Annotated in this window: 61 protein-coding genes and 2 tRNA genes (2 of these 63 only partly in view); 34 read left to right on the forward strand and 29 right to left on the reverse strand. The window is 53.1% G+C overall.

What is annotated here, in order from left to right; translation table 11 throughout:
* Positions 1 to 399 carry the 3' portion of a monofunctional biosynthetic peptidoglycan transglycosylase gene (gene mtgA, locus FVB43_RS03400; protein WP_133844115.1) on the forward strand. Its footprint begins 327 nt before the window's first position, so the window shows 399 of its 726 coding nt (coding positions 328-726); its start codon lies beyond the left edge, outside the window; its stop codon occupies positions 397 to 399.
* Between the two features lie 57 nt (positions 400 to 456).
* On the opposite strand, the gene npr is transcribed toward mtgA, so the two are convergent.
* From npr to FVB43_RS03455, 11 genes are all read right to left on the reverse strand, one after another.
* Entirely contained in the window at positions 457 to 729 is a 273-nt protein-coding gene (npr, locus tag FVB43_RS03405; RefSeq protein WP_133844113.1) for a PTS phosphocarrier protein NPr, read from the reverse strand.
* Positions 726 to 1,580: an RNase adapter RapZ gene (rapZ, locus tag FVB43_RS03410; protein ID WP_133844111.1), complete on the reverse strand. Its 855-nt coding sequence runs from the start codon at positions 1,578 to 1,580 to the stop codon at positions 726 to 728. Before rapZ ends, npr begins: the two co-directional genes overlap by 4 nt.
* 111 nt (positions 1,581 to 1,691) lie before the next feature.
* Positions 1,692 to 2,174 carry a PTS IIA-like nitrogen regulatory protein PtsN gene (gene ptsN / locus FVB43_RS03415; protein WP_133844109.1) on the reverse strand — a complete coding sequence of 161 codons (483 nt, stop codon included), beginning with the start codon at positions 2,172 to 2,174 and terminating at the stop codon, positions 1,692 to 1,694.
* 178 nt (positions 2,175 to 2,352) lie between these two features.
* Positions 2,353 to 2,640 (reverse strand): ribosome hibernation promoting factor, encoded by a 288-nt coding sequence (gene hpf / locus FVB43_RS03420; protein ID WP_133844107.1) that lies wholly within the window; start codon positions 2,638 to 2,640, stop codon positions 2,353 to 2,355.
* A gap of 22 nt (positions 2,641 to 2,662) precedes the next feature.
* Complete coding sequence (gene rpoN, locus FVB43_RS03425) at positions 2,663 to 4,096, reverse strand: RNA polymerase factor sigma-54 (RefSeq protein WP_133844105.1); 1,434 nt, start codon at positions 4,094 to 4,096, stop codon at positions 2,663 to 2,665.
* 48 nt (positions 4,097 to 4,144) lie between these two features.
* Positions 4,145 to 4,870 carry an LPS export ABC transporter ATP-binding protein gene (lptB, locus tag FVB43_RS03430; protein WP_133844102.1) on the reverse strand — a complete coding sequence of 242 codons (726 nt, stop codon included), beginning with the start codon at positions 4,868 to 4,870 and terminating at the stop codon, positions 4,145 to 4,147.
* Between the two features lie 5 nt (positions 4,871 to 4,875).
* Positions 4,876 to 5,424 (reverse strand): lipopolysaccharide ABC transporter substrate-binding protein LptA, encoded by a 549-nt coding sequence (lptA, locus tag FVB43_RS03435; protein ID WP_133844100.1) that lies wholly within the window; start codon positions 5,422 to 5,424, stop codon positions 4,876 to 4,878.
* On the reverse strand, positions 5,396 to 5,971 hold the full coding sequence (gene lptC / locus FVB43_RS03440; RefSeq protein WP_133844098.1) for an LPS export ABC transporter periplasmic protein LptC: 576 nt from the start codon (positions 5,969 to 5,971) through the stop codon (positions 5,396 to 5,398). The genes lptA and lptC overlap by 29 nt, the downstream gene beginning before the upstream one ends.
* Positions 5,968 to 6,534 (reverse strand): 3-deoxy-manno-octulosonate-8-phosphatase KdsC, encoded by a 567-nt coding sequence (kdsC, locus tag FVB43_RS03445; RefSeq protein WP_133844096.1) that lies wholly within the window; start codon positions 6,532 to 6,534, stop codon positions 5,968 to 5,970. The genes lptC and kdsC overlap by 4 nt, the downstream gene beginning before the upstream one ends.
* Before the next feature lie 18 nt (positions 6,535 to 6,552).
* On the reverse strand, positions 6,553 to 7,539 hold the full coding sequence (kdsD, locus tag FVB43_RS03450) for an arabinose-5-phosphate isomerase KdsD (RefSeq protein WP_133844093.1): 987 nt from the start codon (positions 7,537 to 7,539) through the stop codon (positions 6,553 to 6,555).
* Between the two features lie 15 nt (positions 7,540 to 7,554).
* Positions 7,555 to 8,535, reverse strand: a complete 981-nt coding sequence (locus FVB43_RS03455) for a calcium/sodium antiporter (protein ID WP_159337316.1) — start codon at positions 8,533 to 8,535, stop codon at positions 7,555 to 7,557.
* Between the two features lie 228 nt (positions 8,536 to 8,763).
* Between FVB43_RS03455 and mlaF the strand changes: the two genes are divergently transcribed.
* The 7 genes from mlaF (at position 8,764) to murA (ending at position 13,685) form a co-directional block, all read left to right on the forward strand.
* Positions 8,764 to 9,585: a phospholipid ABC transporter ATP-binding protein MlaF gene (mlaF, locus tag FVB43_RS03460; protein WP_133844089.1), complete on the forward strand. Its 822-nt coding sequence runs from the start codon at positions 8,764 to 8,766 to the stop codon at positions 9,583 to 9,585.
* A complete protein-coding gene (gene mlaE, locus FVB43_RS03465) occupies positions 9,585 to 10,367 on the forward strand; it encodes a lipid asymmetry maintenance ABC transporter permease subunit MlaE (RefSeq protein ID WP_133844087.1) in 783 nt (260 codons plus the stop codon). The genes mlaF and mlaE overlap by 1 nt, the downstream gene beginning before the upstream one ends.
* A gap of 4 nt (positions 10,368 to 10,371) precedes the next feature.
* Entirely contained in the window at positions 10,372 to 10,932 is a 561-nt protein-coding gene (gene mlaD, locus FVB43_RS03470) for an outer membrane lipid asymmetry maintenance protein MlaD (RefSeq protein WP_133844085.1), read from the forward strand.
* The gene (mlaC, locus tag FVB43_RS03475) at positions 10,932 to 11,567 is read left to right on the forward strand and encodes a phospholipid-binding protein MlaC (protein WP_133844083.1); all 636 of its coding nucleotides are present in this window, start codon (positions 10,932 to 10,934) and stop codon (positions 11,565 to 11,567) included. Before mlaD ends, mlaC begins: the two co-directional genes overlap by 1 nt.
* A complete protein-coding gene (gene mlaB / locus FVB43_RS03480) occupies positions 11,567 to 11,863 on the forward strand; it encodes a lipid asymmetry maintenance protein MlaB (RefSeq protein ID WP_133844081.1) in 297 nt (98 codons plus the stop codon). The genes mlaC and mlaB overlap by 1 nt, the downstream gene beginning before the upstream one ends.
* A 225-nt stretch (positions 11,864 to 12,088) precedes the next feature.
* The gene (ibaG, locus tag FVB43_RS03485) at positions 12,089 to 12,343 is read left to right on the forward strand and encodes a BolA family iron metabolism protein IbaG (protein ID WP_133844079.1); all 255 of its coding nucleotides are present in this window, start codon (positions 12,089 to 12,091) and stop codon (positions 12,341 to 12,343) included.
* A 79-nt stretch (positions 12,344 to 12,422) separates the two neighbouring features.
* Positions 12,423 to 13,685 carry a UDP-N-acetylglucosamine 1-carboxyvinyltransferase gene (gene murA / locus FVB43_RS03490; protein WP_133844077.1) on the forward strand — a complete coding sequence of 421 codons (1,263 nt, stop codon included), beginning with the start codon at positions 12,423 to 12,425 and terminating at the stop codon, positions 13,683 to 13,685.
* A gap of 47 nt (positions 13,686 to 13,732) precedes the next feature.
* Here the strand turns inward: murA and FVB43_RS03495 are convergent, their stop codons facing one another.
* Complete coding sequence (locus tag FVB43_RS03495) at positions 13,733 to 13,993, reverse strand: helix-turn-helix domain-containing protein (protein ID WP_133844075.1); 261 nt, start codon at positions 13,991 to 13,993, stop codon at positions 13,733 to 13,735.
* A gap of 306 nt (positions 13,994 to 14,299) precedes the next feature.
* The gene (gene ispB, locus FVB43_RS03500) at positions 14,300 to 15,274 is read right to left on the reverse strand and encodes an octaprenyl diphosphate synthase (RefSeq protein ID WP_133844073.1); all 975 of its coding nucleotides are present in this window, start codon (positions 15,272 to 15,274) and stop codon (positions 14,300 to 14,302) included.
* A gap of 254 nt (positions 15,275 to 15,528) precedes the next feature.
* On the opposite strand from ispB, the gene rplU reads away from it, so the two are divergent.
* The 4 genes from rplU (at position 15,529) to cgtA (ending at position 18,391) form a co-directional block, all read left to right on the forward strand.
* Complete coding sequence (rplU, locus tag FVB43_RS03505) at positions 15,529 to 15,840, forward strand: 50S ribosomal protein L21 (protein ID WP_133844071.1); 312 nt, start codon at positions 15,529 to 15,531, stop codon at positions 15,838 to 15,840.
* Between the two features lie 15 nt (positions 15,841 to 15,855).
* Positions 15,856 to 16,113 carry a 50S ribosomal protein L27 gene (rpmA, locus tag FVB43_RS03510; RefSeq protein ID WP_013204035.1) on the forward strand — a complete coding sequence of 86 codons (258 nt, stop codon included), beginning with the start codon at positions 15,856 to 15,858 and terminating at the stop codon, positions 16,111 to 16,113.
* 113 nt (positions 16,114 to 16,226) lie between these two features.
* Positions 16,227 to 17,213 (forward strand): DMT family transporter, encoded by a 987-nt coding sequence (locus tag FVB43_RS03515; protein ID WP_167863435.1) that lies wholly within the window; start codon positions 16,227 to 16,229, stop codon positions 17,211 to 17,213.
* On the forward strand, positions 17,210 to 18,391 hold the full coding sequence (cgtA, locus tag FVB43_RS03520) for an Obg family GTPase CgtA (protein ID WP_133844069.1): 1,182 nt from the start codon (positions 17,210 to 17,212) through the stop codon (positions 18,389 to 18,391). Before FVB43_RS03515 ends, cgtA begins: the two co-directional genes overlap by 4 nt.
* 88 nt (positions 18,392 to 18,479) lie before the next feature.
* On the opposite strand, the gene FVB43_RS03525 is transcribed toward cgtA, so the two are convergent.
* The 8 genes from FVB43_RS03525 to dacB form a co-directional block, all read right to left on the reverse strand.
* The gene (locus FVB43_RS03525; protein ID WP_133844067.1) at positions 18,480 to 18,890 is read right to left on the reverse strand and encodes a hotdog fold thioesterase; all 411 of its coding nucleotides are present in this window, start codon (positions 18,888 to 18,890) and stop codon (positions 18,480 to 18,482) included.
* Position 18,891: 1 nt separating this feature from the next.
* Positions 18,892 to 19,650, reverse strand: coding sequence for a 2,3-dihydro-2,3-dihydroxybenzoate dehydrogenase (dhbA, locus tag FVB43_RS03530; RefSeq protein WP_133844065.1), 759 nt, complete (start codon positions 19,648 to 19,650; stop codon positions 18,892 to 18,894).
* A complete protein-coding gene (locus tag FVB43_RS03535) occupies positions 19,650 to 20,504 on the reverse strand; it encodes an isochorismatase family protein (RefSeq protein ID WP_133844063.1) in 855 nt (284 codons plus the stop codon). The genes dhbA and FVB43_RS03535 overlap by 1 nt, the downstream gene beginning before the upstream one ends.
* A 16-nt stretch (positions 20,505 to 20,520) precedes the next feature.
* On the reverse strand, positions 20,521 to 22,134 hold the full coding sequence (locus FVB43_RS03540) for a (2,3-dihydroxybenzoyl)adenylate synthase (RefSeq protein ID WP_167863384.1): 1,614 nt from the start codon (positions 22,132 to 22,134) through the stop codon (positions 20,521 to 20,523).
* Positions 22,135 to 22,145: 11 nt separating this feature from the next.
* On the reverse strand, positions 22,146 to 23,321 hold the full coding sequence (locus tag FVB43_RS03545) for an isochorismate synthase (RefSeq protein WP_133844059.1): 1,176 nt from the start codon (positions 23,319 to 23,321) through the stop codon (positions 22,146 to 22,148).
* A 282-nt stretch (positions 23,322 to 23,603) separates the two neighbouring features.
* Positions 23,604 to 24,659 (reverse strand): two-component system sensor histidine kinase PmrB, encoded by a 1,056-nt coding sequence (gene pmrB / locus FVB43_RS03550; protein WP_133844057.1) that lies wholly within the window; start codon positions 24,657 to 24,659, stop codon positions 23,604 to 23,606.
* Entirely contained in the window at positions 24,656 to 25,318 is a 663-nt protein-coding gene (gene pmrA / locus FVB43_RS03555) for a two-component system response regulator PmrA (protein WP_133844055.1), read from the reverse strand. The genes pmrB and pmrA overlap by 4 nt, the downstream gene beginning before the upstream one ends.
* 4 nt (positions 25,319 to 25,322) lie before the next feature.
* A complete protein-coding gene (dacB, locus tag FVB43_RS03560; RefSeq protein WP_167863436.1) occupies positions 25,323 to 26,756 on the reverse strand; it encodes a serine-type D-Ala-D-Ala carboxypeptidase in 1,434 nt (477 codons plus the stop codon).
* Positions 26,757 to 27,005: 249 nt separating this feature from the next.
* Here dacB and greA point away from each other — a divergent pair, with 249 nt between their 5' ends.
* Complete coding sequence (greA, locus tag FVB43_RS03565) at positions 27,006 to 27,488, forward strand: transcription elongation factor GreA (protein WP_133844053.1); 483 nt, start codon at positions 27,006 to 27,008, stop codon at positions 27,486 to 27,488.
* A 142-nt stretch (positions 27,489 to 27,630) separates the two neighbouring features.
* Here greA and yhbY read toward each other — a convergent pair whose 3' ends face one another.
* Positions 27,631 to 27,924: a ribosome assembly RNA-binding protein YhbY gene (gene yhbY, locus FVB43_RS03570; RefSeq protein ID WP_048914482.1), complete on the reverse strand. Its 294-nt coding sequence runs from the start codon at positions 27,922 to 27,924 to the stop codon at positions 27,631 to 27,633.
* A 128-nt stretch (positions 27,925 to 28,052) separates the two neighbouring features.
* Between yhbY and rlmE the strand changes: the two genes are divergently transcribed.
* From rlmE to FVB43_RS03655, 17 genes are all read left to right on the forward strand, one after another.
* On the forward strand, positions 28,053 to 28,682 hold the full coding sequence (gene rlmE, locus FVB43_RS03575) for a 23S rRNA (uridine(2552)-2'-O)-methyltransferase RlmE (RefSeq protein WP_133844051.1): 630 nt from the start codon (positions 28,053 to 28,055) through the stop codon (positions 28,680 to 28,682).
* 114 nt (positions 28,683 to 28,796) lie between these two features.
* The gene (gene ftsH, locus FVB43_RS03580) at positions 28,797 to 30,707 is read left to right on the forward strand and encodes an ATP-dependent zinc metalloprotease FtsH (protein WP_133844050.1); all 1,911 of its coding nucleotides are present in this window, start codon (positions 28,797 to 28,799) and stop codon (positions 30,705 to 30,707) included.
* A 102-nt stretch (positions 30,708 to 30,809) separates the two neighbouring features.
* On the forward strand, positions 30,810 to 31,649 hold the full coding sequence (gene folP, locus FVB43_RS03585) for a dihydropteroate synthase (protein ID WP_167863385.1): 840 nt from the start codon (positions 30,810 to 30,812) through the stop codon (positions 31,647 to 31,649).
* Between the two features lies 1 nt (position 31,650).
* On the forward strand, positions 31,651 to 32,985 hold the full coding sequence (gene glmM, locus FVB43_RS03590) for a phosphoglucosamine mutase (RefSeq protein ID WP_133844046.1): 1,335 nt from the start codon (positions 31,651 to 31,653) through the stop codon (positions 32,983 to 32,985).
* Between the two features lie 278 nt (positions 32,986 to 33,263).
* Positions 33,264 to 33,596, forward strand: coding sequence for a preprotein translocase subunit SecG (secG, locus tag FVB43_RS03595; RefSeq protein ID WP_133844044.1), 333 nt, complete (start codon positions 33,264 to 33,266; stop codon positions 33,594 to 33,596).
* 63 nt (positions 33,597 to 33,659) lie between these two features.
* Positions 33,660 to 33,746 (forward strand) — tRNA-Leu (locus FVB43_RS03600).
* 48 nt (positions 33,747 to 33,794) lie between these two features.
* A tRNA-Met gene (locus FVB43_RS03605) sits at positions 33,795 to 33,871 on the forward strand.
* Positions 33,872 to 34,081: 210 nt separating this feature from the next.
* Complete coding sequence (gene rimP, locus FVB43_RS03610) at positions 34,082 to 34,534, forward strand: ribosome maturation factor RimP (RefSeq protein WP_048914488.1); 453 nt, start codon at positions 34,082 to 34,084, stop codon at positions 34,532 to 34,534.
* A 24-nt stretch (positions 34,535 to 34,558) separates the two neighbouring features.
* Positions 34,559 to 36,064 (forward strand): transcription termination factor NusA, encoded by a 1,506-nt coding sequence (gene nusA / locus FVB43_RS03615; protein WP_133844042.1) that lies wholly within the window; start codon positions 34,559 to 34,561, stop codon positions 36,062 to 36,064.
* Positions 36,065 to 36,088: 24 nt separating this feature from the next.
* Entirely contained in the window at positions 36,089 to 38,782 is a 2,694-nt protein-coding gene (gene infB / locus FVB43_RS03620) for a translation initiation factor IF-2 (RefSeq protein ID WP_133844040.1), read from the forward strand.
* Positions 38,783 to 38,857: 75 nt separating this feature from the next.
* On the forward strand, positions 38,858 to 39,271 hold the full coding sequence (gene rbfA, locus FVB43_RS03625; RefSeq protein ID WP_133844038.1) for a 30S ribosome-binding factor RbfA: 414 nt from the start codon (positions 38,858 to 38,860) through the stop codon (positions 39,269 to 39,271).
* Positions 39,271 to 40,215 (forward strand): tRNA pseudouridine(55) synthase TruB, encoded by a 945-nt coding sequence (gene truB, locus FVB43_RS03630; protein WP_167863386.1) that lies wholly within the window; start codon positions 39,271 to 39,273, stop codon positions 40,213 to 40,215. Before rbfA ends, truB begins: the two co-directional genes overlap by 1 nt.
* Positions 40,216 to 40,447: 232 nt before the next feature.
* Positions 40,448 to 40,717, forward strand: coding sequence for a 30S ribosomal protein S15 (gene rpsO, locus FVB43_RS03635; protein WP_133844034.1), 270 nt, complete (start codon positions 40,448 to 40,450; stop codon positions 40,715 to 40,717).
* A 309-nt stretch (positions 40,718 to 41,026) separates the two neighbouring features.
* Entirely contained in the window at positions 41,027 to 43,162 is a 2,136-nt protein-coding gene (gene pnp / locus FVB43_RS03640) for a polyribonucleotide nucleotidyltransferase (protein ID WP_133844032.1), read from the forward strand.
* A gap of 129 nt (positions 43,163 to 43,291) precedes the next feature.
* On the forward strand, positions 43,292 to 44,176 hold the full coding sequence (nlpI, locus tag FVB43_RS03645) for a lipoprotein NlpI (RefSeq protein WP_133844030.1): 885 nt from the start codon (positions 43,292 to 43,294) through the stop codon (positions 44,174 to 44,176).
* Between the two features lie 104 nt (positions 44,177 to 44,280).
* Entirely contained in the window at positions 44,281 to 44,337 is a 57-nt protein-coding gene (yrbN, locus tag FVB43_RS24830; RefSeq protein ID WP_100229640.1) for a protein YrbN, read from the forward strand.
* A gap of 16 nt (positions 44,338 to 44,353) precedes the next feature.
* Complete coding sequence (locus FVB43_RS03655) at positions 44,354 to 46,285, forward strand: DEAD/DEAH family ATP-dependent RNA helicase (RefSeq protein WP_167863387.1); 1,932 nt, start codon at positions 44,354 to 44,356, stop codon at positions 46,283 to 46,285.
* A 109-nt stretch (positions 46,286 to 46,394) separates the two neighbouring features.
* Here FVB43_RS03655 and FVB43_RS03660 read toward each other — a convergent pair whose 3' ends face one another.
* From FVB43_RS03660 to ubiU, 3 genes are all read right to left on the reverse strand, one after another.
* Positions 46,395 to 47,402: a luciferase-like monooxygenase gene (locus tag FVB43_RS03660; protein ID WP_133844026.1), complete on the reverse strand. Its 1,008-nt coding sequence runs from the start codon at positions 47,400 to 47,402 to the stop codon at positions 46,395 to 46,397.
* 202 nt (positions 47,403 to 47,604) lie between these two features.
* Positions 47,605 to 48,483, reverse strand: a complete 879-nt coding sequence (locus tag FVB43_RS03665; RefSeq protein WP_133844024.1) for a U32 family peptidase — start codon at positions 48,481 to 48,483, stop codon at positions 47,605 to 47,607.
* 8 nt (positions 48,484 to 48,491) lie between these two features.
* Positions 48,492 to 49,487 (reverse strand): ubiquinone anaerobic biosynthesis protein UbiU, encoded by a 996-nt coding sequence (gene ubiU, locus FVB43_RS03670; protein ID WP_133844022.1) that lies wholly within the window; start codon positions 49,485 to 49,487, stop codon positions 48,492 to 48,494.
* Between the two features lie 208 nt (positions 49,488 to 49,695).
* On the opposite strand from ubiU, the gene ubiT reads away from it, so the two are divergent.
* A complete protein-coding gene (ubiT, locus tag FVB43_RS03675; protein ID WP_133844242.1) occupies positions 49,696 to 50,220 on the forward strand; it encodes a ubiquinone anaerobic biosynthesis accessory factor UbiT in 525 nt (174 codons plus the stop codon).
* Entirely contained in the window at positions 50,214 to 50,717 is a 504-nt protein-coding gene (locus FVB43_RS03680) for a GNAT family N-acetyltransferase (protein WP_159337321.1), read from the forward strand. Before ubiT ends, FVB43_RS03680 begins: the two co-directional genes overlap by 7 nt.
* Here the strand turns inward: FVB43_RS03680 and FVB43_RS03685 are convergent.
* Together FVB43_RS03685 and FVB43_RS03690 are read right to left on the reverse strand one after the other, a co-directional pair.
* Positions 50,704 to 51,009, reverse strand: coding sequence for a GIY-YIG nuclease family protein (locus FVB43_RS03685; protein ID WP_133844018.1), 306 nt, complete (start codon positions 51,007 to 51,009; stop codon positions 50,704 to 50,706). The genes FVB43_RS03680 and FVB43_RS03685 overlap by 14 nt on opposite strands.
* Positions 51,010 to 51,112: 103 nt before the next feature.
* Entirely contained in the window at positions 51,113 to 51,634 is a 522-nt protein-coding gene (locus FVB43_RS03690) for a type 1 glutamine amidotransferase domain-containing protein (protein ID WP_159337322.1), read from the reverse strand.
* Positions 51,635 to 51,846: 212 nt separating this feature from the next.
* On the opposite strand from FVB43_RS03690, the gene FVB43_RS03695 reads away from it, so the two are divergent.
* The gene (locus tag FVB43_RS03695; protein ID WP_133844014.1) at positions 51,847 to 52,245 is read left to right on the forward strand and encodes a DUF350 domain-containing protein; all 399 of its coding nucleotides are present in this window, start codon (positions 51,847 to 51,849) and stop codon (positions 52,243 to 52,245) included.
* A gap of 2 nt (positions 52,246 to 52,247) precedes the next feature.
* Here the strand turns inward: FVB43_RS03695 and nrdG are convergent, their stop codons facing one another.
* Both nrdG and nrdD read right to left on the reverse strand, forming a co-directional pair.
* Positions 52,248 to 52,712, reverse strand: coding sequence for an anaerobic ribonucleoside-triphosphate reductase-activating protein (gene nrdG, locus FVB43_RS03700; RefSeq protein WP_167863388.1), 465 nt, complete (start codon positions 52,710 to 52,712; stop codon positions 52,248 to 52,250).
* Complete coding sequence (gene nrdD, locus FVB43_RS03705) at positions 52,709 to 54,847, reverse strand: anaerobic ribonucleoside-triphosphate reductase (protein WP_167863389.1); 2,139 nt, start codon at positions 54,845 to 54,847, stop codon at positions 52,709 to 52,711. The genes nrdG and nrdD overlap by 4 nt, the downstream gene beginning before the upstream one ends.
* A gap of 297 nt (positions 54,848 to 55,144) precedes the next feature.
* Here nrdD and FVB43_RS03710 point away from each other — a divergent pair, with 297 nt between their 5' ends.
* Positions 55,145 to 55,624, forward strand: partial view of a DEAD/DEAH box helicase gene (locus FVB43_RS03710; RefSeq protein ID WP_167863390.1) — the 5' end (the start) only. Its footprint extends 2,073 nt past the window's final position; the window shows 480 of its 2,553 coding nt (coding positions 1-480); its start codon is at positions 55,145 to 55,147; the stop codon falls past the right edge of the window.

Below are 55,624 nucleotides of genomic sequence, written 5' to 3' on the forward strand. Positions count from 1 at the left end.
GCGGGTATGCGCGGCGCATCGACACTCTCGCAGCAAACGGCCAAAAACGTATTTCTCTGGGATGGACGGAGCTGGGTGCGTAAAGGCCTGGAGGCCGGTCTGACGGTGGGAATTGAAACAGTATGGACCAAACGCCGGATCCTCACTGTTTATCTTAACGTGGCGGAGATGGGGAAAGGGGTCTTTGGCGTAGAGGAGGCCTCTCAACGCTATTTCCATAAACCGGCCAGTCGCCTGTCTATGTCTGAAGCGGCGCTACTGGCTGCAGTGCTACCCAACCCCATTCGCTTCAGGGCTGATGCTCCGTCTGGCTATGTGCGTCAGCGCCAACAGTGGATTATGCGCCAGATGCGCCAGCTCGGGGGGGAGAGTTTCCTGCGGGAACATAAGTTGCATTGATTCGGGCGGGAAATAGCCAACAGACCGGCTGAAACGCCGGTCTGTTCAGGGGGATGATTAGTCTTCGTCGAATCCGGCATTAAACAGATCGATCACCGCGGCCAGCGCTTCTTCTTCTTGCGCACCACTGGCTTCTACTTCGATATGACCGCCTTTAGCTGAGTCAAGCATCAGTAGCGCAATCACGCTGCTCGCTTCCGCTTCAGTACCGCTTTCATTGCGCAGCAGCACTTCAGCATCAAAACTCTGTACCAGTTCGAACAGCTTCATCGCCGGACGTGCGTGCATACCCAGCTTATTTTTAATCTCAACAGTCTGTTTTACGGTCATGATTTGCGTTTTTCCAGCGTACGGTGACGAGACTGAACGTTTTTACCGCGCGAGCGGAAATAATCTGCCAGTTGCTCGGCAATATACACGGAACGATGTTTACCGCCGGTACAGCCGATCGCCACTGTCAGATAGCTACGGTTATTGGTTTCCAGCATCGGTAACCATAACTCGAGGTAGCTGCGCGTCTGATAAATAAAATTATGCACTTCAGTATGACGATCAAGGAAGGCGGCAACGGGGCGATCAAGACCGGTCATCGGACGCAGCTTCGGATCCCAGTGTGGATTCGGCAGAAAACGGACATCAAACACATAGTCGGCATCAATGGGAATACCGTGTTTGAAACCGAAAGATTCGAATACCATGGTCAGTTCACGTTCGCGTTTCCCCAGCAGGCGGGTACGTAGCATCTCTGCCAGCTCGTGCACTGACATTTCTGAGGTGTCGATAATCAAATCGGCACGGGAACGTAGCGGTTCCAGCAGATCGCTTTCTTCATCGATGGCACTTTCCAGCGACAGATTTTTACTGGAGAGCGGATGCAGGCGACGGGTATCGCTATAGCGACGGATTAAGGTATTACGGTCAGCATCCAGGAACAGAAGCTGCGGCGAAAAACAGTCTGGCAAATTGGTGAGCGCGGTTTCAAATACCTCCGGAGATTCCGGCATGTTACGTACATCGATACTCACAGCAGCAGATATATTGCGCTCAGCCAGCGAATGAGCCAGATCAGGTAGCAAGACTACAGGCAGGTTATCCACGCAGTAAAAACCCATGTCTTCCAGCGCGCGTAATGCCACTGATTTCCCTGAGCCTGAGCGACCGCTGACGATCATCAGCACCATTTCACTTTTCCCCCAATTTAACCCGCTTTCCCTTAGACCAGAAGCTGCACCAGCGCTGCGTTTCGCTGCGTTGCTGCAACTTCATTATGTCGGGGACTGTGGCAAGAATGACTAACTCTCTTCGTGATCTTCCGTGATGATCTCGTAAAGATCTTCATCGGATTGTGCGGCGCGCAGGCGACGCAGAACGGTTTTATCTGCCAGGCGCTTGGCAACCAGAGAGAGAGTATGAAGATGTGTTTTACACTGATCTGCTGGCACCAGCAGGGCAAACAACAGGTCCACGGGCTGATTATCAATTGCATCAAACGCGATGGGCTGGTCAAGGCGAATGAAGACACCGACTGCGCGTAGCGTATCTTCTTCCAGCTTGCCGTGCGGGATGGCAATGCCATTACCGATACCGGTGCTGCCCATTCTTTCACGCGTCAGAATCGCTTCAAAAATTGTCTGATGCGGGAGGTTAAGCTGTTTCGCCGCAAGCTCGCTGATAATTTCCAGCGCCCGTTTTTTGCTCTGGCAATGTACGCCATTACGGGTACACGAGATGCTCAAGACGGAGCCCAGTTCCAGTTTCAAATCATTGTTCATCATAGTTTCACTTAACTTTTCACTTCCGCAGGCAGGACACTCTTTACCAGCGTTCAGATCAAGAGATTAACATGCCGTATTGATTAACGGCTCGTATTCCCGGAAGAATACGAGCCGATACCGCTTTCAGCATATGCCAGTAGAAGCGGGTTGCTGAAACACCATCAATGCATTGTGAGATTTAGTGTTGTTTTAGCTTATCTTTGTGTTTATTCAACTGGCGAGTCAGCTTGTCGATCAGGCCGTCAATCGCCGCGTACATATCTTTATCTTCCGAGGTGGCATGCAGCTCACCGCCATTCACATGCAATGTTGCATCGGCAATTTGCGTCACTTTCTCCACTTTTAAAACAATATAGACCTGGTTAATCCGGTCAAAGTATTGCTCCAGTTTGGCAAACTTCGCTGTCACAAACTCGCGCAGTGGCTCGGTGATTTCAACGTGCTGTCCAGTGATATTGAGCTGCATAGTGTCTTCCTTCTCTGTTCGTTCAGACCAGCTGTTTGCGCTGATTTGATGGCGGGATGGATAAAGACTCTCGGTATTTTGCCACAGTGCGCCGTGCCACCATAATTCCCTGTTCGGAAAGCATGGAGGTGAGCTTGCTGTCGCTGAGTGGTTTGACGGGATTCTCCGCCGAGATTAATTTTTTCACCAGTGCACGGATCGCCGTTGAGGACGCTTCGCCCCCCCCTTCGGTATTGACGTGACTGGAGAAAAAATACTTAAGTTCAAAAATACCACGTGGACTGTGCAGGTATTTCTGGGTGGTCACACGGGAAATGGTCGATTCATGCATTTCGACGGCACTGGCAATATCAGCCAGCACCATTGGGCGCATATACTCTTCGCCCTGTTCGAAAAAGGCCTGCTGCTGATCCACGATACAGCGTGTCACTTTCAGCAGCGTATCATTTCGGCTTTCCAGGCTTTTAATCAGCCACTTGGCTTCCTGCAAATTACTGCGGATAAACTGCGAATCACTGTCGCTGCGTGAACTTGAGCCTAGTGAAGCGTAATGCTGATTAATCTTCAGACGCGGCACACTGTCTGCATTCAACTCGACCATCCAGCGATTACTGACTTTACGCACCAGCACATCTGGAATGACATACTCGGGTTCCTGAGTATTGATCGATTGGCCTGGGCGCGGGTCAAGCGTTTGAATGACCTGCATCGCTCCCTTCAGCACGTCTTCTTTAAGGCGTGTGACGCGCATCAGGCTGCGGAAATCATGGTTGGCGAGCAGGTCGAGATGCTCACTGACAATCAGCCGTGCTTCTTTCAGCAGCGGCACATCTGCCGCAAACTGGGAGAGCTGTACCAGTAAACAGTCGCGCAGATCGCGGGCGCAGACGCCTACTGGATCAAAACGCTGTACACGTTTCAGCACTGCTTCCACTTCGTCAAGGGTCAGCTCGTCGTTACCCATACTTTCAAGCACTTCCTCGAGCGACACGGTCAGATAGCCCGTATCGTCGACAGCATCGACAATGGAGGTCGCAATCGCGCGATCGGTATCGGTAAAAGGCGTTAGCTCCACCTGCCACATCAGATAGTCCTGTAGTGTCTGGGTCGTTTCACCCTGATAAACAGGTAACTCATCGTCATGGTAATCGGTACCCGTGCCTGACGGCGTACCAGCGGTGTAGATTTCATCCCAGGTCGCATCCAGTGGAAGCTCCTCGGGCATGTCTTTCTGTTCCAGCGCTTCCCGGGTATCCAGCGCTTCTGTTTCCTGATATTCGCGGGTATCAACTTCTTCGTGAATGTCGGTCTGTTCAAGCAACGGGTTACTTTCCAGCGCCAGCTGAATTTCCTGCTGTAGTTCAAGCGTAGAGAGTTGCAGCAGGCGAATGGCCTGCTGCAGTTGTGGCGTCATGGCAAGCTGTTGACTCAGCCTGAGTTGTAAACCTTGCTTCATATTCAGAGTATTAATTCCCCAGAAAACTTACCGAATGTGAACACCTTATCAGAGTCTGAACTCTTCACCCAAATAGACACGCTTAACTTGCTCATCGGCCAGGATCGCTTCCGGGGTGCCGTGGGCGATAAGATGCCCCTGGCTGACGATATAGGCTCTCTCACACACTGCCAGCGTTTCACGTACGTTATGGTCGGTGATCAGCACGCCGAGGCCGCTGTCACGCAGGTGTTCAATAATCTTTTTAATATCAATAACGGAAATCGGGTCAACACCGGCAAACGGTTCATCCAGCAGGATGAATTTTGGATTGGCGGCCAGCGCACGGGCAATTTCTACGCGGCGGCGTTCACCGCCTGATAGCGCCTGACCGAGGCTGTCACGTAAATGTTCGATGTGAAACTCTTCCAGCAGTTCATTAGCACGATCTTCACGCTGCTCACTGGTCAGATCATCACGAATTTGCAGCACCGCCATCAGATTATCGTAAACACTCAGACGGCGGAAAATAGAGGCTTCCTGTGGCAGATAGCCAATGCCCCGACGCGCACGCGCATGCAGCGGTAAAATGCTGATGTCTTCATCGTCGATCACGATACGACCTGCATCACGCGGCACGATGCCAACCACCATGTAAAACGTGGTGGTCTTGCCTGCGCCGTTCGGGCCAAGCAGGCCCACGATTTCGCCAGACTTCACTTGCAGGCTGACATCTTCAACCACGCGGCGGCCTTTGTAAGCCTTCGCGAGGTTTTCCGCAATTAAGGTTGCCATGTTCGTTAGTTACTCTTTTTCTGACCGTTTGACGGTGTGCCTTTGTCCTGCAACTGCGATGGCACCAGTACGGTAGTGACACGTTTGCCGCTGCTGCCGAAGGCCTGCATTTTTTGCTCTTTCACCAGATAGGTGATGCGATCGCCTTTGACGTTGCTGTCGAGCTGCTCCAGATAGGCGTTGCCGGTTAACTCCACCAGGTCTTTCGCCAGTTCGTAATGCATTTTCTGGGCGTGACCCTGCACGGGTTTGCCACTGTCCTGCATCTGGTAGAAGGTCGCAGGATTGCCGTAGGCATCAACAATGGTTTTATTGCTGTCGCCACCCGGACGGGTCACCACCACTTTATCGGCCGTGATTTTAATCGTACCCTGCGTCACGATGACTTTTCCGGTAAACGTGGCAACGTTGCCTTGCATATCCAGCGCCTGATTTTCCGAGTCGACATTCACCGGTTTATCCGAATCGCCCGTTAACGCTAAAGCAGGAACGCTCACGGCGAACAGCAGGGTTGCAGTCAGTAACTTAAGGCTTTTGTTCATTTTGAATTTCATAAGATGTTTTGACCTTTTCAATCAACTCGGCAGTTTTCTTCCGTAAATTCCCACGCATCTTCATACCTGTAGAGTTAAAGCTGCTGCCATAAAGTGTTACCTGATCGTCCGAGGTCACATCCTGAGTCGTCAGGTTAATTTGCGCATTATCTGTTTTGATGCGCTCAAGCTGTGCGTCTTTCGTCAGGCTGTTAACTTCCACATGCCCGTATAGGTACAGCATGCGATCGTTAGTGAGCTTGGCTTTGTCTCCACGCACTGACCACGTTGGAACCTTGTTCTCATCGTAGGTGGTCATCACCGGGTTATCGAACCAGGTTACAGCATCCGCCGAAAAATAGGTCACCTTGTCAGAAACCAGCTTGTAGCTCAGCGCTCCGGTTGGGTTATAAACTACCGTATGTGAGTTATCACTCATATAGGTGGGTTCATTATTGTCCTGCGTTGCTGCACCGTCGTTATCATCGGTGGCAGTCAGATTCCAGCCAATCAGCACAATGGCGATCAGTGCCAGTATCAGCGTCATCCAGCGTCTTGTTTTACTCATACCGACTGCCCTTTGGCCTCATCAAACTTGCCCTGTGCAATCAGGATTAGATCGCAAATTTCCCGAACTGCACCACGACCACCCGCAATACGGGTCACGTAGTGAGCGCGGGGAAGCAAAATGGGATGAGCATCAGCAACGGTCACACTCAGGCCCACTTCAGCCATGACCGGCCAGTCAATCAGATCATCACCAATATAGGCAACCTGCTCCGCACTGAGTGACAGTGTATCCAGAAGTTCACGGAAGGCCAAAAGCTTATCCGTTTGTCCCTGGTAAAGATGCGTAATCCCCAGTGTGGCACAGCGATCTTCCAGCAGTTTGGCTTTACGGCCGGTAATAATAGCCACTTCAATCCCGGAGGTGAGCAGGCAGCGAATACCATAACCATCACGCACATTGAAGGCTTTGAGTTCTTCACCATTGTTACCCTGGTAGATCACGCCGTCTGACATGACACCATCGACATCGCAGATCAACAGTTTTATGTTCTGCGCTTGTGCCATCACCTGTTGGCTGACCGGGCCGTAACAGGTCTCAACGGTGGCTGCTGAATGACTCATTTTTGTTCACTTCCTTTGTTAAACCACACCAGCACGAAGCATGTCATGCATATGCACCACGCCCAGCAGTGTGTCGCCGTCGGCGACCATCACGGAGGTAATATTCTTATTTTGCATCAGATTCAGCGCATCCACTGCCAGGGTATTAGGCCGAACGCGGATCCCGCCCGGGGTCATCACGCTTTCGATGCCGGCATGCTGGATATCAACGCCCATATCGAAGACACGGCGCAAATCGCCATCGGTAAAGATGCCTTCGATTTTCATCAAATCGTTGCAGATTACCGTCATTCCCATATTTTTACGCGTTATTTCCAGCAGCGCATCGCGGAGTGAAGCATCACGGCTCACGTGCGGCATGTCGCTGCCCGAGTGCATGATATCATCAACACGCAGTAGCAGCTTACGCCCCAGCGCACCACCGGGATGGGAGAGCGCAAAATCTTCCGGTGTGAAGCCACGTGCTTTCAACAGGGCAACGGCCAGGGCATCTCCCATGACCAGTGTTGCCGTCGTGCTGGTCGTTGGTGCCAGGCCCAGTGGACAAGCTTCCTGTGGCACTTTAACACACAGATGCACATCCGCTGCGCGGCCCATTGCACTTTCCGGGCGGCTGGTGAGGCAGATTAATGTGACGCGTAAGCGTTTTAGCACCGGAATCAGTGCCAGAACTTCGGAAGATTCACCGGAGTTAGAGATGGCTAATACTACGTCATTGGGGCTGACCATGCCCAGATCGCCGTGACTGGCCTCAGCGGGGTGGACAAAAAACGATGGCGTACCGGTACTGGCAAAGGTAGCGGCTATTTTCTTACCGATATGCCCCGATTTCCCCATTCCCATCACCACAACTTTACCGCCACAGCGATAGATCAGGTTGCAGGCATGGGTAAAATCGTCGTTGATGTACTGATCGAGCTGCTCTAACCCTTCACGTTCAATCCGCAATACTTCTTTCCCGGCCTGTTGAAAGTCAAAGTCGGGATCGGCAGTGATATGCGCCATAGTAGTCCAGTCCTTTTACCAGAAAGTCACAGAGGGGAAGCCATAGAGCATTCCCACCCAGACGATAAATCCGCACAGCAACAATGCACCAGCCAGCCGACCAATGCGACGACTGCGTTGCAAACAGATTAATGTAAACAGCGCACTGACACCCAGCATCACCCAATAATCACGGGCGAAGATAGCGGTGTCGAGCGTGCCGGGATGAATCAGTGCCGGGATGCCCAGCACAATCGCGATATTATAGATGTTTGAACCAATCAGGTTTCCGACGGCGATATCATCTTCGCCTTTTAGTGCTCCGGCAATAACCGTAGCCAGTTCCGGCAGGCTGGTGCCTACTGAAATGATGGTCAGGCCAATCACCAGTTCACTCACGCCAAAATAATCAGCAATGACCGTCGCATTATCGATCACCATACGCGTAGACATGGGTAGCAGGATCAGCGCAACGGCCAGCCACAGGAAAGCAACGGTATTGCCCGCCTCATCGCGTGGCAGTTCGGCCAGCTGTTCCCGGGTCAGAGAGTCATTACCGTCGCGTTCAGCACGGCGTGCGATTTTAATGATGAACAACAGATAGATGGCTGCGATAGCGATCAGCGCCAGACCATCATTCCGGCTCAGTTCGTTATCGAACAACGTCACACCGCACAGCAGGGTGACCAGCAGCATCAGTGGGAGCTCACGCCGGATCAGGTTTGAATGAACGGTGAGCGGGTGTAGCAGCGCTGCGCCTCCCAATATCAGCAAAATATTGGTAATATTCGAGCCCATCGCTGTTCCTACGGCAATATCCATCTGCCCATGTGTAGCAGCAGAGAACGAGACAATCAGCTCGGGCAGTGAGGTGCCGATGCCCACCACGGTCATTCCGATAATTAACGGGGGAATACCAAAGGATCTGCACAAGATAGCGGCGCTAAACACCAGACGATCGGCTCCATAAACCAGTAAGACTAAACCGATAATCAGTAGTGCTGTAGCGACGAGCATGAAGTGTCCTTGTGGTCAGGTCTTATCGTCGAGGGCAGGTGGCGACAACGAAGTAAGGCATGGAAAATTTAATGGCAGTGATTTTGACGGTCTCAAAGCAAAAAGTAAAACTTATGCCAACTTTAGCTACGTCACAGAGGTAAGATTCTGTAAAAATGCCCGGCCCGGAGGGTAATACGTTACTATCGGGGGTAAATTAATCGCCTAAAAATAAAGATAGAGGTAACTATGAGCCAGGCGGAGACGAATCTGGTGGATGTCCGGGGTGTGAGTTTCTCCCGTGGCAACCGTCCGATTTTCGATAACATCTCGCTTACGGTGCCCAAAGGGAAAGTCACCGCCATTATGGGGCCATCCGGGATCGGTAAAACTACGTTGTTACGACTGATAGGTGGGCAGATCCCGCCTGACAGCGGTGAAATCTGGTTCAATGGTGAGAACATTCCCGCGCTGTCGCGTTCGCGTCTTTACGAAGCGCGTAAGAAGATGAGTATGCTGTTTCAGTCAGGTGCGCTGTTTACCGATCTCAGCGTCTTTGACAACGTTGCATGGCCGCTGCGTGAACATTCCCGTCTCCCAGAGCCCTTGCTGAACAGTACGGTGATGATGAAACTGGAAGCCGTGGGATTACGCGGTGCCGCCAATCTGAAACCCTCTGAACTGTCTGGCGGAATGGCGCGGCGTGCCGCTCTGGCCCGTGCGATTGCACTTGAACCCGATTTGATTATGTTCGACGAACCGTTTGTCGGGCAGGATCCGATTACCATGGGCGTGCTGGTGAAGTTAATCGATGAGCTTAATCACGCTTTGGGTGTTACCTGTATCGTGGTTTCTCACGATGTCCCGGAAGTGCTGAGCATTGCCGATTATGCGTATATTATCGCCGATCAAAAAGTGATTGCACAGGGGACAGCCCCACAGTTACGTGAAAATGATGATGCCCGCGTGCGTCAGTTTATTGATGGTATTGCTGACGGGCCCGTGCCGTTCCGTTTCCCGGCAGGGGATTATCTGCAAGATTTAGTCGGCTCAGGGAGGGTGACAGACTGATGTTTCTAAGAGCACTGGCGTCACTCGGGCGAACGGGCATTAATACCTGCGCCTCTTTTGGCCGTGCAGGGTTGATGTTATTCCATGCATTGTTTGGCATTCCTCGCTTTCGTAAACATGCGCCACTGTTGATAAAACAGTTGTATAGCGTTGGCGTGATGTCGTTATTAATTATCGTGGTTTCCGGGCTGTTTATCGGCATGGTATTGGGCCTGCAGGGTTATCTGGTGCTGAAGACATACAGTGCCGAAACGGGCCTGGGCATGATGGTCGCACTGTCGCTGCTACGCGAACTGGGCCCGGTTGTCACCGCGTTACTGTTCGCCGGGCGTGCCGGTTCAGCTCTGACGGCAGAAATTGGCCTGATGAAAGCCACTGAGCAGCTTTCCAGTATGGAAATGATGGCGGTTGATCCCCTACGACGCATTATCTCTCCGCGTTTCTGGGCGGGTGTGATCAGTATGCCGTTGCTGACCCTGATTTTCGTCGCGGTGGGTATTCTTGGCGGCGGGCTGGTGGGTGTCAGCTGGAAAGGTATCGATCCTGGATTCTTCTGGTCAGCCATGCAGAATGCGGTCGACCTGCGCACGGATCTTATCAACTGCGTAATCAAGAGCGCCGTTTTTGCGGTGACGGTCACCTGGATTGCGCTGTTTAACGGCTATGACGCCATCCCGACTTCTGAAGGGATCAGTCGGGCAACGACGCGTACCGTAGTACATGCTTCACTGGCAGTGCTCGGTCTGGATTTTGTGCTTACAGCACTGATGTTTGGGAACTGATTCAATGCAAACGAAAAAAAGCGAGATTTGGGTAGGTGCCTTTTTACTGCTGGCGCTGTGCGCGATTATTTTTCTCTGTCTGCGCGTTGCCGACCTGAAGTCACTGGGCAATGAACCGACCTGGAAGCTGTATGCTACTTTTGACAATATTGGCGGTCTGAAAGCAGGGTCGCCGGTGAAAGTCGGTGGCGTCGTCATTGGCCGGGTTGAAGACATTACCCTTGACCCGAAAAATTACTCACCGAAGGTCACGATGGATATTGAAGATAAATATAACAATATCCCTGACACCAGTTCTCTGGCTGTGCGCACCTCCGGTCTGCTGGGTGAGCAATATCTGGCCCTGAATATTGGGTTTGATGACCCGGAAATGGGAACTGCTACGCTTAAAGACGGCAGCACGTTGCAGGACACCAAATCTGCAATGGTGCTGGAAGATCTGATTGGACAGTTCCTGTACAAAAGCGGCAACGGTGACGATAAAAACCAAAATTCATCTGCGTCGGGTGACGAGCCGGCCTCAGTGCCCGCCCCGGCGACGACAACTCCAGAAGAGGGCAAATAATGTTTAAACGTTTACTGATGGTGGCGATGCTGGTGATCGCACCAGTGGCAGCCAATGCCGCAGCGGATCAGACCGATCCTTATAAATTAATGAACGAAGCAGCCGCGAAAACGTTTACCCGGTTGAAGAGTGAACAACCGAAAATTAAGCAGGATCCTAACTACCTGCGTCAGATCGTGCGTGAAGAACTGTTGCCGTATGTGCAGATCAAATACGCCGGGGCGCTGGTACTCGGTCGTTACTACAAAGAGGCTACGCCAGCACAGCGTGATGCCTATTTCAAAGCCTTTGGTGATTATCTTGCGCAGGCCTATGGCCAGGCGCTGGCGATGTACAACGGGCAAACATACCAGATTGCTCCGCCTCAGCCGTTGGGGGATGCCAATATTATTGCTATCCGTGTCACCATCATTGACCCGAATGGCCGCCCGCCGGTACGACTGGACTTCCAGTGGCGTAAAAACAGCGTCACGAATCACTGGCAGGCTTATGACATGATTGCGGAAGGTGTCAGCATGATCACGACCAAGCAGAACGAATGGAGTGACACCCTACGTACGAAAGGTATCGACGGCCTGACGGCGCTGTTGAAGTCCTACTCGCAGCAGCCGATTTCATTGAATAAGCAGTCGTAATGAGCGAACAACTGCGTTGGGAGGTAGAGACGGACCATCTGCGTCTCTTCGGGGAGTTGGAACGTGAAACGCTGTTGCCGCTTTGGCAGCAGCGGGAAGCGGTGATGCAGTGGGTCGAAACGATCGATGTTTCCGGGCTGGATCGCGTCGATTCCGGTGGGCTGGCATTGCTGGTCCATCTCCGACAGATCGCGATACAGCGTGGAAGAGTACCGCAGTTTATCGGCATCACCGATAAACTCAGTTCGCTGATCACGCTCTATAACCTGCAGAAAATTATTGTCGGCAGCGACTAAGCCGCCAGAATCGATGCGCCGCGTAACGACAGCGGAACACCTTGAGTTTGCTCATTTTTACTTCAGGAACTGGTGCGCCGGTTCCTCTTTCATCCTGCCTCCGTATTGTTATCCATTCTCATTTAGTCTTTTACTGCTGCTCCTGGCATTTTTTGCTTGTTTAAGAGTGGGGCGGATTCCACTAAGATGTGTGCCTGTTTATTATCAAGTGAATTTGAAAGCATCATGGAAAATAATGAAATTCAGTCCGTGCTGATGGGCGCGTTACCGCTGCAGGAAGTCCACGTTACTGGTGATGGCAGCCATTTCCAGGTGATTGCCGTTGGTGAACTGTTTGGCGAGCTGAGCCGTGTGAAGAAGCAACAGACGGTCTATGCACCCCTGATGGCTTACATCGCGGATAACCGTATTCATGCGGTTTCCATCAAGACTTATACCCCTGAAGAGTGGGCGCGTGACCGTAAACTAAACGGTTTTTAAGCTGTGCAGCGTTCGCCACGTTTGGCGTGGTGAGAGTCTGAACAGCAGATTTTTTGACTGACAACAGAGAGCAGTTGCAATGGATAAATTTCGTGTACAGGGTCCGACCCGCCTGAGTGGTGAAGTCACAATTTCCGGGGCTAAAAATGCCGCATTACCGATCCTGTTCGCAGCTTTGCTGGCTGAAGAGCCGGTAGAGATTCAGAATGTCCCGAAACTGAAGGACATCGATACCACCATGAAACTGCTCAGTCAGTTGGGTGTAAAGGCTGAACGTAATGGTTCCGTGCATCTTGATGCCAGTGACGTCAATATTTTCTGTGCGCCTTACGACCTGGTGAAGACCATGCGTGCTTCTATCTGGGCGTTGGGGCCGCTGGTAGCGCGTTTTGGCCAGGGTCAGGTATCCCTGCCTGGCGGTTGCGCCATCGGTGCCCGTCCTGTTGACCTGCATATCACGGGTCTGGAGCAACTTGGCGCAGAGATTAAGCTGGAAGAAGGTTATGTGAAGGCCTCGGTTAATGGTCGCCTGAAGGGCGCACACATTGTGATGGATAAGGTCAGCGTAGGCGCTACCGTCACCATCATGAGTGCTGCAACGCTGGCAACCGGAACAACGGTTATTGAAAATGCTGCGCGTGAGCCAGAAATTGTGGATACCGCAAACTTCCTGAATACGCTGGGTGCGAAAATCACTGGCGCTGGCAGCGACCGTATTACTATCGAAGGCGTAGAACGTCTGGGTGGTGGGGTCTATCGCGTGTTGCCTGACCGTATCGAGACCGGAACATTCCTGGTGGCGGCGGCGATCTCTGGCGGTAAAGTGGTCTGTCGTGCGGCTCAGCCCGATACTCTGGATGCTGTGCTGGCTAAACTGCGTGAAGCCGGTGCGGATATTGAAGTGGGCAGCGACTGGATCAGCCTGGATATGCACGGTAAGCGGCCAAAAGCGGTAAACCTGCGCACGGCACCACACCCAGGTTTCCCGACTGATATGCAGGCCCAGTTCAGCCTGTTGAATCTGGTGGCAGAAGGTACGGGCGTGATCACCGAGACCATTTTTGAGAACCGATTCATGCATGTGCCGGAGCTGGTCCGTATGGGCGCACACGGTGAAATTGAGAGCAATACGCTGATTTGCCATGGCGTGGAGAAGCTGTCGGGTGCTCAGGTGATGGCGACCGATCTGCGTGCTTCAGCCAGTCTGGTTCTGGCAGGCTGTATTGCGGAAGGTACGACTCTGGTGGATCGTATCTACCACATCGACCGCGGTTATGAGCACATTGAAGATAAGCTGATGGCGCTTGGCGCAAATATTCAGCGCATCAGCGGCGAAGAGTGATTTTCCCGCAATAAAAAAGGGTCGGTATTCAATACCGGCCCTTTTTTTTAACTGCGGATCAGTTTCTTACGGTCGATAAGTTGATGTGTTTTAGGATCGTAGTAGCGGCTGGGCCAGATTTCTGCCGGATGCACATTCAGGGCATCGGCGATCAGCCACTCTCCTTTAGGCCAGGGTCGACTCAACGTATTGGCTAACGTCGATGAACTTAAGCCTGCCAGTCTGGATTGGGCGGCGAGGGTGGTTCCTTTTTTGCGCAGTCCGGCAATGATGTCTGCTGGGTGCCAGTCTTGCTGAGAGTGTTTCATGTGCTTATCCTCCATGGGCACTTTTGGAAAACAGGGCGCGGATTGTTGTCATCAATTGCACTCTGCTGTAGGTATTATTCCGATAAAGCAACTTGTTATATTTCACAATAACAGGCTGTTTATAGCAAATAACTTCCATTAAATTCCAATAAATTTCAGGCATAACTGTTTTTTTGCGTAACGTTACGCAAAATTAGAAGTGACGTGCCGGGGGCATGGGGGAGTGCGCGTGAAAAAAGTGTATCTGAAGGGCGGACAAAAAAACAGAAAGCACGAAGTGGTGTGCTTTCTGTTTAATTTATGGCATTAGAATTCGCGCTGAACTGACATGTGCGCAAGGGCTTCCAGCGCACTCCGCCATGGCGACTCAGGCAGGGCTTTCAGAGCTGTAATGGCTTTATCGGCTTCTTGTTCCGCAGCATTGCGCGTCCATTCCAGTGAGCCACACTGGTGCATTGCTTCCAGAACAGGTTCCAGTAAATGGCGTCCGTTACCTTCTTCAATCGCAGTACGAATCATGCTGGCTTGCTGCGGTGTTCCGTTACGCATGGCATGCAATAACGGCAGTGTCGGTTTACCTTCACTCAGGTCATCACCCACGTTTTTACCCAGCGTTTTGCCATCGGCACTGTAATCCAGCAGATCATCAATGAGCTGGAATGCGGTGCCGATGTAGCGGCCGTAATCCTGCAAAGCCTGCTCTTGTACCGCGTTGGCACCTGCCAGAATGGCCGAGGACTGTGCTGCTGCTTCGAACAGGCGTGCGGTTTTGCTGTAAATGACGCGCATGTAGCTTTCTTCGGTGATGTCCGGGTCATTACAGTTCATCAACTGTAAGACTTCGCCTTCCGCAATCACATTGACCGCTTCAGACATCAGGGCCAGAACCCTCAGCGAGCCGAGGCTGGTCATCATCTGGAACGAGCGAGTGTAGATAAAATCACCGACCAGCACGCTGGCAGCATTGCCAAACGCGGCGTTCGCGGTGGCTTTACCTCTGCGCATATCTGATTCATCCACGACGTCATCGTGTAGCAGCGTGGCGGTATGAATGAATTCGATCAACGCCGCGACGGTAATGTGTTGTTTACCTTCGTAATTATTGATGGCGCGTGCTGCAAGCACAGCGATCATCGGACGGATACGCTTACCTCCGCCACTGATAATGTAATAGCCCAGCTGATTGATGAGGGATACATCCGAGTTCAGCTGGTCGAGTATTGTCGCATTGACGTCCGCCATATCTTGCGCGGTGAGTTCATTTATCTGTTCTAAGTTCATCAGTCTGTTCAGCTATCGCTCAGTTCGCTGCTATGATAAGCGCCTTTACCGTGCCAGTGGCATGAAATGTATGACAGATTGTACTTGAAAAACGCGGCGGTGAAACGTCCCCATTCACGTTGCGTTTTTTTTCTGCAATAGAGCGAAACAGGCTATTGTCTTTACCTGCGAAGTTGCGTAGAATTCGCGCCCTATTGTGAATATTTATAGCGCAGCCTGAAATCAAAGAAGGCAAGCGCGAAAGCGGAGTTTATATGTACGCGGTTTTCCAAAGTGGTGGTAAACAACACCGAGTAAGCGAAGGTCAAACCATTCGCCTGGAAAAGCTGGACATCGCAACCGGCGAAGTCGTTGAATTCGACCAGGTTCTGATGATTGCTAACGGCGAAGACGTTAAAATCGGCGCACCTTTAGTTTCAGGTGGCGTGATCAAGGCTGAAATCGTAGCTCACGGTCGTGGCGACAAGATCAAGATTGTTAAGTTCCGTCGTCGTAAGCATTACCGTAAGCAGCAGGGTCACCGTCAGTGGTTCACTGATGTGAAGATCACTGGCATCAGCGCATAACAGGAGACCTGACAAATGGCACATAAGAAAGCTGGTGGTTCGACCCGTAACGGTCGTGACTCCAATGCAAAACGTCTGGGCGTAAAACGTTTCGGCGGCGAATCTGTACTGGCTGGTAGCATCATCGTTCGTCAGCGTGGCACCAAATTCCACGCGGGCACCAACGTAGGCTGCGGTCGTGACCACACCCTGTTTGCTACTGCAAACGGCAAGGTCCAATTCGAAGTTAAAGGCCCGAACAACCGTAAATACATCAGCATTGTTGCTGAGTAATTAGGTTTTCGTGCCGCGGAACGGCTGTTAAGCCGTTCACTGCTGCGAAAATAAAAGCCCCGCACTAGACTGCGGGGCTTTTTACATTCTGCCAGGGAACACTGATGTCAGTCATCAAACAACAGGCTGGAATGGGTATTGCGCTTGCGATGGTTACCGCTATGAGCTGGGGTTCGTTACCCATTGCGATGAAAGTGGTGCTGCAGGTGATGGATCCGTTCACTGTGGTGTTCTATCGTTTTTTTCTCGCAGCGTTAGGCCTGGGCACGATTCTGGCCTTGAAACGTCAGCTGCCGCCGCGTGATTTCTTCCGGCACCCGCGTTGGCTGGTGTGGGTGATGATCGCTACCGCCGGACTGGTGGGCAATTTCATCTTGTTTGGCTCTTCGTTGCAGTATCTCAGCCCGACGGCGTCCCAGGTGATTGCCCAGTTGGCTCCTCCTGGTATGATGCTTGCCAGCGTCTTTATCCTGAAAGAAAAGATGCGCGGCAGCCAGATTATCGGTGTCTGTATGCTGCTGTGCGGGTTGGTGATGTTTTTTAATACCAGCCTGGTGGAAATCTTTACCCGTCTGACCAATTACACCTGGGGTGTGATTCTGGGCGTCAGTGCAGCACTGGTGTGGGTGGTCTATGGCGTGACGCAAAAAATTTTGTTGCGTCGACTCGGCTCGCAGCAGATCCTGTTTTTGCTGTACACTTTATGTGCAGTGACGTTATTGCCTTTTGCGCACACCGATCTGGTGTGGCAACTGGACAGATGGCAGCTTGGATGCCTGATTTTTTGTGTGCTGAATACCCTTGTGGGTTACGGCGCACTGGCGGAAGCCTACGCACGCTGGCAGGCGGCTCAGGTCAGCGCAATTGTGACGCTAACGCCACTTTTTACCCTGCTGTTTTCAGAATTTTTATCGCTTGGCTGGCCCGACTTTTTTGCCATTCCGCAACTCAATACCTTAGGGTTTGTCGGAGCAATCGTTGTGGTGTCAGGCGCCATGTTTTCCGCAATTGGTCATCGCTTATGGCCACGGCGGAGCAATCCCGTTCCGGTGCCACCTGCATCGGGCCACGGGCGTATGAGTGACGGAGAAGTAAAATGAAGTTTGTTGATGAAGCGACGATCCTGGTAGTGGCTGGCGATGGCGGTAATGGCTGCGTGAGCTTCCGTCGTGAGAAATATATCCCTCGTGGCGGTCCGGACGGTGGTGATGGTGGCGATGGCGGCGATGTGTATATGCAGGCCGACGAAAACCTGAATACCCTGATCGACTACCGCTTTGAAAAGTCCTTCCGTGCAGAACGTGGGCAGAACGGCCAGAGCCGTGACTGTACCGGTAAACGCGGTGTGGACATCGTTGTTAAAGTACCGGTTGGAACGCGCATTATTGACCAGGGAACCGGTGAAACCCTCGGTGATATGACGCATCATCAGCAGAAGATGATGGTCGCTAAAGGCGGTTGGCACGGTCTGGGCAACACCCGTTTCAAGTCATCCGTGAACCGTACCCCACGCCAGAAAACCATGGGTACGCCGGGTGAAAAGCGTGATTTACAGCTGGAGCTGATGCTGCTGGCTGACGTGGGTATGCTCGGCCTGCCTAACGCAGGTAAATCGACCTTTATTCGCGCTGTTTCTGCTGCGAAACCTAAAGTGGCGGATTATCCGTTTACCACTCTGGTGCCAAGCCTCGGTGTTGTTCGTATGGACAGCGAGCAGAGCTTTGTTATTGCCGATATCCCGGGTCTGATCGAAGGGGCTTCGGATGGTGCAGGTCTGGGTATTCGCTTCCTTAAACACCTTGAGCGTTGCCGTGTACTGTTACACACCATCGATCTGGCACCGATTGACGAAAGCGATCCGATTGAAAACGCTCGCATCATCCTGGCTGAGCTGGAGAAATACAGCGATAAGCTGTTCCAAAAGCCACGCTGGCTGGTGTTCAACAAAGTGGACCTGCTGGATGAAGAAGAAGCCGCATCGCGTGCTAAAGCCATTGCAGACGCTCTGGGATGGACAGAGAAATACTATCTGATCTCTGCGGCAAACCGCTCAGGCGTTAACGCACTGTGCTGGGACCTGATGTCCTTCATCATCGCTAACCCGAAAGAAGCTGAACTGGAAGCTAAACAGCCAGAGAAAGTGGAATTCATGTGGGATGACTATCATCGTCAGCAGCTGGAAGAAACCCAGCCAGAAGTTGAAGAAGAAGACGATGACTGGGATGACGATTGGGACGAAGACGACGAAGAAGGTGTCGAAACCGTCTATCAGCGTTAATCTTCGCTAAAAAAATAGGGTGCCACTGGCGCCCTATTTTTTTGTGCTTAATCGCGGCGGTTCTGATGTGGTACCGCGCCTCTGCGCTTTAGCCGATAATGGCGGTTGTCAGTCGTGCAATACAGCACAGCTGATCCTGTGCATTCACAATCTCAATCTGCCAGACCTGGTTCATACTGCCGCTGTGAAGCGCCCTGCAGATGCCGCGTACGGTTCCGCTATAGACCGCACGCAGATGGCTGGCGCTGACTTCAATACCTACCACATTCTGACCTGGCTGCGAACAGAGCCAACCTGCCATTGACCCCAGCGATTCCGCCAACGCCACTGATGCGCCACCGTGCAGCAGCCCAAACGGCTGCTGTGTGCGAGCATCCATGGGCATAGTGGCTTCCAGCCAGTCAGGCTCCAGTCGGGTAAAGACCATACCCAGCCCGGCAATTAGCGTACCTTCTGCCATCTGATTTAGCTCAGTCAGGCTACTTTGTCGTTTCCACATATCAGGCACCCAGAGTGGCTCCGCCATCGACAACAATATCCTGCATCACGATATGGCTGGCGCTGTCGGAGGCGAGGAACAATACCGTGTTGGCGATTTCCTGAGGTTGGGCAATTTTCTGCAACGGAATACCCAGTTTGTACTGATCGGGGTAGCCGGCGATCATCTGCTGTTCGTCTTCCGGTTTATGCCACAGGCTCCGTTGCATCGCGGTGTCTGTGGAACCGGGTGAAACGATATTGCAGCGGACACCAAAGGGAGCCATTTCCAGCCCGACAGTGAGGCACAGGCTACGCAGGGCTGCTTTAGAAGCACCATAAGCTGACATACCGATACGCGGCGCGTGTGCCGCATTGGAGGCAACAGTGACAATCGCGCCGGCACGTTGCTGACGGAACAGTGGCAGTGTTTGCTGGAACAGATTGAATGCCCCCCCGGCGTTGACGGCCATGCAGGCCTGCCAGTCCTCCACCGCGAGTTCTTCGGTGCTGCCAGTACGTAAAATACCGGCAGCATTCACCAGCACATCAAGGCGGGGTGTATCTGACAGCAGGCGCTGACAGACACGTTTCACCTGATCGGCATCGGAAATATCGACAATGGCGCGCTGGAAGGGGTAATCGTTTTGCGAAAACTGTTTATCAAACCCCACCACAGAGGCACCCGCAGCAACAAATGCCAGTGCAGTATGATAACCAATCCCCTGGCCCGCCCCGGTGATCCACACCTGTTTATTGCTGAAGTCAAAACGGCATGACATTACGCAGGCTCCCTCGACAGCAGTGCCCACCAGCCATCAATACTGGGATTTTTTGCCAGGGCGATGAAGTCGATATCGCTATGCACCTGGCGCCAGCGGGCTGCCAGCGCCATCATGCGCACCGAATCCAGTCCGTAATCCACCAGATTTTCGCTATCAAGGAGATCATCGCTGTCTTCATCCAGCAGGGGCAGGACCACGGCACGTAGCTGCTCTTTGCTTTGTGGCAGTGGCAGCAGGGTTTCCGTCATCACAACGCGGCCGCTGCGACCGGCTGTATAGGTCAGCGACATCATATGTTCTTCGCGGCTGAAGTCAGCCAGGGCGTCAGCCACCATAAATGGCTTGATGTTACGCATAAAGGCGTCGGTCGCGGTGGTCAGACAGCCAATGTGGGCATATACGCCACAGATAATCAGCTGGTCGCGTCCGGTTTCATTCAGGATCGATTCCAGCGGTGAGCGATGAAATGCGCTGTAACGCCATTTCACCAGCACCTGGTCATGTTCATCCGGTGCCAGTGCAGCCACGACTTTCTGCTGATCAGGGTGTTTGTTGAGGCCAGGTCCCCACATGTCGTTTAGCAGAGCACGATCTTCAGCACTTTGCTCATTGGGCTGTGCGGTGTAGAACACCGGGATCCCCTGGGATTTGCAGTACTCGCGTAACCGGGCAATATTGGCGACGACTTGTTCAATCAGCGGGCTGTCTTCACCCCAAAAATTGAGGAAATACTCCTGCATATCGTGGATCAGTAACGCGGCACGCGCCGGTTCAAAGGCCCAGGTCACTTTATTGGCTGGCAGTTCGGCTGCGGTTGGCAGCGCGTAAGAATTTAACGTTGGAATAGCCATTACTCTCTCCTGAAAATTATCCGTTCTGCTGAGTGGCCAGCTGCTGGCGCAGGCGTTTTTTGTCCACTTTTCCCACCGGGGTGAGCGGTAGCTCATCGACACATTCAATGCGATCCGGCAGCTTGAATTCCGCCACGCCCAGTTCACGCAGATGACGACGTAAGACCACCGGTTTTAGCGCACGACGCGCGACAATAAACGCACAGCTTTTCTCACCCATCAGGTTGTCTTCCATGGACACCAGCGCAGCATGGATCACGTCTTCATGGCGCAGTAGCAGGTTTTCGATCTCTTCCGCTGCGATCTTTTCGCCACCCCGGTTGATCTGATCCTTCTCGCGCCCCTGAACGGTGATGTAGCCGTCTGCAGCGATGGCGATCAGATCGCCGGAGCAGTAGAAACCCTGATCATCGAAGCTGGCAGCATTGTGCTCCGGGCTATTGTAGTAACCACGGAAGGTATAAGGGCCGCGCGTCATCAGGCGGCCGGTTTCTCCCGCGGGCAGTGGCTGACCCTGCTCATCCGCGACCCAAACCTCGTCGTCGTCAGAGATCGGACGGCCCTGCGTAGTGAGAATATGCTGCTGGTCATCGTCCAGGCGGGTGTAGTTCACCAGACCTTCGGCCATGCCAAAGACCTGCTGGAGCTGGCAGCCAATTTCTTTCTGGATACGTGAAGCCAGTGATTCACTGAGCTTGGCACCACCAACTTGTAACAGTGCCAGTGATGTCAGTGCACGGTTGCTGCCCCATTCCTGAATTGCCTGTAACCACAGACTGACGGCGGGTGGCACCAGTGCCGCCACGTTAACCTGATGTTGTTCAATCAGCGGGAAGCAGAGGTTGGCACTGGGATCGTTCGCCATTACCACACAGCCACCCGCGTAAAACACGCCGAGGGAGCCTGGTGAGCTCATCGCATAGTTATGGGCGGCGGGCAGGGCATTCAGATAACGAGTCTGTGCGTTGAACTCACAGATCTCAACGCTGCCACGAATACTGTAGTAATAATCATTGTGGGTACGTGGGATCAGTTTCGGGGTTCCGGTACTGCCGCCGGAGAGCTGAAAGAAGGCCACTTCATCGGCAGCAGAGGGGCTGGCTATAAAATCGCCGGCATCTGCATCAATCAGGCCTGACAGTGAAAGCGCAACGTTGTTTTCATTGTGCAACGCCACGGCCTTCAGCGCCGGGAAATCCTGCCGGAGTTGATTGAGATAATCATCGTTGCTAAACAGGCTGTGCTGGCGGTCGGCAATCAACAGCGCGGGCTGAATTTGCAGCGCGTAGGCGCTCAGTTCGTTGCGTTGATGACTGAATAGTGCGTTAACAGGGGCGACGCCAATTTTCAGCAAGGCAAAAAAGGTGACGTAGAATTCTGCAACGTTACCCAGTTGTACCAGTGCCGTGTCACCTGACTTCAGACCACGGCGTTGCAGCGAGGCTGCCAGGCGATCGGACTGCTGTGCCAGATCGTGGTAGCGATAACGGCGCGTGCCGTCAATCACGGCTACGGCGCTGCTGCCAGCGTGACGTTGCAGAATGTCCGTTAACGGCAGATCCAGCCAGTAACCTTTTGCGCGATACTGTGTGGCCAGATCGTCCGGCCAGCGAGAATAAGGGATGGTCATGACAGCACTCTTTAGTTCAGGCCAAAAGCCCGTAGCATGGTGTTGAGTTTGACGCCGGTTTCCCGCCATTCGGATTCCGGGCTGGAGGCCGGAACGATACCGGCACCGGCAAACAGACGAACGCGGTTACCGTTCACTTTGCCGCAGCGGATGGTGACGACCCATTCACCGTTGCCGTGCTCATCGCACCAGCCGACAATGCCGCCAAAGAGGCCCCGATTGAACGGTTCCAGTTCAGCAATCAGTTTCTGGGCAGTGGTATGCGGGAAGCCGCTCAGCGCCGGCGTTGGATGCAGCAGGCAGGCCAGTGACAGTGCCGTATCGGCTTTCTGGCTCACTTCACCTTCAATCGCGGTGCCCAGATGCCAGAGCGTCGAGGTGGTCAACAGCTCCGGGGTCGCTGGCAGGGCAAGGTAAGCGCTGCGGGGTTGCAGCACATCGCGCATGGCATCGGTCACCAGCTTATGCTCGTAGCGATCCTTGGTGGATGCCATCAGCTGTTGCCCGGCCTGACGATCTTTCTGTGCATCACTTTCACGACGCGCCGATCCGGCCAGTGGATGGGTGTAATAGCGGCTGTCATGCTTGCGCATCAGCAACTCCGGGCTGGCCCCCAGCAATGAACCCCCTTCCGGTAGTGCAACATGGAAGTTATAGCTTCCAGGATTCTGCGTCATCAGGCGCGTCATCAGGTTGGCAATATCGATCTTCTCGGTAGTGACGATTTCCATCAGGCGTGACAGCACCACTTTGTCCAACTGCTTCGTTGTGGTCGCGTCAACGGCCTGGGCGACCATCTGCATAAAGGCGTCCTGCTCTGGCAGAGCAGTACGGCGCATGACGTCAGGAAGCTCACTCTTTGGCGCGCCCATTTGTTGCAGATACGCCTTGCCATCGAAGTACTGGCTGGACTCAGGGATAAACAGGGAAGAAGGCTGGCTGGCATCGAAGGGGATCGCCCCGACGAGCACGGGGTGAGCAATTCCCTGGCGTTTCGCATCAAGGAATCGTTGCCGGATTTCGTGTTGAAATTCGCTCTGTAGCGCTTCACCACCGAATGCAGGGGTGGTGACGGTGGTAAAGCAGCCCTGTGCTGCCAGACTGCGCCAGGGAGACATAAAGAAAAAACCACTGGCGGCTGCCTGTGAGGCAAACTGTAGCGTACTTTCTGACGTTAACGATTCCATTAGGCATCCTCATTTAAATGATAAACGTAGTAAGAACTATTATCATTTGCTTTCAGGTGCAGTAAACTACGTCGATTATTGTGGAGTGTCAATAAAGGTAAATTAATTTAATTATCGTAAAGACATCCTTACACGGTGGGTGCTGTACGCGAGCCGTGCTGCCATTACCTGTGAAAAGGGGTGCCAGAGGAATCCACATAAAAGGTAAGCATTGCTGATTAAATGCCCGTGGGATAACGCCTGTGGGATAACAGAGGATGTTAGGCGGGTAGCAGGAAACGTTTAGTCAAGCTGATGGGGTAACCAGCAGCTGGCTTTGAGGCCACTGCGATCGCTACGGTTCGTCAGACTGAGGTGCCCACGATGGATTTGCACAATGCGCTGGACGATATTCAGGCCAAGTCCGCTACCACCATAGCGACGATCCATTCGACGGAAGGCTTTGATGGCATCGTTTACCATACTGGCATCAATGCCGGAGCCTTCATCGTGGACACTGACCTGGCTTCCGGTTTCCTCATCTTCCACCAGCAACGTAATCGTGCTGCCCTCTGGACTGTAACGTGAGGCATTCTCCAGCAGGTTACGCAGCATCAGCCTCAGCAAGATGGCATCGCCCTGTACCGTGCGTATTGTCGTGCTGCTAACAATAAGATGCTGCTGACGCAGGGCCAGTAGTTCATCCATTTCCTGGCGTAGCGGGTCAATGACATCATGCCAGCTCAGGGTCTGATAATGGCCGCTGGCCAGTGCCTGACCGGCGCGTGACAACATCAGGAGCTGCTCAATAACATGCATCAGTTGATCGATGCGCTCAACCAGCATCGGCCCCTGTTTTACCCCTTCCTGCTCCAGCAGCTCAAGGTGTAACCGCAGACCTGCCAGCGGCGTACGCAGCTCGTGTGCAGCATCGGCGGTGAACAGCCGCTCCTGCTGCAGCGTATTATCAAGACGGCCCAGCAGCTGGTTTAACGCCCCGGTGACCGCCACAATTTCATCCATTTCTGAATGCAGCGGCAGGGGAGAGAGATTGTCAGCAGAGCGGGTAACCAGGTTTTGTTGAAGCGATCTGAGCGGGCGAATAATCCAGCTGATTGCCCAGAATGAAAGCAGCAGGGTAAAGCAGACCATCACCAGCGAAGGCAGAAGCAGAGAGGCGATGGCCTCGCGGATTTCATTTTCTACCTGATCATTACGAGCGTGTGCAGAGAGGGTCTCATTGACCAGAAAACTGATCTGTTCGCGGCTTTCATGCCACAGCCAGAGCGCGCTCATCAACTGGCAGCTCAACAGAATGAGCGTCAGCATAATCAATAAACGCCGACGCATACTGTTCATGCGCGTTCTTCCAGGCGATAGCCAACGCCACGTACGGTTTTAATCCGGTCTTTCCCCAGCTTACGCCGCAGATTATGGATATGGACTTCAAGGGTATTTGAGCCGGTATCATCTTGCCAGCTGTAGAGATCCTGCAGGAGTGTTTCCCGGTGCACCGTTTGACCAATGCGCATCAGTAGACGCGTTAACAGAGAAAACTCTTTAGGTGTCACCTCGATGGGGTGATTATCGACGGCGACCTGTTGCGAAGAGAGGTTAAGTGCGAGGTCGCCATGCTGTAACAGGTTATCGCTTCTTCCCTGATAGCGACGGATCAGCGCACGGACGCGGGCTTTCAGCTCAACCAGTGCAAAGGGTTTGATCAGATAGTCATCTGCTCCGGCATCCAGCCCGTCAACACGGTCAGATAATGCATCGCGTGCTGTCAGGATCAATACTGGCAGATCAACCTGCTCTTTGCGCCACTGCCGCAGCAGATCGGCACCATCACGATCCGGCAACCCAAGATCCAGAACAATCAGGCTGTACTGACCGCTGTTCAAATACGCAATGGCCTGCGCGGCGCTGGCCGCACAGTCCACAGCATAACCTTCACCCGTCAGGGCGAGGGTTAACCCCTGTTGCAGGAGCGTATCATCTTCAACGATCAGTATTTTCATTGGCTCAATTATTCTGATAAACGTCTTTGTACAAGCGGCTTTCGAAACGAACCAAAGGAATACGGCGCTGGCGCTGATCTTCCGGTGGCACAGCGTATCCTGACAGGAACTGCACAAAGGCAACACGTTGTCCGCTGGCGGTTGTCATAAAGCCAGCCAGGTTATACACACCCTGTAAAGACCCCGTTTTTGCCGATACCTTGCCATCAACACCTGCTTCGTGCAGACCGCCGCGATAGCGTAATGTGCCGTCATAACCCGCTAAGGGTAGCATCGAAATATAATCTAATTGCTCATCATTCTGCGCAATATATTGCAGTACCTGCATCATGGTTGCCGGAGAGATCAGATCGTGACGCGACAGCCCGGATCCATCGACCTGAATGCTGTTACCCAGATCGATATTCGCCTTCTGACGCAGGATCTGACGGACTGCATCCGATCCTGCCCGCCATGTACCCGGCACGCCAAAGCGTTCATGGCCAATGGTGCGGAAAACGGTGTCAGCGATCATATTGTCTGACTTCTTCAGCATAATTTTTAACAGATCATGCAGCGGTGCTGACTGCGTTTCGGCCAGTACAGTACCGGGCTGTGTGACCTGAGTCTGCCTGACCAGGTGGCCGGTGTAGTCAATCCCGGCATTCTGCAGCTCAGCTTTCAGGATCGCGCCTGCGTAACTGGCCCCGTCCTGGATGGCAAAAGCCAGCGGTAATGGCTCAGAACGCTGGGTCAGACAACCCGTGAGGGTAAAGCGATTAAGCTCACCCGGAACCACATCCAGCTCGCAATACTGCGCATCAGGGGAGCCTTTAGCCAGCGTGCGGACTTCGCTGAACATATTCACCGGATAGTAAGATGCGACGCGAATAAACGCCTTATCACCCGGGTTTGGCGCACTATAAAGCGATACCGAGAAGCAGTTACGATCAACGATGGCAGCGCCGGGCGGGGCACTGAAGCATTGCGTCATGTCATTCCACGGCCAGCCGGGCGCTTTATCGTGGCTGGCAAAAACGGACGTATCAATGACCAGATTGCCATCAATGTGTTCCACACCCTGTTTTCTCAGTGCGGTGACCATATTACGCAAATCCTGGCGTGTCAGGGTGGGATCGCCACCGAAACGAGCCACCAGATCGCCGCGCAGTGTATCGCCGCTCACACTGCCTTTACTTTCCAGCTGTGTATGAAAGCGATAATCCGGGCCGAGTTGTAACAACGCGGCGAGAGCAGTGATCACTTTCATGGTGCTGGCGGGCAGTGCCATCTGTTGGCTGTGATAGTCGATAGCTGGCGTTGTGGCACCAATTTTCTGCACAACCAGCGCCAGATTGGCGCCGTCGGGTAAATATTGGGTATAGTCTTCGACGGGCGCAGCCTGCGCTTGCAGCATAAATGCGCAGGTAAAGCCGGTGACAATTCGTGAAAATCGCATAATCTCGCGGTAACTGACAGGTGATGCTGTCATACTACGGTGCATTGCGGTGGAAAGTAAACGATGACCCCCAGGGAACTCTGGGGTAAAATACGTATCAAATTGCAAAATCGAACCTGCCCTGGAGCTTGCTCCGGGTCAGGCTTCTTTCGTTTCAAATCAGTAGTAAGCGCCGCAGGACGCCCTTCCTGCATGCCACCCGTCAGGATGACGACACTTTAAACAGGATAGATTTTAAGAGGTATTGAGATGAACCAGATTCCGATGACGTTGAGGGGCGCGGAAAAACTGCGCGAAGAGCTGGAAGAGCTGAAAACCGTTAAACGCCCTAGAATTATTGCCTCAATTGCAGATGCTCGCGAACACGGCGATTTAAAAGAAAATGCTGAATATCATGCTGCTCGTGAAGAGCAAGGATTCTGCGAAGGCCGTATTCAGGAAATTGAAGCCAAGCTGTCGAATGCCCAGGTGATTGATGTCACCAAAATGGCGGGCAATGCTAACGGCCGCGTGATTTTCGGTGCCACAGTGACCGTGCTGAATGTGGACACTGATGAAGAGTCTACCTACCGTATCGTAGGGGATGATGAAGCGAACTTTAAGCAGAATCTGATTTCAGTGAACTCACCAATGGCACGTGGCCTGGTGGGCAAGGTTGCTGATGATATTGCCATTATCAAAACCCCAGGTGGCGATGTGGAATATGAAATCTTAAAAGTAGAATATCTTTAATTTTACAGTCCTCAAAATAACTGAGGTTTTGTAAAGATAAGAAAAAGGCCGCAACGCGGCCTTTTATCAGAATCAGGAGCATGGCACTTTCTCCAGTCCTGAGCTTAGTATGGACAAGTCGGCCCGAAAACCGACCTGCTCATCAACGCGGAATGGAAATCTTGCGCTCTTTCGTTGGACGGTACAGTACCAGCGTCTTGCCGATAACCTGCACATTGACTGCACGCGTTTCGCGCACGATGGCCTCAACTACCAGGGCTTTCGTCTCACGATCTTCTGTGGCGATTTTCACCTTGATAAGTTCATGGTGCTCCAGTGCTTGTTCGATCTCGGCCAGCACCCCTTCGGTCAAACCATTGTTGCCCAGCATAACAACTGGCTTCAGCGGATGGGCCAGACCTTTCAGGTGCTGTTTTTGTTTGGTACTCAGATTCATCGTATTTTTTACTTACATTGGGATTGAAAACGGGTCATTCTACCGCCATCTCGGGTGTATCACCAAATCGGCAGCGCTGATTTGAGCGGTTTATTTATCGCTTACGTTGAATCATAGTTGGAAATTGTATGACAGGTAAAAAGCGTTCGGCCAGTTCCAGCCGCTGGCTACAGGAACACTTTAGCGATAAATATGTGCTTGAGGCACAGAAAAAAGGGCTGCGCTCGCGCGCCTGGTTTAAACTGGATGAGATACAGCAAGGCGACAAACTGTTCAAACCTGGGATGACTGTGGTGGATCTCGGCGCGGCTCCCGGTGGTTGGTCGCAGTATGTGGTTACCCAGATTGGGGCAAAGGGTCACGTTATTGCTTGTGATCTTCTGCCGATGGATCCTATCGTCGGTGTCGATTTCCTTCAGGGCGACTTTCGTGATGAATTGGTGCTGAAAGCTCTGCTGGAACGCGTAGGTGAGACCAAGGTTCAGGTTGTGATGTCAGATATGGCACCCAACATGACGGGTACGCCTGCCGTCGATATTCCCCGGTCTATGTATTTATGTGAGCTTGCGTTGGAAATGTGCCGTGACGTTTTGGCACCTGGTGGAAGCTTTTTAGTGAAAGTGTTTCAGGGAGATGGCTTTGAAGAATACCTCCGGGAAATTCGCTCCCTGTTTACGAAAGTAAAAATTCGTAAGCCGGACGCTTCGCGCTCTCGTTCGCGTGAAGTGTACATTGTAGCGACAGGGCGCAAACTGTAACCAGAATAACTGGATTGGCTGTCAGCACCTCAGCGATTCCAAGTGTGAAGGATATAGAGTACCCTACGCTGTCTGTTAACACCGTTGTAATATGAGGTTAATCCCTTGAGTGACATGGCGAAAAACCTGATTCTCTGGTTAGTCATCGCAGTCGTGCTGATGTCTGTATTCCAGAGCTTTGGGCCCAGCGAGTCGAATGGCCGTCGGGTTGATTATTCAACCTTCCTGTCGGAAGTGAACCAGGATCAGGTCCGCGAGGCACGTATTAACGGGCGTGAGATTAACGTAACCAAAAAAGACAGTAATCGATATACGACCTACATTCCCGTCAACGATCCTAAGTTGCTCGACAACCTGTTGACTAAAAATGTGAAAGTAGTGGGTGAACCACCAGAAGAGCCGAGCCTGCTGGCGTCGATCTTCATCTCCTGGTTCCCAATGCTGCTACTTATCGGTGTCTGGATCTTCTTTATGCGTCAGATGCAGGGCGGCGGCGGAAAGGGCGCGATGTCCTTCGGCAAGAGCAAGGCCCGCATGCTGACAGAAGATCAAATCAAGACCACCTTTGCGGACGTTGCCGGTTGTGACGAAGCAAAAGAAGAAGTCAGCGAGCTGGTTGAATACCTGCGTGAGCCTAGCCGCTTCCAGAAACTCGGCGGTAAAATTCCGAAAGGCGTACTGATGGTCGGTCCTCCGGGTACCGGTAAAACCTTGCTGGCAAAAGCGATTGCCGGTGAAGCGAAAGTGCCTTTCTTTACCATCTCCGGTTCTGACTTCGTTGAAATGTTTGTTGGTGTGGGTGCATCCCGCGTTCGTGACATGTTTGAACAGGCTAAAAAAGCTGCGCCGTGCATTATCTTCATCGATGAAATCGATGCAGTGGGCCGTCAGCGTGGTGCCGGTTTGGGCGGTGGTCACGATGAACGTGAGCAAACCCTGAACCAGATGCTGGTTGAAATGGATGGCTTCGAAGGTAATGAAGGCATCATCGTGATCGCGGCAACTAACCGTCCTGACGTGCTGGACCCGGCATTACTGCGTCCGGGCCGTTTCGACCGTCAGGTTGTGGTGGGCCTGCCAGATGTTCGTGGTCGTGAGCAGATCCTGAAAGTCCATATGCGTCGTGTACCGTTGTCGACTGATATGGAACCGTCTGTGATTGCACGTGGTACTCCAGGCTTCTCCGGTGCTGACCTGGCTAACCTGGTCAACGAAGCGGCTCTGTTTGCGGCACGCGGCAATAAGCGTGTGGTATCGATGGTTGAGTTCGAAAAAGCCAAAGATAAAATCATGATGGGTGCAGAACGTCGCTCCATGGTGATGACCGAAGCACAGAAAGAGTCGACGGCCTACCACGAAGCCGGTCACGCGATTGTCGGTACACTGGTACCCGGTTATGACCCGGTGCATAAAGTGACGATTATTCCGCGAGGACGTGCATTGGGCGTTGCATTCTTCTTGCCTGAGGGTGATGAGATCAGCGCCAACCGTCAGAAGTTGGAAAGCCGTATTTCCGTCGCCTACGGTGGCCGTCTGGCTGAAGAAATCATCTATGGTCCAGACTATGTCTCTACCGGTGCTTCTTCAGACATCAAAATGGCCACCAGCGTTGCGCGCAACATGGTGACTCAGTGGGGCTTCTCAGAGAAATTGGGTCCGCTGCTGTATGCTGAAGAAGAAGGTGAAGTGTTCCTTGGTCGTTCAGTGGCAAAAGCGAAACACATGTCTGATGAAACGGCGCGTATTATCGATCAGGAAGTGAAAAAACTGATTGATACTAACTACGCCCGTGCTCGCCGTATTCTGGATGAGAACATGGACATCCTTCATGCGATGAAAGACGCGCTGATGAAGTATGAAACCATTGATGCTCCACAGGTTAGCGATCTGATGGCACGCCGTGAAGTGCGTCCACCAGCGGGTTGGGAAGAGAGCACCAGCTCTGACAACTCCGATAAAAATGGTGGCAGCCCTCAGGCACCGCGCCCGGTTGATGATCCGCCGACGCCTACCAGCACTATGTAAAAACTGCGCAGCGCTTTCATCTGCTGTGCTGTAAAATTGATATCATCAAAACCCCGGCGCTGACCGGGGTTTTTTTATCCCTGTTACCGGAGAAAATTTGTTATGAAGCTGTACGCCAGAGATTCCGTGCTCGACCTTTCACATCCTCACGTAATGGGGATTTTAAATGTCACTCCTGACTCTTTTTCCGATGGCGGCAAGCATAATGAGTTAATCCAGGCGCTGACCCATGCCAATGAGATGATCAACGCAGGTGCAACTATCATTGATGTGGGGGGGGAATCCACGCGTCCCGGCGCGGCAGAGGTCAGTGTTCAACAGGAGCTGGACCGGGTTATGCCGGTCGTGGAAGCCATCGCACAACGTTTCGAGGTCTGGATCTCAGTCGATACCTCAAAACCTGATGTTATTCGCGAATCTGCACGTGCAGGTGCCCACATCATCAATGATATTCGTTCTCTCCAGGAACCTGGCGCGTTGGCTGCAGCAGCGGAAACCGGCCTTCCAGTCTGCCTGATGCATATGCAGGGTGAGCCGAAAACGATGCAGCAGGCGCCGCAGTATCAGAACATTTTACAGGATGTGGATGCCTTTTTTGTTGAGCATATTTCCCGCTGTGAAGCAGCCGGGATCAAAAAATCGCAACTGTTGCTCGACCCCGGTTTCGGTTTCGGTAAGAATCTCTCCCACAATTATCAATTGCTGGCGCATCTGGCGGATTACCACCACTTTGGCCTGCCGCTGTTGGTAGGAATGTCACGCAAGAGTATGGTTGGTCAGCTATTGAATGTCGGGCCATCCCAGCGCCTGACCGGGAGTCTCGCTTGTGCAGTGATTGCCGCCATGCAGGGAGCCCATATTCTGCGCGTCCACGATGTGAAAGAAACCGTAGAGGCGATGCGCGTCGTCGAAGCCACACAGTCTGCAAGGGAAGAAAAATAGTATGAGCGAGCGTAAATATTTTGGTACAGATGGCATCCGCGGCAAAGTGGGTGAGTCTCCGATTACTCCGGACTTCGTGCTGAAGCTGGGCTTTGCTGCAGGTAAAGTGCTGGCGCGTCATGGTTCCAAGAAGATCATTATTGGTAAAGACACGCGTATTTCTGGCTATATGCTGGAGTCTGCACTGGAGGCAGGCCTGGCCGCCGCGGGTCTGTCTGCGGCATTCACCGGTCCGATGCCAACCCCGGCTATCGCATATCTGACCCGCACCTTCCGTGCAGAAGCCGGCATTGTGATTTCTGCGTCACACAATCCCTTTGACGATAACGGCATCAAATTCTTCTCTACTGAAGGCACTAAGCTGCCGGATGAAGTGGAAGAAGCGATCGAAGCGGAAATGGAAAAACCGATTACCTGTGTCGAATCTGCAGAACTGGGACGTGCCAGCCGTATCGTTGATGCTGCCGGGCGCTATATTGAGTTCTGCAAAGGGACATTCCCGAGCGAGCTGAGTCTGAATGGCTTGAAAATTGTGGTCGACTGCGCGAATGGTGCCACTTATCACATCGCGCCAAACGTATTACGTGAACTGGGTGCTACGGTCATCGCGATTGGTGTGCAGCCGGACGGTATGAACATCAACAAAGAGTGCGGTGCGACCGATCTCCGTCTGTTGCAGGAGCGTGTGCTGGCAGAAAAAGCCGATGTTGGTCTGGCTTACGATGGTGATGGCGACCGTATCATGATGGTTGACCACCTTGGCCACAAAGTGGATGGCGATCAGATCCTCTATCTTATTGCCCGGGAAGGGCTGCGCCAGGGGCAACTGCGCGGCGGCGTGGTTGGCACACTGATGAGCAACATGGGCCTTGAACTGGCGCTGAAACAGCTCGGTATTCCGTTCGCACGTGCCAAAGTGGGTGACCGCTACGTACTGGAAAAACTGAAAGAGAAGGGCTGGCGCCTGGGGGCTGAGAACTCAGGTCACGTTATCCTGTTGGATAAAACTACCACGGGCGACGGTATTGTTGCAGGTTTGCAGGTGTTGACTGCGATGGTGCGTAACCATATGACCCTGCACGATCTGTGCAGTGGAATGAAACTGTTGCCACAAATTCTGGTAAATGTGCGTTTCAGTGGTGCCAATGACCCGCTGGAAGACAGCCAGGTCAAAGCGGTGACTGCTGAGGTTGAAGCCGAATTAAAAGGGCGTGGACGCGTATTGTTACGTAAGTCAGGCACCGAGCCTCTCATCCGGGTGATGGTGGAAGGTGAGGATGAAGCGCAGGTGACTGCGCTGGCGCACCGCATTGCTGATGCAGTAAAAGCAGTTTAACCCGATGCCCGGGACGATCTTTTTTAAGTCTTACCGGGCAGGTAATTTACAGAGTGCATAGGATTTTTTTGGGCTAAAGCGTGTGTTTTTTCTCCAAAAAACCGCCTTTTGTCGTTTTTTTCCGCAATCAGTTATGGCGTATGAAATTGCCCTTGCACGTGCGGTCACCTTTGGTTAGTATTCACACCCGCTTCATAGGTAGGTCGTTAACTACTTATTAAGACTAACTGGCTTGAAGCTTTTGATGTGCGTTTAACGCACCAGGAACAAGGTTGATTATGTACGAAGCTCTTTTAGTAGTTTTCCTTATTGTGGCAATCGGCCTTGTCGGTCTGATCATGCTTCAGCAAGGTAAAGGCGCTGATATGGGAGCATCATTTGGTGCAGGCGCTTCTGGTACACTGTTTGGTTCTAACGGTTCTGGTAACTTCATGACCCGTATGACTGCAGTACTGGCGACCCTGTTCTTCATTATCAGTCTGGTTCTGGGTAATATCAACAGCAACAAAACCCAGAAAGGAAGCGAGTGGGAAAACCTGACTCAGCCGGCGCAGTCCCAACAGACTCAGCCAGCGAAACCGGTAACACCGGGCAGCGATATCCCGCAGTAAGCAGTAAATGAAGTTGCAGTAACCGTTTCGACGCGACAGAAATAAAAAAGTCGCCTCTTTAGTGCCGTGGTGGTGGAATTGGTAGACACGCTACCTTGAGGTGGTAGTGCCCGCATGGGCTTACGGGTTCAAGTCCCGTCCTCGGTACCAAATCTCAGTTTTGCTTGCAATTTCTGCAAGTTTTGCGTAGTATTCGGACGCGGGGTGGAGCAGCCTGGTAGCTCGTCGGGCTCATAACCCGAAGGTCGTCGGTTCAAATCCGGCCCCCGCAACCACTTTCCCTTAGAGTTCTTTTTCAAATAAACTGTATACTCCACATTACGTATCTCAGTTGATTTTGAAAAAAATTCTTTTGGATTGTGCCGAGCCGCCAGTGGCGGTTTACAGGGTCCAGTCGCATTAAGCCCCGATATTTCGGGGTTTTTTGTTATCAGGAAGCAGCATCACTGGGCTATAGGCCCTTTTTTTACGTCTTGGGGGTGGGATTGTCCACGTTAGAGCAAAAATTAACAGAGCTGATCTCAGCACCGGTAGAAGCGCTAGGCTACGAACTGGTTGGTATTGAGTTTGTACGCGGTCGCACATCCACCTTGCGCATCTATATTGATAGTGAAGATGGCATCAATGTTGATGATTGCGCTGATGTGAGCCACCAGGTCAGTGCGGTATTTGACGTCGAAGACCCAATTACCGTTGCTTACAACCTCGAAGTCTCCTCGCCTGGTCTTGACCGACCAATGTTTACCGCAGAACATTATGTCCGATTTACTGGCGAAGAAGTGAGCCTGGTTCTGCGTATGGCGGTCCAGAACCGTCGCAAATGGCAAGGTATCATTAAGTCTGTTGAGGGTGAGATGATCACTGTTGCCGTTGAGGGTAACGACGAAGTGTTCGCGCTGAGTAATATCCAGAAGGCGAACCTGGTTCCCCACTTTTAAAAGTCCGGATTGAGGCATACCAGGATGAACAAAGAAATCTTAGCTGTTGTAGAAGCGGTCTCTAATGAGAAGTCCCTCCCACGCGAGAAGATTTTCGAAGCTCTGGAGAGCGCGCTGGCCACAGCCACCAAGAAAAAATACGAGCAGGAAATTGACGTTCGCGTCAGCATCGATCGCAAAAGTGGCGATTTCGATACTTTCCGCCGTTGGCTGATTGTGGACGAAGTGACGATGCCGACGCGTGAAATCACGCTGGAAGCCGCCGTCTACGAAGATGAATCACTGGGCCTGGGTGGCTTTGTTGAAGATCAGATCGAATCTGTTACCTTTGACCGTATCACTACCCAGACTGCCAAGCAGGTTATCGTACAGAAAGTTCGTGAAGCTGAACGCGCGATGGTTGTCGATCAGTTCCGCGAGCAGGAAGGCGAAATCATCACTGGCGTGGTGAAGAAAGTTAACCGTGACAATATCTCACTGGAAGTGCGTCCAAACGATGGTTCTAACACCAACGCAGAAGCCGTGATTATCCGTGAAGATATGTTGCCACGTGAGAACTTCCGTCCGGGTGACCGTATCCGTGGCGTACTGTACGCTGTGCGCCCTGAAGCGCGTGGTGCTCAGCTGTTCGTCAGCCGTTCTAAACCGGAAATGCTGATCGAACTGTTCCGCATTGAAGTGCCGGAAATTGCTGAAGAAGTTCTTGAAATTAAAGCCGCTGCGCGCGATCCAGGCTCCCGAGCTAAAATCGCAGTGAAAACCAACGACAAACGTATCGACCCGGTCGGTGCTTGCGTAGGTATGCGTGGTGCGCGTGTTCAGGCGGTATCCAGTGAGCTGGGTGGCGAGCGTATTGATATCGTGCTGTGGGATGATAATCCTGCGCAGTTCGTGATCAACGCAATGGCCCCGGCGGATGTCGCCTCTATCGTGGTGGATGAAGATAATCACACCATGGATATCGCTGTGGAAGCCGGTAATCTGGCCCAGGCGATCGGCCGTAATGGCCAAAACGTGCGTCTGGCTTCACAGTTAAGTGGCTGGGAGCTGAACGTGATGACGGTCGACGACCTGCAGGCCAAGCATCAGGCTGAAGCTCATGCTGCCATCGACGTCTTTACCAAACATCTCGATATCGACGAAGACTTCGCGACCACTCTGGTCGAAGAAGGCTTCTCTTCTCTGGAAGAGCTGGCTTATGTGCCGATTAACGAGCTGCTGGAAATCGACGGTCTTGATGAAGAGACAGTAGAAGCGTTGCGCGACCGAGCTAAAAACGCGTTAACCACCCTGGCACTGGCCAAGGAAGAGAGCCTCGGCGACACCCAACCGGCAGAAGATTTACTGAGCCTGGAAGGACTGGAGCGCGAGATGGCCTTCAAGCTGGCAGCTAAAGGCGTATGCACGCTGGAAGATCTTGCCGAGCAGGGTGTTGACGATCTGTCAGATATTGAGGGCCTGAACGATGAAAGGGCTGGTGAGCTGATTATGGCTGCACGAAATATCTGTTGGTTCGGCGACGACGCGTAATAAACTGTAGCAGGAAGGAACAGCATGACGACAGATGTAACCGTAAAATCCCTGGCCGCAGAGATTCAGACACCGGTAGAACGCCTGGTACAGCAATTTGCTGATGCAGGGATCCAAAAGTCTGAGACTGACTCTGTTACCCAGCATGAAAAAGAGACTTTGCTGACCCATCTGAACCGCGAACATGGCGGTGGATCTGGTAAGCTTACTCTGCAGCGCAAAACGCGCAGCACCTTGAATGTTCCAGGCACCGGGGGCAAAAGTAAGTCGGTGCAAATCGAAGTCCGCAAAAAACGCACTTATGTAAAAGGCGATCCGGCTGATGCTGAACAAGCAGAAGCGGAAGCCCAGGCAGAGCGTGAAGCGGAAGAACTGGCTCGTCGCGAGGCTGAAGAACAAGCCCAGCGCGCAGCTCAAGACAAAGCGAAGCGTGAAGCCGAGGAGCAGGCCAAACGTGAGGCAGCTGATAAAGCCAAACGTGATGCAGCGGAAAAAGATAAAGTGAGCAATCAACATACCGACGAAACAACCCGGGCTTCTCAGTCCGATAAAGCCCGCCGCGAAGCGGAATCGGCAGAACTGAAGCGTAAAGCTGAAGAAGAAGCGCGTCGCAAGATCGAAGAAGAAGCGAAGCGCGTAGCCGAAGAAGCACGCAAAATGGCGGAAGAGAAAGGCGAAGAGTGGACGCAGGTTAAAGAAGTGGAAGACACTTCTGATTACCACGTTACTACTTCAACTCACGCTCGTGCAGCAGAAGACGAAAATGACGCACAGGTCGAAGGTGACCGTCGTACTCGTACTGCTACACGTCCAGCTAAAGCCCCTGTTCGCAAGAAAGGCAACAAGCATTCTGAAGCGAAAACTGACCGTGAAGAAGCGCGTGCTCAGGTTCGTGGCGGCAAAGGCGGCAAACGTAAACCAAGCACCCTGCAGCAGGGCTTTAACAAGCCAGCTCAGGCTGTTAACCGTGACGTTATCATCGGTGAAACTGTCACCGTAGCGGAACTGGCTAACAAGATGGCGGTGAAAGGCTCCCAGGTCATCAAAGCGATGATGAAAATGGGCGCTATGGCCACCATCAACCAGGTCATCGACCAGGAAACGGCTCAGATGGTAGCGGAAGAAATGGGTCACAAAGTGACTCTGCGCCGCGAAAATGAGCTGGAAGAAGCGGTAATGAGTGACCGTGATACCGATGCGGTGCATGAGTCTCGTGCTCCGGTCGTGACTATCATGGGTCACGTTGACCACGGTAAAACATCTCTGCTGGACTACATTCGCTCCACCAAAGTCGCCTCTGGCGAAGCGGGCGGCATTACTCAGCATATCGGTGCTTACCACGTTGAAACTGACAACGGTATGGTCACCTTCCTGGATACCCCAGGCCACGCAGCGTTTACTTCAATGCGTGCCCGCGGTGCTCAGGCAACGGATATCGTTATCCTGGTGGTTGCGGCTGACGATGGCGTGATGCCACAGACTATCGAAGCGATCCAGCATGCGAAAGCGGCCAAAGTGCCGGTTGTCGTTGCGGTGAACAAATGCGATAAGCCTGAAGCTGATCCAGACCGTGTTAAAACTGAACTGACTCAATACGGTATCATTCCGGAAGAGTGGGGCGGCGAAAACATGTTCGTTAGCGTTTCAGCTAAAGTCGGTACCGGTATCGATGACTTGCTGAATGCTATCCTGCTGCAGGCGGAAGTCCTCGAACTGAGTGCAGTACGTCAGGGCATGGCAAGCGGTGTGGTTATCGAGTCCTTCCTGGATAAAGGTCGTGGCCCGGTTGCAACTGTACTGGTTCGTGAAGGTACGCTGAACAAAGGCGATATCGTTCTGTGTGGCTTCGAATACGGCCGTGTCCGTGCGATGCGTGACGAATTGGGCCGCGAAGTACTGACTGCAGGCCCATCTATTCCGGTTGAGATCCTTGGCCTGTCCGGTGTGCCGGCAGCGGGTGATGAAGCGACCGTCGTACGTGACGAGAAGAAAGCACGCGAAGTAGCACTGTATCGTCAGGGCAAATTCCGTGAAGTTAAGCTGGCTCGTCAGCAGAAATCTAAGCTGGAAAACATGTTTGCGAACATGACCGAAGGCGAAGTGTCTGAACTGAACATCGTGCTGAAAGCTGACGTACAGGGTTCTGTTGAAGCTATCTCCGAATCCCTGATGAAGCTGTCTACTGATGAAGTGAAAGTGAAAATCATCGGTTCTGGTGTGGGTGGTATTACTGAAACCGACGCCACACTGGCAGCAGCGTCTAACGCAATCCTGGTGGGCTTCAACGTTCGTGCCGATGCATCTGCGCGCCGCGTGATTGATTCCGAAAGCCTGGATCTGCGTTACTACTCCGTCATCTATAATCTGATTGACGAAGTGAAAGCAGCGATGAGCGGCATGCTGGCACCTGAGTACAAACAGCAGATCATCGGTCTGGCTGCCGTACGTGACGTGTTCAAATCACCGAAATTTGGTGCTATCGCGGGCTGTATGGTGACGGAAGGTAACATCAAACGTCACAACCCAATCCGCGTACTGCGTGACAACGTGGTTATCTATGAAGGCGAGCTGGAATCCCTGCGCCGCTTCAAAGATGACGTTAACGAAGTCCGTAACGGCATGGAATGTGGTATCGGCGTGAAGAACTACAACGATGTACGTGTTGGCGATATGATCGAAGTATTCGAAATTATCGAAATCCAGCGTACCATCGACTAAGTCGACGACCGCAATCAGCAACACTAATATTTGGGAGGCTTCTGGCCTCCCAATTCTTTATAGAGAGATAATATTATGGCGAAAGAATTTGGTCGCCCTCAGCGCGTTTCTCAAGAGCTGCAAAAAGAGATTGCTATCATTTTGCAGCGTGAGATTAAAGACCCACGTCTTGGCATGATGGTCACAGTTTCAGGTGTTGATGTGTCGCGTGACCTGGCCTATGCCAAAGTGTTCGTGACCTTCCTGAACGACAAAGATGAAGCCGCAATCAAAGGTGGCCTGCGCGCCCTCGGTGACGCTTCTGGCTATATCCGTACGCTGCTCGGCAAAGCGATGCGCCTGCGTATCGTGCCTGAACTGACTTTCTTCTACGATAACTCGCTGGTTGAAGGGATGCGCATGTCTAACCTGGTGACTAACGTGGTCAGAAATGACGAAGAGCGTCGCGGTCCGGCAGAAGAAAATCAGGAAGAAGGTAAAGCAGAGTAATGAGTCGTCCTCGCCGTCGCGGTCGCGATATCCACGGTGTGCTGTTGCTGGATAAGCCTACGGGCTTGTCCTCCAACGATGCACTGCAGAAAGTGAAACGTTTGTATAACGCCAATCGTGCCGGTCATACCGGTGCGCTGGACCCACTGGCGACAGGCATGCTGCCGATTTGTCTGGGGGAAGCGACGAAATTCTCCCAGTATCTGCTGGAATCTGATAAGCGTTACCGTGTGATAGCCCGCCTGGGGCAGCGCACTGATACGTCGGATGCGGATGGTGTCATTGTCAGTGAGCGTCCGGTGGCGTTTACGGCAGAAGCACTTGAACAGGCGCTGGAAAGTTTCCGCGGAGTTACGCAGCAGATCCCGTCGATGTATTCGGCACTGAAATATCAGGGCCGTAAGCTGTACGAATATGCCCGTGAAGGCATTGAAGTGCCGCGTGAATCGCGCAGCATTCAGGTGTACGAGCTGTTGTTTATTCGCCATGAAGGCAATGAACTTGAGCTGGAAATCCACGTGTCGAAAGGGACGTATATTCGCACTATCATCGACGATCTCGGTGAAAAGCTTGGCTGTGGCGCACATGTCACTTATCTGCGCCGTTTGCAGGTTGCCACCTATCCGATCGAAAAAATGGTTACGCTGGAGCAGTTGAGTGCGCTGACGGAAGAAGCACACCGTAGCGAACAGCTTCCCGCTGACCTGCTGGACGCCCTGTTGATGCCAATGGACAGCCCTGCGGCCGAGTACCCGGTAGTGAACCTGCTGAGTTCGGTAGCGGCTTACTTCAAGCAAGGTATGCCTGTTCAGGCGGCGGGTGCCCCCGCCAGTGGGCTGGTACGCGTGACGGAAGGCGACGATCAGAAATTTATCGGCATGGCGGAAATCGCTGAAGATGGGCGTGTGGCGCCACGCCGGCTGGTTGTAGAATATTTCGACTAGCATTCCCCAAAATATTTCGGGTTGCAGGAAGGTGGCAAGTTGGTGAATCCCAGGGAGCATAGAGTACTATGTGACCGGGGTGAGCGAGCGTAGCCAACGCATCTGCTGCTCGAAATATGACGGGTAAATTTGCGCTTGTCTGGCGCTAAGAGTAGAATGGCGCGGCTTTACACTGGGTGGCTGAATTAGAGATCGGCGCCTGTACATTTATCTTAATTTTTGGAGTTGTCTCATGTCTCTAAGTGTTGAAACTAAAGCACAGATCGTTGCTGATTTCGGTCGTGGCGCAAATGACAGTGGTTCTACTGAAGTTCAGGTTGCATTGCTGAGCGCACAGATTAGTCACCTGCAGGGTCACTTCTCTGAGCACAAGAAAGACCACCACAGCCGTCGCGGTCTGCTGCGTATGGTTTCCCAGCGTCGTAAGCTGCTGGATTACCTGAAGCGTAAAGATGTTGCACGTTACACCAGCCTGATCGAACGTCTGGGTCTGCGTCGCTAATTCTTACAGGTTGTCCCGCCACGGTTTCAGAACATCTGAACACTAAAGTGGGTAATCGGACAACCTGGTGCGAGTTTCGCTGGAAAGGGGCCTTTATGGCCCCTTTTTTCAAGCAAGCGGCAGCAATTAAACGCAAACTATTGTATTGTTGGTGAGTGTGATCTTCAGTTGCAGAGGTTCGCGCGGCTAATGAGAGGCTTTATCCCATCTGGGATCAGGGTTGTCATTAGTCGCGAGGATGCAAGAATGAAGATTAGAAATCCACGGTCGGTATAAAAAACTACCGGCCCTGAAGTTAAGGAACTAATTTTGCTGAATCCGATCGTCAAAAAATTCCAGTATGGTCAGCACACCGTCACACTTGAGACCGGTATGATGGCCCGCCAGGCAACGGCAGCCGTAATGGTAAGCATGGACGACACCGCAGTGTTCGTCACCGTTGTAGGCCGCAAAACGCCTAAGCCAGGTCAGGACTTCTTCCCACTGACTGTTAACTACCAGGAGCGTACTTATGCTGCTGGTCGTATCCCGGGCAGCTTCTTCCGTCGCGAAGGCCGTCCAAGCGAAGGCGAAACACTGACCTCTCGTCTGATTGACCGCCCGCTTCGCCCACTGTTCCCGGAAGGCTTCGTAAACGAAGTGCAGGTTATCGCGACCGTTGTTTCTGTTAACCCACAGGTTAACCCGGACATCGTTGCGCTTATCGGTGCTTCTGCTGCTCTGGCGCTGTCTGGCCTGCCATTCAACGGTCCAATCGGTGCGGCACGCGTCGGTTACCTGAATGATCAGTACGTACTGAACCCAACCACCGACGAACTCAAAGAGAGCAAGCTGGACCTGGTGGTTGCCGGTACGAAAGGCGCAGTGCTGATGGTTGAGTCTGAAGCTGAGCTGTTAAGCGAAGATCAGATGCTGGGTGCGGTGGTGTTTGGCCACGACCAGCAGCAGATCGTTATCGATACCATCAACGAACTGGTCGCTGAAGCAGGCAAACCACGTTGGGACTGGACGCCAGAAGCTGTCAACGAAGCGTTACACGCGCGTATTGCTGCACTGGCTGAAGCTCGTTTGAGCGATGCGTACCGCATCACTGAAAAACAGGAACGTTACAACCAGGTTGGCGTGATCAAATCTGAAACCACAGCAGCACTGCTGGCGGAAGAAGAGACCCTGGACGCTGGCGAAATCAGCGACATCCTGCACACGCTGGAGAAGAACGTTGTGCGTAGCCGCATTCTGCGCGGTGAGCCACGTATCGATGGCCGTGAAAAAGACATGATCCGTGGTCTGGATGTGCGTACCGGCGTTCTGCCACGTACTCATGGTTCAGCACTGTTCACCCGTGGTGAGACTCAGGCACTGGTTACCGCAACGCTGGGTACTGCCCGTGATGCGCAGAACCTTGACGAACTGATGGGCGAGCGTACTGACAACTTCCTGTTCCACTACAACTTCCCTCCGTACTCTGTCGGTGAAACCGGTATGGTCGGTTCGCCTAAGCGTCGTGAAATTGGTCACGGTCGTCTGGCGAAACGCGGTGTGCTGGCAGTGATGCCAAAAGGCGATGCGTTCCCGTACACCGTACGCGTTGTGTCTGAAATCACCGAATCTAACGGCTCGTCTTCAATGGCGTCCGTGTGTGGTGCTTCTCTGGCACTGATGGATGCTGGTGTACCCATCAAAGCGGCCGTAGCCGGTATCGCGATGGGTCTGGTAAAAGACAACGACAACTTTGTTGTTCTGTCTGACATTCTGGGCGACGAAGATCACCTGGGCGACATGGACTTCAAAGTAGCCGGTAGCCGTGAAGGTATCACCGCGCTGCAGATGGACATTAAAATTGAAGGTATCACCCGCGAAATCATGCAGGAAGCACTGAACCAGGCTAAGGGTGCGCGCCTGCATATCCTGAGCGTGATGGAACAGGCTATCAGCACTCCGCGTGGCGATATCTCTCAGTTTGCACCACGTATTCACACCATCAAGATCAGCGTTGATAAGATTAAAGACGTGATCGGTAAAGGTGGTTCTGTTATCCGTGCGCTGACCGAAGAAACTGGCACCACCATTGAAATCGAAGATGATGGTACCGTTAAAATCGCAGCGACCGACGGTGAGAAAGCGAAATTTGCTATCCGTCGTATCGAAGAAATCACCGCAGAAATCGAAGTGGGCCGTATCTACAACGGTAAAGTGACCCGTATCGTTGATTTCGGTGCCTTCGTCGCTATCGGTGGTGGTAAAGAAGGTCTGGTTCACATTTCTCAGATCGCTGATAAGCGTGTAGAGAAAGTGACTGACTACCTGCAGATGGGCCAGGAAGTGCCAGTGAAAGTACTGGAAGTTGACCGTCAGGGTCGCGTACGCCTGAGCATCAAAGAAGCCAGCGAACAGGCACAGCCTGAAGCTGAAGCTCCTGCAGCACCAGCACCTGAAGCAGAATAAAAGCATTACCATTGAGTCCTCTGCATCTTCGGATGCGGAGGATTGTTATAACGCGAGGGCGGGATGGCCTTGTGAACGGCAGGCGGATGACAGGATGCTCGTCCCTATGTTTGTTTTCGGGAGTGGTAAATGAAGCCATTTTTGCGCTGGTGTATTGTTGCGACAGCTTTGACGCTGGCAGGATGCAGCAACACCGATTGGCGTAAGAACGAAGTTTTGGCAGTTCCATTGCAGCCTACGCTGCAACAGGAAGTCATTCTCGCTCGTATGGAACAAATACTTGCCAGTCGGTCATTGACCGATGATGAACGCGCACAGCTGTTATATGAGCGCGGAGTGTTGTATGATAGTCTCGGTCTGAGAGCACTGGCGCGAAATGATTTTTCACAAGCGCTGTCTATCCGACCAGATATGCCCGAAGTATTCAATTACTTAGGCATATATTTAACGCAGGCAGGCAATTTTGATGCTGCCTATGAAGCGTTCGATTCTGTACTTGAGCTTGATCCAACTTACAATTATGCGCGTTTAAATCGAGGTATCGCTCTCTATTACGGCGGAAGATTTAAACTGGCGCAAGATGATCTGCTGGCGTTTTATCAAGACGATCCTAACGATCCCTTCCGTAGCCTGTGGCTGTATCTTACTGAACGTGAGATCAACGCAGACCAGGCAAAAGTTTCGCTCAAGCAGCGTTACGAAAAAGCGGTGAAGGAACAATGGGGATGGAATATTGTCGAGTTCTACCTGGGCGATATCAGCGAAAAAACGCTGACTGAACGGCTCCAGGCGGACGCAACGGATAACACCTCGCTCGCTGAACATCTCAGTGAAACCAACTTCTATTTAGGTAAGTACTACCTAAGTCTGGGGGAGAAGGACAACGCTCAAGCGTTGTTCAAGCTGACGGTCGCCAACAACGTTCACAACTTTGTTGAGCATCGATATGCATTGTTGGAGCTGGCGCTACTCGGCCAGACACAAGACGATTTATCAGAATCTGACCAGCAATAGCTGACGAACTTTTATTGCCCGAATTTTCGAAAAGTCATCATCTTAGCGGATGAGGGCCTTTTTGTTCGTCGAAACCACTAATTTGAGCCGGTTCACACTTTTTGATGAAAATGACTGAAAATTTTCACGACGAGTTATGTAGACTGGCCGCCGCAATCTAAGAGGCACGTGTACTACATGACTGATATCCAAACTACTTTTGCTGACCTTGGCCTGAACGCCGACCTCCTCGAATCACTGACCGGCATGGGCTACGTTAAGCCATCTCCAATCCAGCTTGAGTGTATTCCTCATCTGCTGGCTGGCCGTGATGTTCTGGGTATGGCACAGACCGGCAGTGGCAAAACTGCAGCATTCTCGCTGCCTTTATTACACAACATTGACCCTACCGTTAAAGCGCCACAGATTCTGGTGCTGGCACCGACCCGCGAACTGGCGGTTCAGGTTGCTGAAGCGATGACCGAATTCGCCAAACACATGCGCGGTCTGAACGTGGTGGCCCTTTACGGCGGCCAACGTTACGACGTGCAGCTGCGTGCTCTGCGTCAGGGACCACAGGTTGTTGTGGGTACACCTGGCCGTTTGCTTGACCACCTGAAACGCGGCACGTTAGACCTGTCTAACCTGCGCGGTCTGGTGCTGGACGAAGCCGATGAAATGCTGCGTATGGGCTTCATCGAAGACGTTGAAACTATCATGGCTCAGATCCCAGACAATCATCAGACTGCTCTGTTCTCTGCTACCATGCCAGAAGCGATTCGCCGCATTACCAAACGCTTCATGAAAGATCCGCAGGAAGTGCGTATCCAGTCAAGCATGACGACACGTCCTGATATCAGCCAGAGCTACTGGACTGCCTATGGCCGTAAAACTGATGCACTGACTCGTTTCCTGGAATCTGAAGACTTTGATGCTGCAATCATCTTCGTGCGTACCAAAAGCGCTACGCTGGAAGTGGCTGAAGCGCTGGAGCGTAGCGGTTACAACAGTGCTGCACTGAATGGTGACATGAACCAGGCACTGCGTGAGCAGACGCTGGAGCGTCTGAAAGATGGTCGTCTGGACATCCTGATCGCGACTGACGTTGCTGCCCGTGGTCTGGACGTTGAGCGTATCAGCCTGGTTGTTAACTATGACATCCCGATGGACGCAGAATCTTACGTTCACCGTATCGGCCGTACCGGTCGTGCGGGTCGTGCTGGCCGTGCTCTGCTGTTCGTTGAGAACCGTGAGCGTCGCCTGCTGCGTAACATCGAACGCACCATGAAGCTGACTATTCCAGAAGTAGAACTGCCAAATGCAGAACTGCTGGGTGAGCGTCGTCTGGCTAAGTTTGCTGCTAAAGTTCAGCAGCAGCTGGAAAGCAGCGATCTGGAGCAGTACCGTGCTCTGCTGGCTAAAATGCAGCCAGAAGAAGAGCTGGATATCGAAACACTGGCCGCCGCACTGCTGAAAATGGCTCAGGGCGAACGTCCACTGATCGTTCCAGCTGATGCACCACAGCGTCCACGCAGCCAGTTCCGTGACCGTGATGACAGCCGTGACAATCGCCGTGGTGACCGTCCGGACCGTGGTCCACGTGAACCACGCGAAGCACGCAGTGGTGAAGCACGTGGTGATGCGCCGCGTCGTGAACGTCGTGATGTTGGCGATATGGAAGTGTACCGCATTGAAGTGGGCCGTGATGATGGTGTTGAAGTTCGTCACATCGTTGGCGCTATCGCTAACGAAGGCGATATCAGCAGCCGTTACATCGGTAACATCAAGCTGTTCGGTACTCACTCTACTATCGAACTGCCAAAAGGCATGCCGGGCGAAGTTCTGTCACACTTCACTCGTACGCGTATTCTGAACAAACCCATGAATATGCAGCTGATTGGTGATGCACAGCCACGCAGCAATGACCGTGGCGGCGAACGTCGTCCAGGCGGCCCTGCACGTGGTGGCTTCGGCTCTGGCGCAGGTCGTGAAGGCGGCGCTCCACGCGGTGGTGCTGAAGGCGGTCGTCGTTTCAGCAATGACCGTGGCGGCGAACGTCGTCTAGGTGGCACCAGCCGTGGTCCACGCACTGAAGGCGGCGCAGCACCTACCCGTCGTCGTGATGCGTAATCACTGATGCCCAATAAAAAACCAGCCTTCGGGCTGGTTTTTTTATATCTGCGATTTGTGCCATCCATCTCTGATCATGTAGTGGCGAGGCACGCCTCGCCCTCAGAATCTACAAGGCGTTACGTGCCTGCATCGCCAGCTCGAAGGAGTAGAGGCGAGCCTGGGGATCAAAGATCTGGCCGTTAACCATCACCTCATCCGCCTGCGTTTCGCGCATCAATGCGGCCAGCCCCTGACGCACCTTCTCTTTATCGCCGACCACCGACATATTCAGCGCCTGCTGCACGCCGTACTGCTCGGACGGTGACCACAAATTATCCATATTTTCCACCGGTGCTGGCAGTGGGCCTGGCTTGCCACGGCGCAGGTTAATAAACTGCTGTTGCATGGAGGTAAACAGGAAGCGCGCATCACGTTCGCTGTCGGCGGCGACAACGTTAACGCACACCATCGCGTACGGCTTCTCCAGCCGCGCTGACGGCTTAAAGTTGTCACGGTACAGATCCAGCGCCTGTAACAGCATTTCCGGGGCAAAATGGGAGGCGAAAGCGAACGGCAAGCCCATCTGTGCTGCCAGTTGAGCACTGTAAAGGCTGGATCCGAGCAGCCAGACGGGAATTTTCAGCCCGGTTCCCGGAACGGGCTGGACAATCGGCATCTCGTCACCGGAATGATCAAACCAGCGGATCAACTCCGCTACGTCGGCGGGGAAGTTATCGACGTGACCCGCCATATGGCGGCGCAGTGCCAGCATTGTACGCTGGTCAGAACCCGGCGCACGCCCCAGACCAAGATCGATACGGCCAGGATAAAGTGACTCCAGCGTACCAAACTGTTCTGCAATCACCAGCGGTGCATGATTTGGCAGCATGACACCACCAGAGCCTAAACGCAGCGTCTGCGTATTTGCCGCCAGATAACCTATCAGCACCGACGTCGCTGCACTGGCGATCCCGGTCATATTATGGTGTTCGGCCAGCCAGTAACGATGAAAGCCAAGTTTTTCTGACTGCTGTGCCAGAGAGAGTGATGAATGAAAAGCATCGCGTGCGGATGCCCCCTGTGGGATAGGGGCAAGATCCAGTACGGAAAGAGGAACATTTTTTTTATCAGGCATAGTTGCTCACTTTGTCTAACGGCCGACACTGCGCCATGTGCAAAAACGACAGGCTACGGGATCTGTTGTCCCTGTTATTGTCCGTTTGCAGCACTCAAGAAATAAAGTGCGCACAGAACAGACGAAACAATAGTGCCTGCGGATAGTTAGGCTGCTAGCCAATCAAAGTATTATCCATCATCTGCCAGAATGAAACAGCTATTTAGCTGACCAACTCAAGCCCTGCAACGCGGCGCCAGTAGCCATTACACTCATTGCTGCGTGCCATCATCAGTGGCTGATGGCCTGTTTCGTTTGCGCGGAACCGATCCACCATCGACAACGTTTCTGCATCCTGCGGCGAAAGACGCACAATGTCGACCAGCCCCTGCATTGAGATCAGGTCATTGCCGAGGTTATAGCAATTGCCGCTCATGGTCTGGATCCCGTTCAGGACGAACACCTGCTGGTCTTCCTGAGTGCGAACACGTCGCCCCTGCGGGTAGTCAATGCAGCAGGTCTGGCATTCATCTTTGCTGCGATTTTCAGAGCGGGCAGTAAAGCAGCGGGCAGAGTACGCCAGCGGCAGATAACCGTAACTCAACACCTCGACCTCAAACTGCTGGCGAATGCCCAGCTCATCACACTGCTTCAGTAATTGCACCAGCCAGTCGCGCGACAGTTCCACCGGCATACACCAGCGGGTCATACCCATTTTCAGCAGCAGTTGCAGCGTAACGGCGTTATACACATTTAGCGCAGGTCCGGCGACAAAAGGCACGCCCGCTTCATTTGCCAGCGTCACCGCACCCACATCATTAGCTTCAATGAGAAACTCGCCGTTATCGACATAGCGCTTCAGTTCCGTCAGTTCAGAAGGGGATTGCACCAGTGCCAGAGTGCTCAGAACGACCTGTTTACCAGCGGAGGCCAGCGACTTCGCCATACTCAACCAGTCAGCGGTTTTCGTTGCACGGCGTTTGCTGCAAACAGATTCGCCGAGGTAGATGACGTCAGCCTGACTGCTGGCGGCAGCCTGATAAAAGGCATTCAGCGTTTCTTTTGGCCAGTACCACAGTACCGGACCCAGTGAGTATTTCATGATATCTCCTACTGCCACTGGCGGTGATAAGCACCGAGCGTTGTCTGAGTGCCTTCACTCAGCGCACTCAGCGCCGCCATCCATTGCGGCTGTGCGGTGAAATTTTGCGGGTCAGCTTTACAGCGATCGATGGCCTGGCGCCAGATACGCGCCACCTGTTCAACATAGGCCGGGCTACGCTGACGTCCCTCAATTTTGACGGAGACAATATTGGCTGCCATCAGCTCAGGTAAGAGTGCCAGCGTGTTCAGGCTGGTGGGTTCTTCCAGCGCATGATAGCGCGCCTCATCTACCTTATAGCGACCCTTGCACAGCGTGGGGTAACCGGCATTTTCTCCGTTGTCATAACGATCAATCAGCACTTCGTTCAGACGGGATTCCAGGCCTGCCTGGGTTTGCTGCCAGCGAACGAAGCGCGCGGGGGAACAGGCACCGACGGTATTGGGCGACTCGCCGGTCAGGTAAGACGAAAGATAACAACGTCCTTCCGCCATAATGCACAAGCTACCAAACGCGAACACCTCGAGTGGAACGGTAGTGTCACGCGCCAGTTGGCGCACCTGGTGCATCGATAGCACTCGTGGCAATACCACGCGTGCAACATCAAAGTTACGCTGATAAAAGCGTACGGCAGCGGCATTAGTGGCAGACGCCTGTACCGAAACATGGCGTTCAATATGAGGATATTTATCTGCGGCATACGCCAGCATGGCAATATCTGCCAGGATTAAGGCATCAGCACCCGCATCTGCGGCCATATCCACCGCACGCTGCCAGCGTTGGTAGCCATCGGGATGGGCAAAGGTGTTAATGGCCACATGGAGTTTACGTTTACGCTGATGCACGTAGTTTGCGGCTTCCTGCAGGCGTTTATCGGTGAAATTCAACCCCGCAAAATGGCGGGCATTGGTCTCATCTTTCAGGCCGATATACACCGCGTCGGCACCATTTTCGATGGCGGCCTTCAGTGCCGGAAGATTTCCGGCCGGGCAGAGAAGTTCCATAAGAAGCGATCCAACTAATCAGAAGAGTTGAAGAGTTTAGTGAGGAAGGCCGAGACAAATTTTGATTTAAGGCAGCTAATGGCGTATTGATGGTGTTCGTGTACCCTGATAAAACTCATAGAGTTCGCACACTTTGTTGATCCAGCCGTCAGACGCTTTTTGCTGCTGTGGCAAAATAGCTGAAATTTATTCGTAAGGAGTGATAATGGTGTTGAACCCGCTACGCAGCCACTGTGTCCGTCACGGGCCGCAATTACTGCGTTTCCCACTGCGGTTTACCCCGTTTGCAGTGAAGAAGCCGCTATTACAGGCACTGTTACGCTGGCAGTTTCAGCAGGCGCTGGCGGAAGGCGAGCTGGACTTCCTTGAAGGGCGCTGGCTGGGGATTGAGGTCAAGGACCTTGAACTCCGTTGGTCAGTCACGCTGGAACAGGGGCAGCTTCGGGTCGCTGAACGTGAGGAGGCTGATGTCTGGTTTCGCGGCAATGCCAATGACCTGGCGCTGATCGCTGCCCGCAGGCAGGATCCGGACACTCTGTTTTTCCAGCGCCGTTTACTGATTGAGGGTGATACGGAACTGGGCCTGGAAGTCAAAAATATGATGGATGCGATAGATCTGGACGCCATGCCAGCGCCGCTACGCATCGGGCTTATGCAACTGGCTGATTTTATTGAGGCCGGAATGAAAGAGGACGCGATTCCCCCGGCGGATCGCGCAGGTGCCACATGTTAATTCGTTCAGAAATTGGCATCGATGCGGCGAGCATCGACAGCCTGCTGCGCCGTAGCTTCCCAACCTCTGCGGAAGCGGAACTGGTGCAGCAACTGCGGGAAGATGGGCTATTAACCCTCGGTGTCGTTGCAACAGATGACGATGGCCAGGTGCTGGGCTATGCGGCCTTCAGCCCGGTCACGCTCAACGATGAAGATCGGCAGTGGGTAGGATTAGCGCCGCTGGCGGTTGATGAAAGCGTTCGCAGGCAGGGCGTGGGTAAACAGTTGATTTACGAAGGGCTGGATACGTTGAATGAGTTTGGCTATGCCGCCGTTGTGGTGTTGGGCGATCCCGCTTTCTACGGTCCTTATGGCTTTGAACCGGCTGCACGCCACCAGCTGCACTGCCGCTGGGAAGGCACTGAAGCGGCGTTTCAGGTGTACAAGCTGGCGGATGACGCCTTTGATGGCGTTGAAGGCCGCATCGAGTTCTCCGCGCCCTTTAATCGCTTCTGAGCGCAGCAAGCCATTGAACAAGTGATACAGGCTGGTGTTCTACCAGCCTGATCTTCTGTGGTTTTTTCAGTTGCTTAACCTGATATTCCAGCTTCGACGCCAGCGAACGATCCCCTGCCTCACAGTGAAATACCAACACCAGCGGTCCTTTACCGCGCAATGCTTTTGCGCCTTTACCACTCTGGTGTTGGGCAAAACGCCTGGCCACGTCATTGGTGATGCCGGTGTACAGCATTCCTTTAGCGGTTCGCAGAATATACAGTCGCCAGTCCCCGGGTGCAGCCGCGCTCATAGGGTTTCTCAGATAAAAAACAGTACGGCTACTTTAGCGTATATGTTGGCAGAGAGGGAGAGGCAGGGGGGCAGCAAGGGCCAGCCGGAGCTGGCCCGAAGCATCATGCGGCGTTAAGAATACGCAGCGATTCGCGGTTAAAAGCGGGGAGATCGTCCGGCGTGCGGCTGGTGACCAGCCTGTCGTTATCGACCACGACCTCTTCATCGTAGAAATCAGCACCGGCATTTTTCAAATCAATCACCACCGGTTTCACCGTGGTCATTTTGCGACCGCGTACGGCATTGGCACTGATCAGCAGCTGTTGCCCGTGACAGATAGCGAAGACAGGTTTGCCCAGTGCAACAAAGGCTTTGGTGAAGGCGACAAAACGGTCATCGCCGCGCAGCGTGTCCGGGGAGTGGCCGCCGGGCAGCAGTAGCGCATCAAACTCGGCCGGATGGACATCATCGATATTTTTATCGACCTTCAGGCTGGCTTTACCCTGCTTACCAGTAATAGTTTTACCCGCTTCACTGTCAATGGTAATGACCTGGTGGCCGGCTTTTTTATACGCCTCTGCGGGAGAAGTAAATTCTGAGTCTTCAAATTCATCGGTAATCAGCACCGCAATTTTCTTGCTCATATTTCCTCCTGTGAGTTTCATTTAAATGCGCAGTAAGTGTGGTTCACTGGTGCTGAAAAGCAAATTCAGGGGCACAGCGAGGGGCACAGGTGGATGATTTTAGAAGGGAACATAGGGCACACAAAGGTAAAGAAGACGCAGGTCGCTGGTGTTTATGTATACCGCACCCTATGATAATTCCCCATTAAGCTCCCACTTTTCAGGACGATCTCATGGCCACGCTGCACTCCTTACTCGCTTTTGCTTCTTATTTTTTAACCAGCGGCGCGCTGGTACTGATCTTTCTGTTTATCTATACCCGCATTACACCGCACAACGAATGGCGTCTGATTAAAGAGAATAATCTGGCGGCGACTTCAGGGTTCATCGGGGCACTGCTGGGTTACATTATTCCGCTGGCCAGCGTGGCCATTAACTCCGTTAACCTGCTGGATTATCTGGTCTGGGGTGCAGTGGCGCTGGTTGTGCAACTGCTGGTATTTACCGCCGTGCGCCTGTTTATGTCGGATATCAGCCGCCGCATTGAGGATAATCACCTGTCAGCGGGGCTGTTCCTCGGTGGGGTGTCTACCGGCGTGGGGATACTGAACGCCGCCTGCATGACCTACTGATCTCAACGTAAATTATGAATCACCTGGTTGCTGCTGCCGCGCCACAGCAGCGCCGGGTCTTTGAGTGCCTGAATAAACTTCCCGTCGATCAGCACATTCACGCTGGCGACCACCTGCTGCTGCTTTGCGCTCAGCTCTTCCAGGCGGTAACCTGTCCACATCCAGATATCTTTGCCAGCACACTCACGCTGCACCCGGCGCAGCAGCCGTCCGACATCCGCCAGATTGGCCGGATGCAGCGGATCGCCACCTGACAGCGACAATCCCTGGCGCGGAATACGCGTATCGTTAAGATCGGCAATCAGCTGCTCTTCCATTTGAAGGGTGAACGGTAACCCGGAGTTCAGCCGCCAGGTGCTTTTGTTATAGCACCCGGGGCATTCATGCACGCAGCCCGCGACAAACAGCGTGCAGCGCGTACCGGGGCCGTTAACGATATCCACCGGGTAGTACTGATGGATGTTCACCCCAGTTGACCGTTACCCAGGTGCTTCACCCGGCGTTTAACCTCCTCCTGCTTCCCGGCGTTAAACGGACGGGCATCAGGACTGCCGAGATAGCCACACACCCGCCGCGTCACCGAGACGCGAGTGCTGTCATGGTTACCGCATTTCGGGCAGGTAAAACCTTTGCTGGTGCACTCAAACTCGCCGGTAAAACCGCACTCATAGCACTCGTCTATAGGCGTATTGGTGCCGTAATAAGGCACCCGGCTGTAGCTGTAATCCCAGACGTCTTCCAGCGCCTTAAGGTTGTGCTGAATGTTAGGGTATTCGCCGTAACAGATAAAACCGCCGTTCGCTAACGGTGGATAACCGGCTTCAAAGTCGATTTTGTCGTACGGATTGACCTTCTTCTCCACATCGAGGTGGAAGCTGTTGGTGTAGTAGCCCTTATCGGTGACGCCCGGTACCACGCCGAACTCGGCGGCATCGAGGCGACAGAAACGGTCACACAGGTTCTCACTGGGCGTACTGTACAAACTGAAGCCGTAGTCCGTTTCCTCTTTCCATGCCTCGACGGCGGCGCGCAGTCGGGCAACAATCTCCAGCCCTTTGGCGCGCAGTTGCGCATCATCATAAGGATGCACACTGCCGCCGCTCAGGGCATTCAGCGTTTCATGAATGCCAATATAGCCCAGAGAAATGGAGGCTCTGCCGTGACGGAAGATAGGTGCCACCGGGTCATCGGCTTTCAGGCGCACCCCGCATGCGCCCTCCATATAGAGGATGGGTGCCACGCGGGCCTTCACATTTTCCAGCCGGGCGATGCGTGTCATCAGGGCTTTCTTTGCCAGCAACAAACGCTGGTCGAGCAGCGTCCAGAAGCGGCTCTCATCACCCTGTGCCTCCAGCGCAATACGCGGCAGGTTAAGGCTGATCACGCCGATATTGTTACGGCCATCGTGGATCGGCTCGCCGTTCTCTTCATACACGCCCAGGAAGCTGCGGCAGCCCATGGGGGTTTTAAACGATCCTGTGACCTTGACCACCTGATCGTAGTTGAGAATATCCGGATACATGCGTTTGCTGGCGCACTCCAGCGCCAGCTGTTTGATATCGTAGTTGGGCTCGCCAGCGGCCTGATTCAGTCCGGCTTTGATAGCAAAGACCAGTTTTGGGAACACCGCCGTTTTATGATTTTTCCCCAGCCCGGCAATGCGGTTCCGCAGAATCGACTGCTGGACCAGGCGCGCCGCCCAGCTGGTGCCAAGGCCAAACCCAAAGGTGACAAACGGCGTCTGGCCGTTGGCGGTATGCAGTGTATTCACTTCATATTCCAGTGACTGGAACGCGTCGTAACACTCTTTCTCGGTGCGTGTCTGGGCATAGGCTTCGACATCCGCCACCTGCCATTGCTGCGCAGTGGCACGATGTTTCACCAGGCTCGCTTCCACAAACGGGGCCAGCACCTCATCGATGCGGTTAATGGTGGTGCCGCCGTAAATATGGCTGGCCACCTGGGCGATGATCTGTGCGCTAACGGCGGTCGCGGTGGAGATCGACTTTGGCGGTTCGATCTCGGCATTCCCCATCTTGAAGCCATGGGTCAGCATGCCGCGCAGGTCAATCAGCATACAGTTAAACATCGGGAAGAACGGCGAATAGTCGAGATCGTGATAGTGGATCTCACCGCGTTCATGCGCGCTGACCACATCGCGCGGCAGCATATGCTGACGGGCATAGTGCTTAGCGACGATGCCGGCCAGCAGATCGCGCTGGGTCGGGATCACTTTGCTGTCTTTGTTGGCATTTTCATTCAGCAGTGCCGGGTTGCTCTGTTCAATCAGACCGCGAATTTCATGGTTCAGCCGACCGCGCAGCTCGCGGGCCACGTCGCGATCGTGGCGATATTCAATATAGCTGCGTGCCAGCTGCGGATAACGGCCTGCCATCAGTTGGTTCTCAACCGCGCGCTGAACCTCCGCGATATCCACGCTCGGGCGGGCGGTGAGCTGGGCGCTAATCTGACTGGCGACGGTGGCGCAGTAGTCGTCATCGTTAATTTTCGCAGCCTGTGCAGCGGCACGGATTGCCGTCTCAATACGCGCTGGATCGAAGGCGACCTGACAGCCGTCCCGCTTGATTACCTGAGTTGCCACCGCCGCTCTCCTGAATGAAGAAAATCTATATGTGGGTTTGGATGGCTATAGTAAACGCTATATATAGTGTTGCGATCAGATTTAAACGCCGTTTTATTGACCTGAGGCAAAGATCTGACAGCAGCGCAGCAAAGATAAGCGATGGTCAACGTCGGTTAAGGTTTTGTGTGGTTATACGCTATTTTTTGCCATCAAGGTGTGCTGTGGCGGTTGCATTCAACCCAAAGGAATCACTACTATTGCCGGTTGCCATAGAGCGAAATCCATTTTGCTCTGGTCTCTCAGGGATACTGTCTGATGTCGTCTGTCGCTTATAACGAAAAACAGGTCATTCGCTGGCTCGGTGCACGTACCGTGGCCCGGGCGCGCGATCTGGTCGCCAGCGTACAGAATCTGCAGTGGCAAAATAATTTGCTGACCGGTGAGTTGCCGGGACGTAAAGCGGAACCTTTCAGCGTGATCGTGCATTTCAGTCGTCCCCAGGGCAGGTTGCTGGCCAGCGGGGAGTGCAGCTGTGCTGTAAAAAATAACTGTAAGCATGTCGCGGCGCTGATGCTGGCGAACCTGCAACCCCGCCAGCCGACAGCGGCAGTGGCCCTCAAAACCATTGAGGCAGTGCCTGTCCCGGTGCTGCAACTGCAATCACGTGCCAAATTTATCAGCGGCTATGGTCATTATGGTCATCGCCAGAAGCGCCTCGATTTTGCCTCCGTCAGCTTTGACTACGCAGGCGTGAACGTTGATGCAGGAAGCCGGGCGGAGAACTTTACCGATCGA

Origin of the sequence: Erwinia rhapontici (assembly GCF_012271765.1) — a bacterium.
Classification (GTDB): Bacteria; Pseudomonadota; Gammaproteobacteria; order Enterobacterales; family Enterobacteriaceae; genus Erwinia; species Erwinia rhapontici.

What these genes read in the sequence shown, in the direction of transcription:
- npr (WP_133844113.1), bottom strand. Translation starts at nt 729, where the DNA reads ATGACCGTAAAACAGACTGTTGAGATTAAAAATAAGCTGGGTATGCAC.
- rapZ (WP_133844111.1), bottom strand. Translation starts at nt 1,580, where the DNA reads ATGGTGCTGATGATCGTCAGCGGTCGCTCAGGCTCAGGGAAATCAGTG.
- ptsN (WP_133844109.1), bottom strand. Translation starts at nt 2,174, where the DNA reads ATGATGAACAATGATTTGAAACTGGAACTGGGCTCCGTCTTGAGCATC.
- hpf (WP_133844107.1), bottom strand. Translation starts at nt 2,640, where the DNA reads ATGCAGCTCAATATCACTGGACAGCACGTTGAAATCACCGAGCCACTG.
- rpoN (WP_133844105.1), bottom strand. Translation starts at nt 4,096, where the DNA reads ATGAAGCAAGGTTTACAACTCAGGCTGAGTCAACAGCTTGCCATGACG.
- lptB (WP_133844102.1), bottom strand. Translation starts at nt 4,870, where the DNA reads ATGGCAACCTTAATTGCGGAAAACCTCGCGAAGGCTTACAAAGGCCGC.
- lptA (WP_133844100.1), bottom strand. Translation starts at nt 5,424, where the DNA reads ATGAAATTCAAAATGAACAAAAGCCTTAAGTTACTGACTGCAACCCTG.
- lptC (WP_133844098.1), bottom strand. Translation starts at nt 5,971, where the DNA reads ATGAGTAAAACAAGACGCTGGATGACGCTGATACTGGCACTGATCGCC.
- kdsC (WP_133844096.1), bottom strand. Translation starts at nt 6,534, where the DNA reads ATGAGTCATTCAGCAGCCACCGTTGAGACCTGTTACGGCCCGGTCAGC.
- kdsD (WP_133844093.1), bottom strand. Translation starts at nt 7,539, where the DNA reads ATGGCGCATATCACTGCCGATCCCGACTTTGACTTTCAACAGGCCGGG.
- FVB43_RS03455 (WP_159337316.1), bottom strand. Translation starts at nt 8,535, where the DNA reads ATGCTCGTCGCTACAGCACTACTGATTATCGGTTTAGTCTTACTGGTT.
- mlaF (WP_133844089.1), top strand. Translation starts at nt 8,764, where the DNA reads ATGAGCCAGGCGGAGACGAATCTGGTGGATGTCCGGGGTGTGAGTTTC.
- mlaE (WP_133844087.1), top strand. Translation starts at nt 9,585, where the DNA reads ATGTTTCTAAGAGCACTGGCGTCACTCGGGCGAACGGGCATTAATACC.
- mlaD (WP_133844085.1), top strand. Translation starts at nt 10,372, where the DNA reads ATGCAAACGAAAAAAAGCGAGATTTGGGTAGGTGCCTTTTTACTGCTG.
- mlaC (WP_133844083.1), top strand. Translation starts at nt 10,932, where the DNA reads ATGTTTAAACGTTTACTGATGGTGGCGATGCTGGTGATCGCACCAGTG.
- mlaB (WP_133844081.1), top strand. Translation starts at nt 11,567, where the DNA reads ATGAGCGAACAACTGCGTTGGGAGGTAGAGACGGACCATCTGCGTCTC.
- ibaG (WP_133844079.1), top strand. Translation starts at nt 12,089, where the DNA reads ATGGAAAATAATGAAATTCAGTCCGTGCTGATGGGCGCGTTACCGCTG.
- murA (WP_133844077.1), top strand. Translation starts at nt 12,423, where the DNA reads ATGGATAAATTTCGTGTACAGGGTCCGACCCGCCTGAGTGGTGAAGTC.
- FVB43_RS03495 (WP_133844075.1), bottom strand. Translation starts at nt 13,993, where the DNA reads ATGAAACACTCTCAGCAAGACTGGCACCCAGCAGACATCATTGCCGGA.
- ispB (WP_133844073.1), bottom strand. Translation starts at nt 15,274, where the DNA reads ATGAACTTAGAACAGATAAATGAACTCACCGCGCAAGATATGGCGGAC.
- rplU (WP_133844071.1), top strand. Translation starts at nt 15,529, where the DNA reads ATGTACGCGGTTTTCCAAAGTGGTGGTAAACAACACCGAGTAAGCGAA.
- rpmA (WP_013204035.1), top strand. Translation starts at nt 15,856, where the DNA reads ATGGCACATAAGAAAGCTGGTGGTTCGACCCGTAACGGTCGTGACTCC.
- cgtA (WP_133844069.1), top strand. Translation starts at nt 17,210, where the DNA reads ATGAAGTTTGTTGATGAAGCGACGATCCTGGTAGTGGCTGGCGATGGC.
- FVB43_RS03525 (WP_133844067.1), bottom strand. Translation starts at nt 18,890, where the DNA reads ATGTGGAAACGACAAAGTAGCCTGACTGAGCTAAATCAGATGGCAGAA.
- dhbA (WP_133844065.1), bottom strand. Translation starts at nt 19,650, where the DNA reads ATGTCATGCCGTTTTGACTTCAGCAATAAACAGGTGTGGATCACCGGG.
- FVB43_RS03535 (WP_133844063.1), bottom strand. Translation starts at nt 20,504, where the DNA reads ATGGCTATTCCAACGTTAAATTCTTACGCGCTGCCAACCGCAGCCGAA.
- FVB43_RS03540 (WP_167863384.1), bottom strand. Translation starts at nt 22,134, where the DNA reads ATGACCATCCCTTATTCTCGCTGGCCGGACGATCTGGCCACACAGTAT.
- FVB43_RS03545 (WP_133844059.1), bottom strand. Translation starts at nt 23,321, where the DNA reads ATGGAATCGTTAACGTCAGAAAGTACGCTACAGTTTGCCTCACAGGCA.
- pmrB (WP_133844057.1), bottom strand. Translation starts at nt 24,659, where the DNA reads ATGAACAGTATGCGTCGGCGTTTATTGATTATGCTGACGCTCATTCTG.
- pmrA (WP_133844055.1), bottom strand. Translation starts at nt 25,318, where the DNA reads ATGAAAATACTGATCGTTGAAGATGATACGCTCCTGCAACAGGGGTTA.
- dacB (WP_167863436.1), bottom strand. Translation starts at nt 26,756, where the DNA reads ATGCGATTTTCACGAATTGTCACCGGCTTTACCTGCGCATTTATGCTG.
- greA (WP_133844053.1), top strand. Translation starts at nt 27,006, where the DNA reads ATGAACCAGATTCCGATGACGTTGAGGGGCGCGGAAAAACTGCGCGAA.
- yhbY (WP_048914482.1), bottom strand. Translation starts at nt 27,924, where the DNA reads ATGAATCTGAGTACCAAACAAAAACAGCACCTGAAAGGTCTGGCCCAT.
- rlmE (WP_133844051.1), top strand. Translation starts at nt 28,053, where the DNA reads ATGACAGGTAAAAAGCGTTCGGCCAGTTCCAGCCGCTGGCTACAGGAA.
- ftsH (WP_133844050.1), top strand. Translation starts at nt 28,797, where the DNA reads ATGGCGAAAAACCTGATTCTCTGGTTAGTCATCGCAGTCGTGCTGATG.
- folP (WP_167863385.1), top strand. Translation starts at nt 30,810, where the DNA reads ATGAAGCTGTACGCCAGAGATTCCGTGCTCGACCTTTCACATCCTCAC.
- glmM (WP_133844046.1), top strand. Translation starts at nt 31,651, where the DNA reads ATGAGCGAGCGTAAATATTTTGGTACAGATGGCATCCGCGGCAAAGTG.
- secG (WP_133844044.1), top strand. Translation starts at nt 33,264, where the DNA reads ATGTACGAAGCTCTTTTAGTAGTTTTCCTTATTGTGGCAATCGGCCTT.
- nusA (WP_133844042.1), top strand. Translation starts at nt 34,559, where the DNA reads ATGAACAAAGAAATCTTAGCTGTTGTAGAAGCGGTCTCTAATGAGAAG.
- infB (WP_133844040.1), top strand. Translation starts at nt 36,089, where the DNA reads ATGACGACAGATGTAACCGTAAAATCCCTGGCCGCAGAGATTCAGACA.
- rbfA (WP_133844038.1), top strand. Translation starts at nt 38,858, where the DNA reads ATGGCGAAAGAATTTGGTCGCCCTCAGCGCGTTTCTCAAGAGCTGCAA.
- truB (WP_167863386.1), top strand. Translation starts at nt 39,271, where the DNA reads ATGAGTCGTCCTCGCCGTCGCGGTCGCGATATCCACGGTGTGCTGTTG.
- rpsO (WP_133844034.1), top strand. Translation starts at nt 40,448, where the DNA reads ATGTCTCTAAGTGTTGAAACTAAAGCACAGATCGTTGCTGATTTCGGT.
- nlpI (WP_133844030.1), top strand. Translation starts at nt 43,292, where the DNA reads ATGAAGCCATTTTTGCGCTGGTGTATTGTTGCGACAGCTTTGACGCTG.
- FVB43_RS03655 (WP_167863387.1), top strand. Translation starts at nt 44,354, where the DNA reads ATGACTGATATCCAAACTACTTTTGCTGACCTTGGCCTGAACGCCGAC.
- FVB43_RS03660 (WP_133844026.1), bottom strand. Translation starts at nt 47,402, where the DNA reads ATGCCTGATAAAAAAAATGTTCCTCTTTCCGTACTGGATCTTGCCCCT.
- FVB43_RS03665 (WP_133844024.1), bottom strand. Translation starts at nt 48,483, where the DNA reads ATGAAATACTCACTGGGTCCGGTACTGTGGTACTGGCCAAAAGAAACG.
- ubiU (WP_133844022.1), bottom strand. Translation starts at nt 49,487, where the DNA reads ATGGAACTTCTCTGCCCGGCCGGAAATCTTCCGGCACTGAAGGCCGCC.
- FVB43_RS03680 (WP_159337321.1), top strand. Translation starts at nt 50,214, where the DNA reads ATGTTAATTCGTTCAGAAATTGGCATCGATGCGGCGAGCATCGACAGC.
- FVB43_RS03685 (WP_133844018.1), bottom strand. Translation starts at nt 51,009, where the DNA reads ATGAGCGCGGCTGCACCCGGGGACTGGCGACTGTATATTCTGCGAACC.
- FVB43_RS03690 (WP_159337322.1), bottom strand. Translation starts at nt 51,634, where the DNA reads ATGAGCAAGAAAATTGCGGTGCTGATTACCGATGAATTTGAAGACTCA.
- FVB43_RS03695 (WP_133844014.1), top strand. Translation starts at nt 51,847, where the DNA reads ATGGCCACGCTGCACTCCTTACTCGCTTTTGCTTCTTATTTTTTAACC.